General features: G+C 48.3%; 39 protein-coding genes (1 of these 39 running past the window's edge). 16 read left to right on the forward strand and 23 right to left on the reverse strand.

The genetic code is table 11. The annotated features are described in order from the left end of the window. Positions 1–606: 606 nt before the first annotated feature. Positions 607–1,254, reverse strand: coding sequence for a peptidylprolyl isomerase (locus ACOJTG_RS21715; RefSeq protein WP_420155724.1), 648 nt, complete (start codon positions 1,252–1,254; stop codon positions 607–609). 8 nt (positions 1,255–1,262) lie between these two features. Continuing rightward, entirely contained in the window at positions 1,263–2,900 is a 1,638-nt protein-coding gene (gene ade / locus ACOJTG_RS21720; protein WP_420155725.1) for an adenine deaminase, read from the reverse strand. Between the two features lie 246 nt (positions 2,901–3,146). On the opposite strand from ade, the gene cmk reads away from it, so the two are divergent. After that, a complete protein-coding gene (cmk, locus tag ACOJTG_RS21725) occupies positions 3,147–3,833 on the forward strand; it encodes a (d)CMP kinase (protein WP_420155726.1) in 687 nt (228 codons plus the stop codon). 209 nt (positions 3,834–4,042) lie between these two features. Here cmk and ACOJTG_RS21730 read toward each other — a convergent pair whose 3' ends face one another. Then, positions 4,043–5,953, reverse strand: a complete 1,911-nt coding sequence (locus tag ACOJTG_RS21730) for a M14 family metallopeptidase (RefSeq protein ID WP_420155727.1) — start codon at positions 5,951–5,953, stop codon at positions 4,043–4,045. 299 nt (positions 5,954–6,252) lie between these two features. Between ACOJTG_RS21730 and ACOJTG_RS21735 the strand changes: the two genes are divergently transcribed. The 5 genes from ACOJTG_RS21735 to ACOJTG_RS21755 all read left to right on the forward strand — a co-directional run bounded on the left by ACOJTG_RS21735 (position 6,253) and on the right by ACOJTG_RS21755 (position 14,110). Beyond that, a complete protein-coding gene (locus ACOJTG_RS21735; protein WP_420155728.1) occupies positions 6,253–7,326 on the forward strand; it encodes an NAD(P)/FAD-dependent oxidoreductase in 1,074 nt (357 codons plus the stop codon). A gap of 48 nt (positions 7,327–7,374) precedes the next feature. Continuing rightward, entirely contained in the window at positions 7,375–10,605 is a 3,231-nt protein-coding gene (locus ACOJTG_RS21740) for a hypothetical protein (RefSeq protein WP_420155729.1), read from the forward strand. A 168-nt stretch (positions 10,606–10,773) separates the two neighbouring features. Beyond that, complete coding sequence (locus tag ACOJTG_RS21745) at positions 10,774–11,988, forward strand: potassium/proton antiporter (protein ID WP_420155730.1); 1,215 nt, start codon at positions 10,774–10,776, stop codon at positions 11,986–11,988. Positions 11,989–12,384: 396 nt separating this feature from the next. Then, positions 12,385–13,227, forward strand: a complete 843-nt coding sequence (locus tag ACOJTG_RS21750) for an endonuclease/exonuclease/phosphatase family protein (RefSeq protein ID WP_420155731.1) — start codon at positions 12,385–12,387, stop codon at positions 13,225–13,227. Between the two features lie 121 nt (positions 13,228–13,348). Beyond that, a complete protein-coding gene (locus tag ACOJTG_RS21755; protein WP_420155732.1) occupies positions 13,349–14,110 on the forward strand; it encodes a class I SAM-dependent methyltransferase in 762 nt (253 codons plus the stop codon). A gap of 3 nt (positions 14,111–14,113) precedes the next feature. On the opposite strand, the gene ACOJTG_RS21760 is transcribed toward ACOJTG_RS21755, so the two are convergent. After that, the gene (locus ACOJTG_RS21760) at positions 14,114–15,883 is read right to left on the reverse strand and encodes a hypothetical protein (RefSeq protein WP_420155733.1); all 1,770 of its coding nucleotides are present in this window, start codon (positions 15,881–15,883) and stop codon (positions 14,114–14,116) included. Positions 15,884–15,975: 92 nt separating this feature from the next. Further along, complete coding sequence (locus ACOJTG_RS21765) at positions 15,976–17,655, reverse strand: glutamine--tRNA ligase/YqeY domain fusion protein (RefSeq protein WP_420155734.1); 1,680 nt, start codon at positions 17,653–17,655, stop codon at positions 15,976–15,978. A 170-nt stretch (positions 17,656–17,825) separates the two neighbouring features. Here ACOJTG_RS21765 and ACOJTG_RS21770 point away from each other — a divergent pair, with 170 nt between their 5' ends. Further along, the gene (locus ACOJTG_RS21770; protein WP_420155735.1) at positions 17,826–18,662 is read left to right on the forward strand and encodes a universal stress protein; all 837 of its coding nucleotides are present in this window, start codon (positions 17,826–17,828) and stop codon (positions 18,660–18,662) included. A gap of 68 nt (positions 18,663–18,730) precedes the next feature. On the opposite strand, the gene ACOJTG_RS21775 is transcribed toward ACOJTG_RS21770, so the two are convergent. Genes ACOJTG_RS21775 through ACOJTG_RS21785 form a run of 3 tightly spaced genes read right to left on the reverse strand, consistent with a single transcriptional unit; the run spans position 18,731 to position 25,320 of the window. Further along, a complete protein-coding gene (locus ACOJTG_RS21775) occupies positions 18,731–23,155 on the reverse strand; it encodes a C25 family cysteine peptidase (RefSeq protein WP_420155736.1) in 4,425 nt (1,474 codons plus the stop codon). A gap of 9 nt (positions 23,156–23,164) precedes the next feature. Then, positions 23,165–24,325 (reverse strand): hypothetical protein, encoded by a 1,161-nt coding sequence (locus ACOJTG_RS21780; RefSeq protein ID WP_420155737.1) that lies wholly within the window; start codon positions 24,323–24,325, stop codon positions 23,165–23,167. After that, complete coding sequence (locus ACOJTG_RS21785) at positions 24,322–25,320, reverse strand: acyltransferase family protein (RefSeq protein ID WP_420155738.1); 999 nt, start codon at positions 25,318–25,320, stop codon at positions 24,322–24,324. Before ACOJTG_RS21785 ends, ACOJTG_RS21780 begins: the two co-directional genes overlap by 4 nt. A gap of 252 nt (positions 25,321–25,572) precedes the next feature. Here ACOJTG_RS21785 and ACOJTG_RS21790 point away from each other — a divergent pair, with 252 nt between their 5' ends. From ACOJTG_RS21790 to ACOJTG_RS21810, 5 genes are all read left to right on the forward strand, one after another. After that, positions 25,573–25,914 (forward strand): PadR family transcriptional regulator, encoded by a 342-nt coding sequence (locus tag ACOJTG_RS21790; RefSeq protein ID WP_420155739.1) that lies wholly within the window; start codon positions 25,573–25,575, stop codon positions 25,912–25,914. A 58-nt stretch (positions 25,915–25,972) separates the two neighbouring features. Continuing rightward, positions 25,973–28,456, forward strand: a complete 2,484-nt coding sequence (locus ACOJTG_RS21795; protein ID WP_420155740.1) for a PspC domain-containing protein — start codon at positions 25,973–25,975, stop codon at positions 28,454–28,456. Between the two features lie 156 nt (positions 28,457–28,612). Beyond that, positions 28,613–30,100: an NAD(P)H-hydrate dehydratase gene (locus ACOJTG_RS21800; RefSeq protein ID WP_420155741.1), complete on the forward strand. Its 1,488-nt coding sequence runs from the start codon at positions 28,613–28,615 to the stop codon at positions 30,098–30,100. Between the two features lie 153 nt (positions 30,101–30,253). Then, positions 30,254–30,769, forward strand: a complete 516-nt coding sequence (locus ACOJTG_RS21805; protein WP_420155742.1) for a DUF4136 domain-containing protein — start codon at positions 30,254–30,256, stop codon at positions 30,767–30,769. 390 nt (positions 30,770–31,159) lie between these two features. Beyond that, complete coding sequence (locus ACOJTG_RS21810) at positions 31,160–32,563, forward strand: BamA/TamA family outer membrane protein (protein ID WP_420155743.1); 1,404 nt, start codon at positions 31,160–31,162, stop codon at positions 32,561–32,563. Positions 32,564–32,614: 51 nt separating this feature from the next. On the opposite strand, the gene ACOJTG_RS21815 is transcribed toward ACOJTG_RS21810, so the two are convergent. The 4 genes from ACOJTG_RS21815 to ACOJTG_RS21830 all read right to left on the reverse strand — a co-directional run bounded on the left by ACOJTG_RS21815 (position 32,615) and on the right by ACOJTG_RS21830 (position 39,725). Continuing rightward, the gene (locus ACOJTG_RS21815; RefSeq protein WP_420155744.1) at positions 32,615–34,054 is read right to left on the reverse strand and encodes a SusD/RagB family nutrient-binding outer membrane lipoprotein; all 1,440 of its coding nucleotides are present in this window, start codon (positions 34,052–34,054) and stop codon (positions 32,615–32,617) included. Positions 34,055–34,143: 89 nt separating this feature from the next. Beyond that, positions 34,144–37,356, reverse strand: coding sequence for a SusC/RagA family TonB-linked outer membrane protein (locus ACOJTG_RS21820; RefSeq protein ID WP_420155745.1), 3,213 nt, complete (start codon positions 37,354–37,356; stop codon positions 34,144–34,146). Positions 37,357–37,751: 395 nt separating this feature from the next. Then, positions 37,752–38,339, reverse strand: a complete 588-nt coding sequence (locus ACOJTG_RS21825; RefSeq protein ID WP_420155746.1) for a LutC/YkgG family protein — start codon at positions 38,337–38,339, stop codon at positions 37,752–37,754. Positions 38,340–38,351: 12 nt separating this feature from the next. Further along, positions 38,352–39,725, reverse strand: coding sequence for a lactate utilization protein B (locus ACOJTG_RS21830; RefSeq protein ID WP_420155747.1), 1,374 nt, complete (start codon positions 39,723–39,725; stop codon positions 38,352–38,354). A gap of 583 nt (positions 39,726–40,308) precedes the next feature. On the opposite strand from ACOJTG_RS21830, the gene ACOJTG_RS21835 reads away from it, so the two are divergent. Continuing rightward, positions 40,309–40,698: a hypothetical protein gene (locus ACOJTG_RS21835; RefSeq protein WP_094811788.1), complete on the forward strand. Its 390-nt coding sequence runs from the start codon at positions 40,309–40,311 to the stop codon at positions 40,696–40,698. A 58-nt stretch (positions 40,699–40,756) separates the two neighbouring features. Here ACOJTG_RS21835 and ACOJTG_RS21840 read toward each other — a convergent pair whose 3' ends face one another. From ACOJTG_RS21840 to ACOJTG_RS21865, 6 genes are all read right to left on the reverse strand, one after another. Then, positions 40,757–41,494 carry a (Fe-S)-binding protein gene (locus tag ACOJTG_RS21840; RefSeq protein WP_420155748.1) on the reverse strand — a complete coding sequence of 246 codons (738 nt, stop codon included), beginning with the start codon at positions 41,492–41,494 and terminating at the stop codon, positions 40,757–40,759. A gap of 80 nt (positions 41,495–41,574) precedes the next feature. After that, positions 41,575–42,960, reverse strand: coding sequence for an FGGY-family carbohydrate kinase (locus ACOJTG_RS21845; protein WP_420155749.1), 1,386 nt, complete (start codon positions 42,958–42,960; stop codon positions 41,575–41,577). 79 nt (positions 42,961–43,039) lie between these two features. Beyond that, positions 43,040–44,320 (reverse strand): TIM barrel protein, encoded by a 1,281-nt coding sequence (locus ACOJTG_RS21850; protein ID WP_420155750.1) that lies wholly within the window; start codon positions 44,318–44,320, stop codon positions 43,040–43,042. Positions 44,321–44,471: 151 nt separating this feature from the next. Then, positions 44,472–44,786: an L-rhamnose mutarotase gene (gene rhaM, locus ACOJTG_RS21855; protein WP_094811795.1), complete on the reverse strand. Its 315-nt coding sequence runs from the start codon at positions 44,784–44,786 to the stop codon at positions 44,472–44,474. Positions 44,787–44,883: 97 nt separating this feature from the next. Beyond that, positions 44,884–46,995, reverse strand: coding sequence for a bifunctional aldolase/short-chain dehydrogenase (locus tag ACOJTG_RS21860; RefSeq protein WP_420155751.1), 2,112 nt, complete (start codon positions 46,993–46,995; stop codon positions 44,884–44,886). Between the two features lie 537 nt (positions 46,996–47,532). Further along, positions 47,533–50,265 carry a family 78 glycoside hydrolase catalytic domain gene (locus ACOJTG_RS21865; RefSeq protein WP_420155752.1) on the reverse strand — a complete coding sequence of 911 codons (2,733 nt, stop codon included), beginning with the start codon at positions 50,263–50,265 and terminating at the stop codon, positions 47,533–47,535. A 174-nt stretch (positions 50,266–50,439) separates the two neighbouring features. Between ACOJTG_RS21865 and ACOJTG_RS21870 the strand changes: the two genes are divergently transcribed. Then, a complete protein-coding gene (locus tag ACOJTG_RS21870; protein WP_420155753.1) occupies positions 50,440–51,477 on the forward strand; it encodes a GntR family transcriptional regulator in 1,038 nt (345 codons plus the stop codon). 133 nt (positions 51,478–51,610) lie between these two features. On the opposite strand, the gene ACOJTG_RS21875 is transcribed toward ACOJTG_RS21870, so the two are convergent. Continuing rightward, a complete protein-coding gene (locus ACOJTG_RS21875; RefSeq protein WP_104709915.1) occupies positions 51,611–53,164 on the reverse strand; it encodes a sigma 54-interacting transcriptional regulator in 1,554 nt (517 codons plus the stop codon). A 191-nt stretch (positions 53,165–53,355) separates the two neighbouring features. On the opposite strand from ACOJTG_RS21875, the gene ACOJTG_RS21880 reads away from it, so the two are divergent. Both ACOJTG_RS21880 and ACOJTG_RS21885 read left to right on the forward strand, forming a co-directional pair. After that, positions 53,356–53,730 (forward strand): BlaI/MecI/CopY family transcriptional regulator, encoded by a 375-nt coding sequence (locus ACOJTG_RS21880; protein ID WP_420155754.1) that lies wholly within the window; start codon positions 53,356–53,358, stop codon positions 53,728–53,730. After that, on the forward strand, positions 53,730–55,121 hold the full coding sequence (locus ACOJTG_RS21885) for a M56 family metallopeptidase (RefSeq protein WP_420155755.1): 1,392 nt from the start codon (positions 53,730–53,732) through the stop codon (positions 55,119–55,121). The genes ACOJTG_RS21880 and ACOJTG_RS21885 overlap by 1 nt, the downstream gene beginning before the upstream one ends. A gap of 68 nt (positions 55,122–55,189) precedes the next feature. On the opposite strand, the gene ACOJTG_RS21890 is transcribed toward ACOJTG_RS21885, so the two are convergent. From ACOJTG_RS21890 to ACOJTG_RS21905, 4 genes are all read right to left on the reverse strand, one after another. Continuing rightward, complete coding sequence (locus ACOJTG_RS21890) at positions 55,190–56,026, reverse strand: fumarylacetoacetate hydrolase family protein (protein WP_420155756.1); 837 nt, start codon at positions 56,024–56,026, stop codon at positions 55,190–55,192. A 236-nt stretch (positions 56,027–56,262) separates the two neighbouring features. Continuing rightward, entirely contained in the window at positions 56,263–56,976 is a 714-nt protein-coding gene (locus ACOJTG_RS21895; RefSeq protein ID WP_420155757.1) for a Bax inhibitor-1/YccA family membrane protein, read from the reverse strand. A gap of 246 nt (positions 56,977–57,222) precedes the next feature. Next, positions 57,223–57,618 (reverse strand): type II toxin-antitoxin system death-on-curing family toxin, encoded by a 396-nt coding sequence (locus ACOJTG_RS21900; RefSeq protein WP_420155758.1) that lies wholly within the window; start codon positions 57,616–57,618, stop codon positions 57,223–57,225. Further along, positions 57,615–57,671, reverse strand: partial view of a hypothetical protein gene (locus ACOJTG_RS21905; RefSeq protein WP_420155759.1) — the 3' end only. 129 nt of this gene lie beyond the right edge of the window; the window shows 57 of its 186 coding nt (coding positions 130–186); the start codon falls outside the window, past its right edge — the gene reads right to left on this strand; it ends in the stop codon at positions 57,615–57,617. Before ACOJTG_RS21905 ends, ACOJTG_RS21900 begins: the two co-directional genes overlap by 4 nt.

A 57,671-nucleotide genomic window follows, 5' to 3' on the forward strand; every position in this document is an offset into this window, starting at 1 on the left:
AGGTACGATTAAGACAGCTCTGAAGGGATTGCATATTTCAAAGATTATTACATTTCAATTCCAACTGGTACGATTAAGACGGCAAAGAACAAGCCGAAGAAAGTAGTTGATCCGGATTTCAATTCCAGCTGGTACGATTAAGACGTAACTTCGAGGAAGGTCGTCAGCTCTAGGAAACCCAATTTCAATTCCAACTGGTACGATTAAGACTGGTTAAACCAGTCGGCATGTTCACGCCGGAGCTTAATTTCAATTCCAACTAGGTACGATTAAGACGGTAACATAGCAAAGAAGCTCGAAACCATCGAAACATTTCAATTCCAACTAGGTACGATTAAGACCCCTTAAATTACAGCCTAAAAACCCCTTTTCTAATTTCCTGTGATAGTTTTTATTTAACTCCATATATGAAAATAGTCGTCGATCACCAATGGTAGGAAAACCCCTGGCGATCGACGACTGCTAGTAATCAGCTACTTACGAAGATCTTAGTTCAGAACGAAGCCGTTTTTGCCTAGTATGGAGAACTCTCCAAGGTGATCGACGACAAAACTGCCTTTCGAAAGCTTCCGTTAACGGGTACGCACGGATGAAAAGCTTGCTTTTCTAATCCAGTACTTTCATGGAGAACTTCACAATTTCGGTTGGCCGTTCGAAACCGCCGAGGGGCATTTGAGCAATCTTGTCGACAATGTCCAGCCCCTTGGTTACTTCACCGAAAACGGTATACTCCTGATCAAAAATGATTTCGCCTCCTTGCTTCAGGTAAATGGATTTCAGGGCCGGTGGGTACTTGGCCAACTCTTCTTCATTATAAAAAATGCCCTTCGTAACGATAAAAAATTCCGTAGAAGAGGAGCGTTTCTCCGGATTATTGTCCGAGTACCGAGCCATCGAAAGCGTACCCTTTTTATGAATAAGATTGGGCCGGAATTCCGCTGGAACCGTATAGTTCAACTGATCCCGCTGCTCGCCACCCCCCTGAATACAGACGCCTTTGACCAGTCGGTAAAACCCCCGGTCGTCGTAAAAACCGCTGTTGATCATGCGGATAAAATTGGCCCGGTGAAGCGGCGTTTCGTTGTACAATTTGATCTCAATGTCCCCGAACCGGGTATGGATATTGACGCGGTTTTCCGGGTGTTCCTTGCCGTATTCGGTTAAGGTTTGTACAACTTCATCCTGAGGAATTTCGCGGTTTTTACAGGCTGAAAAGACCACTAAGCCGAGGCAAAACAGAAGCAGATTTCGCATGAAAACAATCAGTTGAATACATTGGTAAATTGAAAGCTATCGCCGTTAAACAGTCCTTTGTCACTAAGCTTCAGGCTCGGAATGACCAACAAAGCCATAAAAGAAAGCGACATAAACGGCGACGCCAGCGTACAGCCCAGTTGTTGTTTGGCAAAGGCATCCAGCGTCGCGTATTGCTCGCCCACCCAGTACCCATCTTCGCCGCTCAGAATACCCGCGACGGGCAAGGGTAGGACCAGAGCTTCGCGTTCGTCAACCGCAGCAATACCTCCTTTTTCCTGAATGATCAGATTAACGGCCTGGGCAATGGATTCGTCGTCAACACCCACGGCCACAATGTTATGCGAATCGTGAGCGACGCAGGACGCCAGGGCTCCTTTTTTCAGACCGAAGTTCCGAATGAAGGCTACCGCCGGGGGGACATCCGAGTAGCGATTAATTACGGCGATTTTTAGCACGTCCCGTTCGGTATCGGTTTGGACCAGGTCATTGGTTACGGCAACCGTTTCGTTCAGAGCATTGGTAATCAACTGCCCGTCCAGTACTTCAATCACACGTACCTGAGCCTCATTACCCGAGAATGGTATCTGAAAATCAGCCGGTGACTTTTCGGTTGCCTGAAAGTGATTGATGGGCTCACTCAAATAACTGGGAATGCGGGACTGGCCCAATTCGGCTACGCATTCGCCTTTGATGAACGTTTGTAGAATATTGAAATCCGTCAGGGAATCGACTATAATAAAATCCGCCGAATCACTTTCGCGTAGCTGGCCGACGGGAAGTCGGTAGTGCTCGACGGGATTGAGGCAGGCCATTTGCAGAATTTCAAAGAGGCGATCGGGATACAAAGCCAGGGCCCGTTTGACGAGTAAATTGATATGACCGAGTACCAGTCCGTCAGGGTGTTTGTCATCCGAGCAGAACATGAGGTTGGCGTAATGTTCCGGCAACAGCGGAATCAGAGCATCAAAATTTTTGGCCGCCGAACCTTCCCGAATCAGGATTTTCATGCCGTACTGCAATTTGTCGAGTGCTTCCTCGGCCGTAAAACATTCGTGATCCGTCTGGCAACCCGCCGCAATGTACTGCCGGGCCGCTTCGCCCCGTAGGCCGGGAGCGTGTCCATCGACGGGATAACCCAGTTCCTGAGCAATACTGATTTTGGCCCGCATATCCGGATCGCCGTTGATGACACCGGGAAAATTCATCACTTCCGCAAGGTAACCCACTTCCCGGTACTGACTCAGCAGGTACTCCACGTCGCCAGGCGTTACGACAGCTCCGGCCGTTTCGAAGGGCGTGGCGGGTACGCAACTCGGAGCTCCAAAACAAAAGTGGAAGGGTACTTTTCGGGCACTGTCAATCATCCATTCCACGCCCGGTACACCCAGTACGTTAGCAATTTCGTGGGGATCTGAAACGGTGCCGACGGTACCGTGCGGTACAGCCAGTCGGGCAAACTGGGCGGGACTGAGCATGGAACTTTCGACGTGTACGTGAGCATCCACGAAGCCCGGCATCAGGTACTGAAGCGGAGCCTGGGGATTATCCTGTACCTGACTAATCACGCCGTTTTCAATCAAAATCGTAACCGGACGAATCACTCGACCCGGAATATCAACAAGCTGACCACTGATCTCTGTCATAATACATTCAATTTTCGGATGGAAGTTTACTGTGAGCGGATCAACAGCAATAACCTGCCCTTCTCCGTTTAAACTAATTCAAACTCGGTTCAAACCTGAAACCAAGCATCAAACCCTCAAACATTAAACCTCCACTCGGGTTTACTCAAAAATAGCCCTCCAACGCTGGGTTAAACTTTCTACCTTTGCCAAAGTTCTATACAGAAAGAACTTCCCAGGTGCTTTTCGAAGCAATTTCTGATAAAAATGCCAAAAATAATCATTGCCATCGACGGGTACTCCAGCTGTGGAAAAAGCTCGACTGCCAAATCTCTGGCGGCCCAGCTCGGGTACGGCTATATTGATACCGGAGCTATGTACCGGGCCGTGAGCCTGTATTTTCACCAACACTACGTATCGCGAACGAACCCCCACGAAGTGGAAAAGGCGTTGGCGGATATTCACATTTCGTTTCAGTTCAATCCGGAGAAACGGCTGAATGAAACGTATCTAAATGGTCTGTGCGTAGAGGAGGAAATCCGTAAGATGTACATTTCTCAGATGGTGAGCGAGGTGAGTGCCGTAGTGGAAGTACGTCGGGCGATGGTGGCCCTGCAACAGCGAATGGGCAAACACAAAGGAATTGTCATGGACGGGCGTGATATTGGAACCGTCGTATTTCCGCAGGCGGAGTTGAAAGTGTTCATGACCGCCGATCCACTGATTCGGGCCCAACGTCGGCAGGCAGAATTACTGGAAAAAGGCGAACTGGTAGATTTGAATGAAGTACTCGAAAACCTGACCAAACGCGACCACATCGACATGAACCGCTCGGAAGGGCCGCTCCGTCAGGCTGAAGATGCCCGGGTACTGGATAATTCTAATCTGACGTTTGAAGAACAGGTAGCCTTGATCAAAGGCTGGGCCGACGAGAAAATCGCTCAGGCTTTATAAACGAAAGAAGTCCGTTCTGAAAGAGCGGACTTCTTTGCTTTGATGGGTTTCCGGGCTGATAACCCCGCTGATGCGAGAGAATCTTTTTCAAACCTCACATTCTTCAAACTTTTTCAAACCATAGTAAACCCTGTAATGTTTGAGAAAAGTCCTTTTCAAACCTCACACCCCCTCAAACCCCAATACCTCTCTATTACGAAAGAAAAGCCCTATTTACCAATCGTGATTTCCTTCTCCTGATAGCCGCCCCGCGTAGAGAGGAGTTTAACTTTTGCTTTTATGCTTCCCTTCTGGTTGAGTTTTACCTTGAAAATCGCTTCCTTTTTCTCGCCCGGTCCGGTATAGCCCGCGTAGATGGTTTTGTCAAAGAGAGAAGGTTCCGTAATGATGACTTTAGCCTGAGTATCGCCTTTCAAAAGAGCTTTGTCGAGGTCCAGCATGAGGCGGTCTTCCTGGACAATTTTGATGCGTTGAGCCTGCTCCAGTGCGACGGGTAATTTCCCGGAATTAGTCCAGTTTACTTTGACTTCGTATTCATCCGTACCCAGCGATTTAACCGAAACGTTCGTGAGTTCAATCTGCGGAAGTTCAAAGGCCATGCTCAGATTGAATTTGGCCTGTTTGGAAATCCAGTGTTCAAGTACCGTCGGCGGACCATTCTGAGCAAAAAATTTCGGATGAAAACCGCCAATTTCTACGTCGCCCAGTTGCGGATGCGTAAACTTGGTCCAGGGTTTAAATCCTTTTTTGCCGTTGGCTTCATCGTCCCAGCGAAGGCCGTCGTATTCGTCGTACTGCCCGTCGCCGTCGTAATCTTTCATGGCTCCGCCATTCCAGAGCTCATCCCCGTACCAGATCGAACCGTAATAAAAATAGCCAAAATCCGGACCGTGCCCAAACAAGGGTTCAGGCTTGCTAGGATCACCAGTCATTCGATTCGTTTTGCTCCGGGTGCTGTAGGTATGGTATACATCACCCGCCCAGGGGTAGCCCGTATGAGCCAGCCCGAGACTATCCATGTGGCGATAGATGTCTAGGTCAGCCGGAAACATACTTTCGGTATCTTTTGACGTCGAAGGCGGTCGCAGGTGCATGGGTACCCGCGTATCCATGGAGTTGACGACCGAAATATGTGGATGCCCCAGCAGCCACAGTACCGTCGAGCGGGTTTCCACTTCGCTGAGCGGATAGGCTCCGGCACCACCCTGCGTGTAGCCGCGTCCGGTAAAGTCGCCGCCCTGATCCGGACGCCAGTTTTCGGGGTAATTCCGGTGGTTGTCGAGGCCGCCAATACCGTCTTCATTAAACTTGCCATCCCCGTCATTATCGATCCCTTCCGTATACACCAGCCAGTCACCCTTGCCTTCCAGTACCCGTTTCATCAAGCGTGGATCCCGGGGATCGATGACATAATTGGCTTTCTCCCGTTCATTCGTACTGGCTTTCTTCCGAATCTGATAAATTACGCCGTCACCATCGAGGTCTTCCTCCGGATCTTCGTCCAGCAGGCCATCCCGGTCGTCATCTTTGGGGTGTACCGTACTGCGGTTTCGCTGGGCCGTAAACAGGTACATCGTCGAACCATCAGGGTTATTTTCGGGCCGCAGGTAAATCGTTTTAGTATCCAGCAGCTTGGTGATGGCCGCGTCTTTACCGTAGTTTTCGATCAAATGCTTGGCCATCCATAGTACCGATTCACTACTGGTGACTTCGCCGCTGTGCCGTCCGCCTTCAAAATAGGCTGCTGGTTTGTCGGTATGCTTGCCGGTTTTCTTGTTGGTCAGGGTCATCTGTAGAATGGGTCGACCTTCGTAACTCTTGGCTACTTCGTACAGATCTACGAGGTTGGGATACTGAGCGGCCCAGGTCCGGCACCAGTGATAAATGACGTCCGGCGAATGATACGTGTTGAAATTCAGGGTTTTGCCGGGTTTGTATTCGACTTCCTTAAACTGATGTTTCTTGAAAAAGCTAACCCCATGACGTTCGCCTTTTACGGTGTAAAACTTACTGGTGGTATCCTGTTCCGGCCATTTTTCCTCCGTTCCGTAGTACGACCGCTGGGCGTAGGCAGTGGCTAATTGAGTAAGACATAAAAAGAAAGTAAGGCGTTTTTTCATGCGTAACAATAGAAAAGATTAAGGTTCAAAAGGAAGAAACCCAAGTTTTTTGCGGCTTGATTTTAATGAAAGATTGTCGTTAGGCAAAATGGATGCGACGAATAATATTGAAAGATTATATGGGTAAAGTCAGTAACGTTAGATTTATGTATGGCATGAAGTTTCGTTTGCCATACAATGTTTTAACAGTATCTAGACTTGTTCTGAAAGGATCGACGTGTTTTTCTAAGGACTTCGAAAAAGGCTGTAACAGGGCCGTTCTTTTTGTCGTATTTTGAAGATGTATTTGAATAGTAAGTATGCAAACAGTTGATTACTTGATCGTGGGGCAGGGGATTGCCGGATCGGTACTAGCCTGGACCCTCCGGCAGCGGGGCTACAGCGTACGCGTCATCGATGACCTGCGTCCGTCTTCTTCGCGGGTGGCCGCGGGGATCTGCAATCCCGTCACGGGCCGTAAGCTGTCCAAGACCTGGCTGGCGGATGATTTGTTTCCCTATCTGCATCAGTTTTACCCCGCACTAGAGAAGGAGCTACAGGCATCCTTTTTTTATCCGATTCCGGTGTATCGCCCGTATCAATCCATTGAAGAACAGAACTTCTTCATTGCCCAAACGGCCAATCCGGTCCTGGAAGGGTACATTCGTTTGGCAGAAAATAACGAAGCCTACGCAGGTCTAATCCATAACGCGTTAGGCGGACTCGAAACCCTACAAGCGGCCTGGGTAGATTTGCCTACTTTATTATCGGCCATTCGTAAAATTTTAGTACAGGAAGATTCGTTGGTAGAGACTGAATTTCGATGGGAGGAAGTCGTACCGGGTTCGGATTCCGTTACCTGGCGTACCTACGAAGCCCGTCAGGTCATCAGTTGCGAAGGAGCGTATGGTCGGTTCAATCCGTATTTCAGCTGGCTTCCCTGGGCCGTCGTGAAAGGCGAGATTTTGACGCTACAGCTACCGGAAGAATCCGTACCGGGCATTGTCAACCAAAGCGTCTGGATACAACCCCAGGGGGCGGGCGTGTACCGGGCCGGAGCCACCTACGAATGGAACGACCTCACCTGGGAGCCTTCGGAAAAAGGGCGGGCGTACCTAACGGAAAAGCTGAACAAGCTGCTTCAGGTACCCTACCAGATTCAGCAACAGGTAGCTGGCATTCGTCCAGCTACGCAAGGACGCAGACCGTTTATCGGTCTTCATCCGGTGTATCGCAGTATTGGAATCTTTAATGGATTAGGCTCTAAAGGCACCTCGATGGCACCCTTTTTGGCTAAACAATTCGCTGATTTTCTGGTTCATACGAAAGAACTGGACCCCGAAGCGAATATCCAGCGATTCCATTCGTTATATTTCAGCAAAATCAACGAATAACTGTATGCTTCTGTGGGTGAGTATATAGAGTAGATCCAGCCCTACACCATGAATTGGACCAATACTGTTAAAGTTTCTTTATTGAGTGGAATCCTGCTGGGAGCGGCTACTAGCCAGGCCCAGGTATTCATGCCTTCCATGGAGGAATTCGGGAAGAATCGAATCCAGCGGGAACGCTTTGAATGGCAGGTTTACACCACACCTAACTTTGAAGTATACTTTCACGGAAACAGCCGCTCGCTGGCGACGTATACGGCTCAAATGGCCGAGTCGGAATTCGATCGAATTACCGATATTCTGAGCTACACGCCCTACAGCCGTACCAAGATATTTCTGTACGACTCGCCCAGCGATCTCAAGCAAAGCAACATCGGGGTCTCGCTAAATTCTGAAGCAGCCATTCGGGAGGAAAACCTTTCCAAATCCCGCGTACAGATTGCTTTTACGGCCGATCATATTGCCTTTCGGCAGAAGTTAGCCAAGGAAGTATCTTCGGTGTTTGTATACGACATGCTCTACGGCGGCAGTCTGAAAGACGCATTGCAAAGTCAGTTGCTGCTGTCGCTGCCCGAATGGTTCATTTCGGGAATCACGGCTTACGTAGCCGAAGGCTGGAGCCGCGAGCTTGACGATTACATGCGGGATGTAGCCCTGAATAAGAAATTCAAGAAACCCGCTCACCTCAGCGGACCCGAAGCAACCCGCGTCGGACAGTCGATCTGGAACTTTATTGCGGAGCGTTATGGTCGGGATAATATCTCGAATATTCTCAATCTGACCCGGATCATCCGTACCGAACAAACCAGTATTTCCAGCACCCTTGGTATTTCCTATAACCGTTTCCTAAGCGACTGGCGGGACTATTACACGCAAATGGCCACGTCTTCCGCTGCGGCTTTCAAGAGTCCTTCCGGTAGTACGTTAGCCAGCTATCCGCTCTTTACGGGTCATAAAATCGAACAGGTAAAGCTAAGCCCCAATCGGCAGTGGATCGCCTATTCGGTCATGGATAACGGACAGTACCACGTGTATCTGACTGATACGCAGGGGCAGCAAAAAACGCAATTATTGAAAGGTGGCGACCGTTTTCTAACGCGGGAACTACCCGTATCGGCACCCTTACTGGCTTGGCAGGATAACGGTACGCTGAATGTGCTCGAACAAAAAGATGACCGTACCCTGTTGCATCAGTTCGTGGAGAGCGAGAAGAAAGGCTTACGCCTGAAAGCTCGCCGGACGGTACGCGGCTTTACTCAAATTGCCGGATTTGACATCTCGCAGGACGGCTCGGTACTGGCCATCAGTGGCGACCGTAAGGGACAAAACGATCTTTTTCTGTACAACCTGAGTCGGAACTCGGTACTGCAACTCACCAACGATTTGTACGACGATCTGACGCCTGCCTTCGTGGGCCGTTCGACGACCCGCGTACTTTTTGCTTCTAACCGGACCAACGATACGCTTTCAACGGCGGCTCCCAAAACGCTGCCCAATCGTTTTAATCTGTACCTACACGACGGTAATCCACGGAGTCAGGTGTTGGAACGGTTGGCAGATCAGGCCCTGCAACCCATGGCCGCCAACGGCGAACGACTGTTCTACCTGAGTGATCAGCAGGGGATTCAAAATCTGTTCACGTATGACACGACCTCGCGGCAAGCTCGACCCCTGAGTCAGTTTGTCGAAAGCATGACGGCCTACGATTATCACCCGAGCAGTGGAGCACTGGCGTATGTAAGCATTGAAAATGGTCGGCAGGCCGTGAAATTCTTGCCTCGACTTGCTCCCGTAGAGGCCAGTGAAACAGCGGCTACCGGACGGAGTATCCGAATGAACGGCGGCGTAGCTCGTACCAACCAGCCCGCCAGTGGTGCCACCGATCCGACTAAAGCTCCCGTGGGTGTGGGGACGCCTTCGCGACTCAATTCCCTGCGACCAGGTGAGATCGATACGGATAATTATCAGTTCGATCTGGAAGGACTGAAAGTAACGGAACGCCGTACCGACAAGCCTTCGTCTTCACCACGGGTCATTACGAACTCCCGGAGTCGAACGACCGTAGTACGCCGCGATGCCACGCGTTTGAAAGGGCCAACGGCATACAAGGATGTGTTCGTGGTGAATAATACCAATAACCAATTTTTGGTTTTGCCCTATCTGGTGAATCAAAGTGGCTTTGGTTGGCAGAACACCATTACAGTCAACGACTTACTCGAAAATAACATCATCAAAGGCGGACTATTCATTACGCCGACCTTCCGGACCAGCGAGATTTTTGCCGAATATCAGTATCTCGTTCACCGAATTGACTTTAGTGCCCGCTTTGATCGTCGAGCCTTTACCGATGGTTTTCCGGCTTCGGGACTTTTTACCAAGTACCGCTATAACCGACTTACACTCACGGCTTCGTACCCCTTTACGGAGGCGTTGCGAGTATCGGCTTCTCCCATGTATACCCGCCTGAATCGCGTGGATGGCTCGCAGGGCGGCATTGGTTTACCCGACGCGGTGTCCAGCTTTGTCGGATTACAGGGTGAAGTAGTGTATGACAATACGCGAAGCAGTGGTATGAATCTGCTTGAGGGAACCCGGGTGAAACTGCGGGCTCAACAACAGCAGGGGATGCGGTCAAACGCCGAAAGCTTCTTCAAGATTACGCTCGATGCCCGTAACTATACCAAAATCTACCGGGATCTTACCTTAGCCACTCGTATATCGTTTGGTCACTCAGGTGGACAGGCTCCCAAGCAAAGCATACTCGGTGGAATCGATAACTGGATTCCTTTCGGTACGGTACGGGAAGTGCGTAACGCCGAAAACCCCCTGAATCCGCTTAATATGGATTACCGTAATGTATTCTTTACGGATTTCGTTACGCCTTTGCGGGGTTTCCGGATGAATAAATTGTCGGGCGAAAGCTACGCATTGTTCAATGCTGAATTACGCTGGCCGGTATTTAAAGTACTAAGCCGTGGACCGCTTACCTCTACGTTCCTGCAAAACTTCCAATTGACTGCCTTCACGGATATTGGTACTGCCTGGACGGGAAGTGGACCATTTAGTCGGCAAAATAGTTTGAATACCGAGATTATTAATCCGCAGGGAAGTCCTTGGTACGCGACCGTCAATAATTTCAAAAATCCGTATCTGATTGGGTATGGCGTAGGCGTGCGGACCCTGTTCCTGGGGTACTACGTAAAAGGGGACTTGGCCTGGGGGGTTGAAGATACGGCCGTGCAAACACCTATTTTCCACGTTTCACTAGGTTACGACTTTTAATAACGTTTGACACTGACAAAGAAGCAGCTCTCCATCGGGGCTGCTTTTTTTGTTAGAATTAGGTGGGGGATTGAAGCCCCGACGTATGAATTACTGACCACTGAAATAAGGGAGTTTGAGTACTGGCACAGCTTTTACGGCTTATGAATTAATCCCAACCCTGAATTTATGACGCTTACGTTTCCGCTGATCTGCTTGTTGCTCGGCTTTTTCCTGTTTTTTGGCATTATCCTAACCAAATCATCGCATCGTTTTGGGGTACCTAGTCTAGTGATGTACCTGGCTTTAGGTATTTTTTTAGGGAACGGTGGCCCCTTTGATTTCATCTACGATTACCCCGAATTTACCCATTCCTTCAGCAATCTGGCCCTGGCCATTATCCTATTCATTGGTGGGCTGGAAACGGACTTTCGGCATATCAAACCGATTCTGGGCCGAGGGCTGGTCTTGTCCACCGTAGGCGTTTTGCTGACGGCGGGTTCGGTAGCGTTGTTTCTGCACGTCGCTTTTGGCATTCGGTACTTGGAAGGGTTTCTGATTGGTTCCGTCTTATCCTCCACGGATGCTGCCGCTGTATTCTCCATTCTGAATTCGAAAGGCCTGCGACTGAAAGAAAACATTTCAGAAACCCTGGAGCTGGAATCCGGCACGAATGACCCCATGGCCTTTTTCCTGACGACTATGTTCACCAGTATGCTCCACGAGCCAGAGATTCATATCGGCCCTTGGCTCTGGTTGTTCGTTAAGGAAATGTCCATCGGGTTTCTGGCGGGCGGTGCCTTGGGTTTAGCCACGAGTTTAATTTTACAGCGATTGCAATTAGTGAATCGGGGGATGTATCCGGTACTGATTCTGGCGACGATTCTGATTGGAATCGGAGCTTTGATGATGTGGCACGGCAATGTACTACTGGGCATGTACGTAACCGGTATGGTGATCAGTAGTCACCGCGAAAAATGGCTGGGCCGAAAGGAAACGTACCTTTTCTTTGAAAGTATTTCCTGGCTGATGGAAATCAGTTTGTTCGTACTGCTGGGCTTACAAGTATTTCCGCGTAACATGGTAGCTTACCTGCCCCAAGCCCTTATCGTTTGTCTCTTCCTGATTCTGATTGCCCGACCGCTCAGCGTCTTCGTATCACTGGCTCCGTTCAAGGCTAGTTTACAGAAAAAAGTGTTTGTAAGCTGGGTGGGATTACGGGGAGCAACGCCCATTGTGTTTAGCCTGATTCCACTCATTGCCCGCGTACGGATCGCCGATGTTATTTTCAATATCGTCTTTGCCGTGGTGTTGATTTCTGTACTGCTGCAGGGAACAACGCTGGGCTGGCTGGCGAATAAATTAGGGCTGAATGAAGACCAGCCCGCCTCCAGCCAGCTATAAGTAAAGCAATCGTTGATTCGCTCAATCGATTAGTAAATTCCTAATAAATCGATACGCTGCGTGTCGTTTTTTAATGATTTACCGACTGAAATTAATATTCTAGTAATAGTCTTCCTGCCGAGTAGGCATACTTTTGCAGCACCTTAAGGGTAAACATTGTGGTGAATTCGTAATGGCTTTCCAACGATTCTGGCTAGGCTGAACAACATTCTGCGTCGTTGGAAAGAAAAATGGGGTTGCAGGCCCTGTTCCCAAAGATGATCGCCAAATGAACCCGGCTTTGGGACAAAATCCGGCTGGTAAGGGGCGGTTTCCGGTTTTGCTCGTAAGTTTACTTTCGTTTTAGCGGCTTCTGACCGAATCACGGCGGCGGCCGATTCGTAATCTCTCTATGCAATGAAAAAAGTACTCTTTACCTTTCTGGCTGCGGTGTGTATGCTCTCGGCCACGTTTGCTCAGAAAAACAACGCCATTACGGTTGCTTCCTACAACATTCGATACAATAATCCCGGCGACGGCGAGAATGCCTGGCCCAATCGTAAAGACAATCTGAAAGCTCAGGTTCGCTACCATGATTTTGATGTATTTGGAGTACAGGAAGCTTTGGTGGGTCAATTGAAAGACATTGCCGAAGGCAGCGGATACACGTACTTTGGAGCAGGTCGGGACGACGGAAAAGAAGGAGGTGAACACTCCGCGATTTTCTACAAAAAAGACCGTTTCAAAGTACTGGATTCGGGAAATTTCTGGCTGAGCGAAACGCCCGAGAAGCCCGGTAAAGGCTGGGATGCAACCTGCTGTAACCGCATTTGTTCCTGGGTGAAATTACAGGATCAGCAGACCAAAAAGCAGTTTTACTTTTTCAACGTACACTTTGATCATGAGGGCGTTGTCGCTCGTCGGGAATCGGGTAAGCTGATGGTGAAAAAGATCAAAGAGATTGCCAAAGGGGCACCAACCATCTGTACGGGAGACTTCAACTCCACGCCCGAAACCGAGCAGATCAAGGAAATGCAGACCTTACTGAGCGATTCCCGCGAAGTAACTAAAATGCCCCCGTACGGTCCAGTAGGCACGTTTAATGCCTTTAAATTCGACGCTCCCATGAAAGACCGGATTGATTATGTCTTTACAAGCAAGTCCATTCAGGTACTCAGTTACGCTACGTTTAATCAATCCTTGAATCAACGTTATTTTTCTGATCACCAGCCGGTGGTCGTGAAAGTGGTTATTCAATAAAGTAAACGCTTGATTTGAAAGAACTTCCCGACCTGGTTTGGGAAGTTCTTTTTTTATGAGCCGATTTCCGGCGGAGTAAGCTTTATTCTTTTTCTTTGCGACGAACCTTAGTAACGGACGAATGAGTCATTCTGCGTACACCCCCGAGCAACTGGAAGACATGTTGGGACGCCATCGAAAAAAATGGCACGAAAAGAAAATTCTGCGGATCATTTATTCCGAGTGGTATCAGATGATTCTCAAGGATTTGAGTCCCGTATCCGGTCCGACCGTAGAGCTGGGGGGCGGGGGTGGTAATTTCAAGGAGTTTAAACCCGATGTGATCACGTCCGATATCGAGCCGCATCCCTGGATCGATCTGGTTTTCGATGCTCATCAGATGCCTTTTCAGGCGGGAGAAGTCAGTAATTTGGTGATGGTGGATGTACTACACCATTTGTCGAATCCAGTCCATTTTCTGGAAGAAGCCTATCGGGTATTACAGCCGGGCGGGCGTCTGATCATGCTAGAGCCGTATCCGTCGCCGTTTTCGCTGCCCATATACCGGAAGTTTCACCCCGAACCTTTCATCATGGACGTGGATTATTTTAGCAAAACCGGGATCGATCAAAAAGACCCCTGGGACGCCAATCAAGCCATTCCGTACCTACTGTTTTACCGGGATCGAAAAAAATTTGAAGAGCGATTCAAAGGCCGTCTCCAGATCAAACAGCAAAACCGCTTAAGCTGCCTTCTGTACCCCGCTTCGGGTGGTTTCGAAAACAAATCTTTCATTCCGGACGGTCTGATTCCGCTATTCCAGTTTGCCGAAAAAATGCTCACGCCGGTACGATCGTTGCTGGCCTTTCGGTGTTACGTGGTATTGGAAAAGAAGGCTAATTAATCGTTAAGGAATCGGTTGATAAATTTTATAAACCAAGGCTCCCCGGTGGCTCAAAGCCAAAACTTTATGATAGTTGGGGTAGGAAGGTCCCGTCTGATCGGGACTTAAAATCAGGTAATCGTAACGTACCGGCAGGGGCTGGTTCATGTCAAGGAGTAAGGAATCAGCGGACTGTACGTCTTTTTCGAGCAGAATCATGTGGAGCATGTGGTACTCGCTCACGAAGATCCGTTTCGGTGAAGTACGCACGAATTGCCGGGCCAATTGCTGAGTGGTCCGGGATAAATTTCCGGATCCTGGAAAATATAAATTGGAGATCGCATCCTGATACACGCGGAAGCTGTAGATGGAAAGTACAAGAAGTTCGATCGTCATCCCGATCAAAAGGAATTTGGGTGGTACGTTCGCCCGTAAGAGTTGATACAGAAAATTACCCAGAGCCAAGCTTAACCACACGCCCAAATACGTCCATACCCGACCTCCGGGAATAATCCCCTGCAACGCTACGACGATCATTCCCCCTAGGATTCCACACAGAAAAAGAATCGCCCAGGAGTTATCCGCTAAAGAACGAAAGAATGCTTGGCTACGGTACCGATAACCCACGATCATAACCGCGAACAGAATAAGAACGAAAGTAATTTGCTGCCAGAAAAGCAGGCCATGCCAGCGTCGTAAGAAGGTCTTCTGGTAGACATTCGTAATAATTTCGAAAATACTGAGCTTCTCAAAGAAACTATTGGCCTGAAAAAGTACGTCCCAGCCATTGAATAAGAAGATGGGCAGGTACAGAAAGAAGATTCCTAAACCAATGGCTAATCCCGTCCAGATGATTGCTGGGAAGTGCTGATACTGCCGATTTTTCAGGAGTGTATAAGCAATAAACAGAAGCAAACCCAAGAAGGTATAAATGTACACGGGAATCGTATAGGCCCCCAAAACCGTACAAAGAATCAATAGATGCAGGTAAAAAGGCTGGAACGATTTCAACCAGGCTCGTACGCTAAAGGCCGAGAGTAAAGCCAATAAACTAATAAGAGTATAACCCCGTCCGTGGTGAGCAAATTGGCTACTCAATGGTAGGATCAGGACCGTCAGCGTGGTGAAGAGGCTGCAAAGCAGTCCCCATTTTTTCAGACTGTAGGTATACACCAGCACTAAAGTCAGCAGAAAATAAATCAGCGAAACGCCACGAATCAAAATGAGAGGATTGGTCAGGGACGTATCGAGTAAAGCATTGATCAGGTTATAAAAAACGTGATTATTGCCCTTCTGGTAGTACACCAACGTGAGCAGGAAGCCGGGTTTGCTACAGTTATAGTACGAGTAAAGTTCATCAATGTAAGGAGCATACTGGGTTAGGTAATAGATCCATCGGAAAATAGCCAGAGCGAGTATCCCCAGTAAGAAAAGAGCACTGAGTCGATGCTGCAGAAAAACGGTACGCAGGGAAACAAAACGAGTCGTTGCCGTATGAATAAAGCTAGGAAAGGAAAAATTCAGCTTCTTTAAGCAGAAAAGAAAAGCCACCAGAGTTACGAGTCCGTAGCCGAAGAAAAATAAAGAAAAATGATTATACCGATCTTCCGTTAAGTCCAGGGGGAGCAGATGAATAGCCGGAACGGCTGCGTACCGAGTAAGTATCCAGCGGATGGCTTCCGGATACGTATAATCGCTGGTAAGTTTAAAGAGTAGGGCAGAAAGACTAACGAAAAGAAACAAAATTCCTAAGTCCCAGCGGGTGATTTTTACTAGAGGGGGAGCTTGTCGCATTACTTTTAAATGTAATTACGTCATAAAGAAACGAGTCCCTAAATTAAGTAGTTACGCTTAACTTAGGAACTCGTTTGTATAGGAATAGGATATTATTTCTTCTTCTGGTCTTTAGCCCAGGAGTCTTTCAGACCTACGGTACGGTTAAAAATCAGACGATCTTCTGTCGAATCGGTATCCAAATTGAAATAGCCCTTCCGCAAAAACTGATACGCTTTACCACTGGCCTCCCGTAGGCTAGGTTCGGCGAAGGCCTGTACCACTTGCAGTGAATTGGGGTTCAGGTGATCTTTGAAATCGCCTTCTGCTTCCGCTAAATCTTCCACCTGGAACAGACGGTCGTACAAGCGTACTTCTACGGGTACGGCATCTGCCGCGTTAACCCAGTGAATCGTACCTTGTACTTTCAATCCAGACGTATCCGAACCAGATTTACTTTCCGGAACGTAGGTACAGTGCAGTTCGGTTACTTTGCCTTCGGCGTCTTTCACTACCTCGTTGCATTCGATAATGTACGCCCCTTTCAGTCGTACGCGATTGCCGGGAGCCAACCGGAAGAATTTCTTCGGCGGATTTTCCATGAAATCTTCGCGTTCAACCAGAATTTCGCGGGAGAACGTGACGGCCCGATTGCCTTCTTCGGGGTTCTCAGGATTGTTTTCAATCGAAAGCTCCTCCGTTTGTCCTTCTGGATAGTTCGTGATGACTACTTTGATCGGATCGGGATCAAGTACAACCATGACCCGCGTGGCCGTTTTGTTCAACTGTTCACGTACGCAAAATTCCAGTAAGCCGACATCAATCAGGTTGTCACGTTTGGCTACGCCGATACGCTCGCAGAAATCGCGAATGGCTTCGGGCGTATATCCCCGACGACGAGCACCCGAAAGTGTGGGCATTCGCGGATCGTCCCAGCCTGCTACATGTCCTTCTTCGACTAATTGCTTGAGTTTCCGCTTGCTCATCACCGTATAGGTTAGGTTCAAACGGGCAAACTCGTACTGGTGGGAGGGGAAAATATCTAATTTCTCAATAAACCAGTCGTACAACGGACGGTGCGGAATGAACTCCAGCGTACAGATGGAATGAGTAATGTTCTCAATCGAATCCGATTGCCCGTGAGCAAAATCGTACATTGGATAGATGCACCATTCGTTGCTCGTCCGGTGGTGGTGGGCGTGTTTAATACGGTAAATCACCGGATCGCGGAAGTGCATGTTAGGCGAAGCCATGTCGATTTTGGCCCGCAGTACCCGACTGCCATCCGGAAATTCACCGGCTTTCATTCGCTCAAATAAATCCAGATTTTCTTCGATTGAACGATGCCGGAACGGACTTTCCTGGCCGGGTTCGGTGGGAGTACCTTTCTGGCTGGCAATGGCCTCTGCTGTGGAATCATCCACGTAAGCCAGGCCCAACTGGATCAATTTTTTTGCAAATTCGTACAGCTGAGCAAAGTAGTCGGAAGCGTATAGTTCTGCGGCCCAGTCAAAGCCAAGCCAGCGAACGTCCGCCTTGATCGAATCTACGTATTCGGTATCTTCCGTAATCGGATTGGTATCATCAAAGCGTAAATTGGTTTGTCCGCCGTATTTCTGGGCTAATCCAAAATTCAGACAAATGCTCTTGGCGTGACCTAGGTGTAGATACCCGTTTGGTTCGGGTGGAAAACGCGTCAGGACACGGCCTCCGTTTTTATTTTCACGGAGATCGTTTTCAACAATTTCTTCTAAGAAATTTAGGGACTTAACTTCTTTGGTCTCTTCCGTCATACTCGGTGCGGCTCGTTTGGAAAGGCGAAAATAAAAACCTTCCTGTAATTTAATATGAAAAGGGTCATCACTATACCTGATTTTCGTGAAATGATGACAATTTTTTAACCTGTTACCTTTGTCTTGCTAACAAAAAAGTATTCATTTCGGCTCGTTAATCCTCAACTTCTATGAAAAATATTCTTGTCGCGGTTGATTTTACCGAAAATTCACGGCCTGCTCTTGAATCCGCAATTTTCCTGGCTTCTAAAAGCGGAGCAGCGTTACACGTCCTGCATACGTATCTACCGGTTTACCCGATGACCGAAACCGTAAGCGGTCCGCCCGTGACGGTGGAGTGGGAGGAAACCTATCGGCTTTCCGCCCAGACCCAACTGGATGCACTGACCGAAGAAATGCGGGGCCGGGGCCTGGCTCCGGAAATTTACCTTGAACTCGGCCCCGTAGGACCCGTAGTCAAGGATATGGTAGAATCCCACGCCATTGATCTGGTCATTTTGGGTCGGAGTGAATCCGATAGCTGGCTATCCGACTTATTTGGCAGTACCGCTACGCAGTTGGTGAATGATTTGACCGTACCCCTGCTGATGGTGCCGTCGGAGTTTTTGCAACGTGGATTTACTAAGATTGCCTACGCTACACAGCTTGAGTTTACGGAAACGCACGTACTGAAGGATTTGTATCGCTGGGCGGATTACATGGGAGCAACGGTACAGATTATTAACGTACAGGCCAATCACGAGCCTAGTGTTAACTCCGATGAAGAACTGATGGACGAAATTCGAATGGCGTTTCCCGACCGTCATACTACCGTATTGCAGCGAAAGGCGGACTCCGTAGAAGAGGGCATTCAGGAATTGCTGCACGATACGGAAGCCGATTTGCTGGTGATGAGTTCCCACCACCGAAATCTGTTTACGCAGATCGTGAATCCCAGTAAGTCTAAAAAGCTATTGCTACACAGTCCAATTCCTACGCTGATTTTTCCGCTGGGCCGACTGGATTAAGGGTGGTATGCATAAAAAGCAAGAAGTCCGACGCAGTACTGCTTCGGACTTCTTGCTTTTATAATGTACTAGCGAACGATAACCACGCGACCCGTTGCCTTAAAAGCTGGATCAATAATTGGATAGGATTGACCGTTCTGACTCAATTTTAGTCGGTAGATATACGTACCGGGCGGAAGTCGGTTACCTTGATGATCGGTTCCGTTCCAGAAATATTCGTTAGCTCCTACTCGCAGAGGCTGGGTTTCGTTACTGAGGATACGCAGCAATTGGCCCTGAAGCGTCATAATCTCAATGGTCATGGCATCGGGTACGCTGTCGCCCGTCAGTACCAGGTTAAATCGGGTATAGAGTTCCAGCGGGTTTGGACTAACCATAAACTGTTGGAGTCCCGTTTCCGCTTTAACTTGAAAATGGATGGCGTAAGGCAAAGCTCCCGCATTGTTACCGGCAACATCGCTACCCTGGGCTTGGAAGAAATACGTGCCCTCGGCCAGATTTTTAGGTTGGTAGGTTACCCGGAATTCATTCCCTGCCAGTGTATCCCATTTCATGTTTGGGTTTTTGTAGGAAAGGCGTTGCAACGCACCTTCGGGTTGCTGCCAGTACAAGTTTACGCCTACCGTATCCTGTTTAATGGCGTATTTATTGGAATCTTTCACGCGAACGACGATCACCGGATTCGCCGAAACATAATCCCCTTCGCGGATCGTTCGGCCATCAAACGTCACTTCCAGCGTCGGTGCCGTACGGTCGGCCTGCACGTTTAGAGCGAACGTAACGGTATTGTTGGTATAGCTTACTTCAGGTAACACCTGGGGATTGACGCTAATCGAAAGACGATTTTCACCAGCCTGCAAATTCCGGTACGTCAGTGACAGGGGAATCGACTTAGCCGCGGGTACCCGGTATTGTTTCGTGGTGGTTACACTGGCCGCGGCATTCGTGAGGGTTTCGGTGACCAGCAGCGAATCGGTAAAAGTGGCGGTACTGAGTACATTGAAATTCAGGGCCTGCGTAAACGAAGCTCCTTCTTCCAGCGTCAGCGGTAGTGTGGACAGGTACGAAGTACGTCCCTGTACGTACAAGGCTCCTTCCGGAACACCTTGATACGAAACCAGCCAGCGTTTCAATTGTGGAGCCGTAGGACCACTGATTTTTTCCCGCAATCGCAAATACGGATACTGTTTGGCATCAATCTTACTGATGTCAATCAACGTTGAGGTGAGATTGGTGATCAATAGGGTTTCAGTACCTCGGGCGTCTACGCCGTATACGTCCAGGGAAGACTTTTGCTGCGTATTTTTAGTAACCTGCTGGCGAATGGCACCCCAACGAGTGGTAGGACCAATGAGCGAAGAGGTCAGGACACCCGCCGTGACCGATCCCGAAAAATCCCAGCGGCCGTTTCGCAACAACACCTGATCAGTCAGTACGTTTTCGAACTGCGTCGATTGACTTTGAGCCCAGCCGTCTTCCACGCCTTTGATATACGTGAATGAATACGTGGACCACTGGTTGGTACCGCTCACGGCCTGATCGGCATCGCGTACCCGCCAGTAATAGACGGTGCTGTCAGAAGCAAGCAGAGCAACTTTCCAGCCTTCGGCATTACTGGAAGGCAATGTCGTTGTTTTCTTGAATGTACTGGTGAAGGCTGCCGATGTATCCAGTTCGAAGAGGATGTTGCCCGATGTTACGCTGGCATTCGTTGGCGTATATTCCGCCATCAGACGAGCCGTTGGCGTACCGTTTTCCTGCGTACCGACAATGGCAAAATCGTGGGGTAGGACAGGCCGGGCCAACGAACCGGGTAGAGCCAAACTAAGGAATGCTTTGTTGTTTTGTTTGTTTAATTCATCAATTTGGTTGGTCGCATCGATCGTCACATCAAAGCGGTTGGTACCGCCGCTGTTGGCTGCATTGGCTACGGTGAAGTACAACGTATCCTGATAGGCGACCGGGGCGTACTGACGCGAACCCAGGTCGATTTCACGACCGTTAGAGAGCGTTCGTTTCAGACTGATGCTAAATGACTTGGCTAGGTTCCGACCGAGGTTACTCACCACCATGCCTACGCGGAAAGAGTCGGCACTGGCTACGACTTCTTTTCCATCAAATCCTTTTAGAAATAGGCCAGAATTAGTAACGGCGTAGTCGGGTTTCGTATAGGGAAAAGGAACAATCGCGGGATCACCCTGTAGCACAAACTGTTGAGAGTGACCCAAAGCCATTTCACCAGGATAGGCTTTTAAATAGCTACGAATCGCATTAAGTAAGGATACTCCAAACGATTGGCCCAGACCCAATTCGTTTTTGAACATCTGGTCGTAGAGGGCCGTGGAATAGCCGTTCAGATAGGTAGGAAAACCGCTGAAACTGGTCGCAAGAGCCAGGATAGCCCCCCGATCAGCCGTATTCACCCAATCGGAGCTGAGGGGTACAGCTGCCAAGTTGTTATCGAAAATGTTACCAGCGTCACAACCATTGATGATCATGATCGGGTACTTCCCTTTATTCCGGTATCCCAGCGACTCATTGGTCACGTATCCTACATCGATGTCGGAGATTTGAGCAGCAGCGTGACCAAAAAAGGTAACAATGCCTAAACCTTGATTGACGGGACCTGAGATATTGATAAACTCAACCGGATCATCCGTTTTTTTGGAAGTGATGGATACTTTTCCGCCTAAATTATTCTTTTCTGCAATCGTCTTGTAGCTCTCAACGTAGTTGCGGAATAAATTGAGTTCGCCCGTAGTTTTACCCCCACTTAAGTGAAGAAAGGATTTACGCCATAAGGCAGGTTCCTGATGTTCGTACTCTTTTACTTTATTTAAATAGGCTAATACTTCATTGGGCGTAGTAACGCTCAAACGACCCACCGGGATGCCCGGAATGTCTTTTTCGCCCGTTAGTCCTTCCACCGTAACCCAGTCAGAGCCGGGCCAGCCACCAGCGGGCACGAGATTATTTTGGTAAAAGTCACCGATGAAGCGATAAAACTGGGGAGCTATGGTCTTGCCTATCAAAAAGAGGTGCTCGGGTTTGCCGTTTTGAATCATGTAATCCGCAAAGTGTCGAATGGCCACGCCACTGCGTTCTCCGTAATTAAATTGATTGGCTAATAAATCAATATCTACTACCAGCGTATCGTGTTTGCCACCGGCTGCCGAGGCCCGATAGGCAGCGTATTCTTTCACAATGTCGGCGTAACCACCCGCTGGTTTCTGCAAACGTTTATTGGTAACAATGAGGTAATTGCTTTTCGTAGGATCAATCTTACGGAAACCGATGCGTTGAATCGTAGCTACAGTTCTGGTTTCTCGATTCACCCAAAGATTTCGACCGGAAGTAGTCTGTGGAATGACCGCCGATAAAACGCCATTGGTTAAGGTACCGCTAATGCGGCGAATCTGGTCCGGCTGGGTGATGTCATAAATTTGATCGCTTCCGGTAGCGGAGCCAAGCTGGATCAAGGAAGTGCCCGTCGTATTGGCCCGTAGCCGCAATGTTTTACCCATACTCACGCCCTGCATGGTGAGGGCTTGGGGGTACGAAAGTTGCGTATAAACGACGTAATTAGACTCATTTTCAAAGGTTCCTTTGGTAGAAAGAACATTTAAAACGTGTGACTGGGCCGATACATCCGTCCACTCGAGGTCAGTCTTGAATAACTTGAGATCGTAATTGGTATAGGCAATTGTTCCCAAAAGCCGGTTCTGAGTCGCACTGATTCCACCCCGAATTTCAAGTTTATGCGGATCAGCGGTACCTCCATACACAGACAATTCTAATATAGGTTTATCGCCTGCCGTATAGGGATTGGAAAGCGAAAAGGTATAATTCTTACTTTGTCCATTATTGATTCGTGCATCTGTATACCCTTTTCCAACTTCATAAGAGCTAATCGTCATTCCTGAAAGATAACGTACGCCAATTGGATACGTAGGACCGACGGGATAACCCGCTTTAAACAACAGAAGCTCATCCTGCCAATGAAAGGGTTCGGCTTGCAAGGGTCCCGGAGCTTGAGCCGCTACGGTTTCCATTCGTTTTCCAGGTTGATTATCAAGTCGGTAGGTTAAGTAGTAGTAAGTCGTATCGCTGAATAAACTTACTTTCGGATTCGTCTGAAGCTTCGGGTCCCGGTATAGCGAGGCATCCCGGCTACCGTCATTGGGAACGCCGTAAAATTCAACGTAGTCGCTGGAGTCAAACTTTCCATCCGCTTGCCCATTTACCGTAATAGCCTGCTCCGTACCTTGTTTGAAGAGTTGGTAAGAGGCGGGATTCTTTTCAACCGGAAACCCAGCTTGTCGTAGCTGATCATAAGGAATACGGTAAACGCCTTTCTCCCAGACCGGAATTTTGAAATACGTCTGTTCGTAGTTAATCCATTCATTACCAAATCGGCCCTGCTGGCCGTAGCTTCGGCTGAATAGCAGCAAACCAATAAGAATAATATATAAAGTATAACGGTTGGCTAACATACAGGTGAATTATAGATTAGGGATAATAAGTTGGAATAAAGTACGCAATTTAAACAATTCTTTGGGTAGTAAATTCGTAAGCGGAATCATTATGAAAAATACGAGTATGGGTGTTTTTACTTTTGCCCACTGCTTTGCTCGTAGGGGGGAAGAAAGCCAGTCCAAGGCGGCTAGGCACCCCAGTAACGTAGCCGGAGCCAATAGCCGATAGTTCAAGGGATCAAACGGGCTGAGGAGGCGTAAAGAGGTAATGATCAAGCCATACAAGCCTCCTACGTAGAGGTATATACTGGGTCTGGAGAGGCTAAACGATACGTCTTTCCAGGAGTAAATTTTAAAAAGGTAAGTCAAGAGAATTACTTGTATCCCTAGGGCTATCCAAAGCAGTGTATCCTCCACGGGAGCGTCCCTCAGTAACACAAACTCGTTGAACCATCCTTGAGCAATTCCTCCTAAAAGAGTGGGTAAAGGTTCCGTTTCCACGAAGCGTGCACCACCCCATAATGAACTACCCTGCCAGAGGTTTATTCCAAAATACAAGCTATAGCCTACTGCTAACGTACTGGCCATACGTAACGACCATTGAGCCCGGCGGTATGATTGGGTGTACTGAAAATACGCGGCTGCGATTGCCAAACTCACGCCCACAAAGCCACCGATGTAACGTACTAGGAAGGCAGCATAGCTTAAGCCAAGAAAATAAAAGGAATTAGCTGACTCATGCTTCCAATGGTGATAGAGTTGCAAACAAACCAACACCAGAATGACGATAAACAAGGTTTCTGACCAGGTATAAACGGCCATTTTCGTAAAATACCCCAGAGCGAAGCCTAGAATGTAGGCCCGGTCACCATAGGTTCGGTGTAGTGCGTACAGGAGTACATAAAGAGCTAGGAGGTTGACTAGTTTAGAGGCCCAGAGAAGCGAAACGGGCAGTAGTAAATGCACGCAGGCAATACAAGCCGAGTAGCCCAGGGGCCAAAGGGCATTCCAGCTACCGTGCCATTGATACCCTTCTCCGTTTGATAAAGCTAAGGCTGATTCCAGATAAGCGTACGAATCCGGCGAGCACCCCTGGTTGGGGGCGAAGGGAATGATTCCACAAATCAGTAAGGTGTAAAAAGCCCCCAAAACCAGTAGCTTATACCCTGGAGAAAAGACGAGCTTCATGCTAGATACAACGTTCTGAAGAGAACATGTTTAAACTTTTTTTGGAAAAACTTCTCCACCGTATAGTGAAAAAGGTAGGCAAAGGCGATACACAACAGAACCCCCAGCATTAAAATAAGCAAGCGAGATTCGAGGCTTGTGTAATAGCGGCTGGTTAAATGAGTGAAACGGGTACCGATGGGTAAATGAGTTAAAAACAAAGCATACGAAATCTGACCCAAAAACCGAGGGAAGCGAAACGATAGCCGAAAAACAACAACGAAGAACGCAAACAATACGCCTAACAAATGGACGAGATCGGATCGGTGCGTGTAGGCCGAAATGCATACCAAGGCAAAAAACGTCCACCAAAAAGTCGAGGCTGTGATTGGTGTACGGTGCCGTTGCCACGCTAAAATTCCCAAAGCAAATAAGGAACCGTCGTGGAATACGGAAAGGTGATTATCCGTAAAGATTCCTAAACTGGATAGCAGTACCAGCCCGATGCTTTGCTGGGTAGGAGAAGCTTTCAAAAAAGAAGGTGCGGCTAACCCTATCAACAGATAAAACTGCCATTCTACAAACAAGGTCCAGTACGAGGCATTCAGAAAAGGGTAATCAAACAAAGAGTTGAGGTGTACTAAGTTGGTGACTATGACGGGAAAGTTGAGCTGAAAAGCAGAACCCGCGTAATTGGAAGCAGTAGAAGAAAGATAGTTGAGAAAAACCACTAGCAATACGGAAAGGATAAAAGCGGGTTCTAAGCGTACGTAACGTCGTTTTAGAAATGAACCAAGGTTACGCCATTGGTACTGTTGATCAGCTAAAGATTGAATAATGACATAGCCGCTAATGATACGAAAGACCAGCACATTGAATGGATTGTGGTACAGGAGCCGTACCAGCACAAATTCCGGGGGAAATAACTGATCGGTCCCCAGGTGCAATACGCAGATCGACAGCGAGGCTATTCCCCGAAGAGCATCAATATTCTGTAGTCGCTGGGTTGGTGTCATGACGGCAAAAGTAGAAGGTTTTCCTGAAAAGAACGCTTTTACTACTCACTTGCATTTCATCCCGTATTTGAGCCATTCTTCCTATATATAGGCAGGAATAAAATTATTTTGCCAACTACCTTGCATAACAAAGTACCTGCTATTACTTTTGTTTCAGAAACCGGATTAGGCTTCGGGAGGAATAGCCTGCTCAGTCCACTTGATCAAGGAATGAAATGAGCTCTTCCCGAACCTGTTTAAACATCACGCGAAATGAACCTGGAAAATGCTCAAGTGCAAATGCGGAAGGGAATCCTGGAATACTGCATTCTGCACATCATCTCGCGGGGAGAGGTCTACGCCTCTACTATGCTCGAGGAGCTGACTGCGGCCAAAATTATGGTCGTAGAAGGTACTCTCTACCCGCTTCTTACCCGCCTAAAAAACTCGGGTTTGCTGGATTATAAATGGGTAGAGTCTTCTTCCGGGCCCCCACGAAAATATTATATCCTGACTGAAAGCGGCCGCCTGTTCCTGTCTCAGCTACAGACTACTTGGGAAGAACTTCAGTTTTCAGTAAATGAAATTGTGGCGAAAGAATCGAAGGGCGAATAAGACCAACGGCGTATCCCGTTCCTGTCTGCTATCATGCTAACATTCAGTCATTGAACCAATGAAAAAGACCATATCCATCACCATTGCGGGAGTTGTTTTCTACATCGAAGAAGACGGCTACGACCGCCTGCAAGGCTATCTGGAGTCCATTAAACGCTATTTTTCTTCGTACGAAGGCAGTGCCGAAATCATCGAGGACATTGAAGCCCGGATCGCCGAAAAATTCTACGAAAAGGTCAAAAAAGATGAAAAACGGGCCATCACCTCCGAGGATGTCGAGGAGTTGATTCAGGCCATGGGTACGGTAGCCGATTTTGAAGCCTTGGAAGAGGATGAAGATTTCGGTACGCCTAAAGCCTCGTCGCAGTCCACGTATACGACGGCAGGGGCTACCCAAACGACAGTTCCTCCGGTTCAGAAACGCCTGTACCGCGATACCAAACGCAAGGTACTGGGCGGCGTCTGTGCGGGGATTGCTCATTACCTGAATTTCGATCCACTTTGGGTGCGGCTGGCGGCTCTGGTGCTGTTCATTGGTACGCCCGTCTTCGGTGGAATGTCCGGTTTAGGCGATGTTTTTGGTCCCCTCAGTGGCATTATATTTATTATCTACGTGGCCTGCTGGGTATCATTCCCCGGTAATGCCAATCTGGAAGAAGATGAAAAATTACGGAAACTCTACCGGGATCCCGAAAAAAAGGCCTTAGGTGGAGTTGCCGCCGGGGTTGCTGCCTACACGGGTTGGGATCTGGGAATCATTCGCTTTGTTTGGGTGCTGAGTATTCTACTGTTTGGCTCAGGTCTTATCCTGTACTTCGTCCTTTGGATCATTACGCCACAGGCGAAGACCCTTACCGATCGCATGAAAATGCAGGGGGAGCCCATTACGCTTACCAATATTGAAACTAACATCAAGAAGACGCTGAACGTAGAAAATCAGCCCGTAGAAAGTACGGCTACGAAGATTCTACTCTTCCCTTTTCGGGCGATTGCGGCCGTTTTTGAGGGCTTAGGACCGTTTTTTAACTTCCTGTTTGTACTCATTCGCATTGCCGCTGGTGCGATGTTGATCTTGATCAGTTTGGCCTTTATTCTGGGACTGGTAGTAACGCTGGGCGTTGCTCTGGGTCTTTCCGGCCTCGACCACTCCCGTATGGGCATGGATATTCCCGTGGGTCTGTTAAGCGATGCTTCACCGTGGATGTTTGTATTCAGCTTTTTGGGATTAATCGCTCCAGCTATTGCGTTGGGTATCGCTGGCTTGTCCTTACTCGGTCGTCAGAATTACTTCCGGCCCGTGGTTTGGCAAACGCTACTGGGCGTCTTTCTAATCGGTACGATTGGGTCTTCAATCATGATTCCGCAGTACGTAGCTAATTTCGCTCGACGCGGTACGGTTGAAAAAACGACATTTTTACCCACGGCTCAAACGCCCGTCTTCGACATGAACGACGACGATTATGATGATCATCGCAACGGTAGCCTAACCCTGGAAGCCTACGAAGGAACGGAAATTAAATTGATTGAAGAGTTTTCCAGTCGTGGTCAGAGCCGAAAAGAGGCCGAACGTTTTGCGTCACAAATCACGCACAAAGTCAGTCAGCGGGATTCGATCATTGCCTTTGATCAGTATTTTGATCTACCCGAAGGTACGCCGTTCCGGGCTCAGGAACTCCGGATGAAGCTGTACATCCCGTACGAAAAAACCTTCAGTATGACGGAGAGTTTCGCCCGTTACGTAACCAATGTTTTCCCTCGGCAGCTTTTCGATAACAATCAGTTTGAAGGTTCTCTCTGGCAATACACGCGGGATGGCGAACTGATTTGCCTGAACCGTAACGTTCCGCAGGAAGAAGAAGATTCCTACAACCAGGATGAGAATGATCATTCGTACCAGAGTGAAATCGGACGGGGTACGCCTCAGGAATATAACCTAGATGGCTTCTCCAAATTGGATATTTCTGGTGGATACGCCGTCGAAGTGAAACGCGGAAGCAGCTACAAAGTGACGGTATACGCTGAGAACGAACGCCAGCTCGATGATATAAACGTACGGGTTTCGGGGAATACCCTGGTGATCAATCGTAAAAATCGACTTGGATTCGGTTTCCGGAATCGGCGTCAAAGCATTCGGATTGAAATGCCGGAACTGGAAAACGTAGAATTCACCGGAGCCGTATCAGCCATCGTGAAGGGTTTTGATAATGTCGGTGCCATTGAACTGACCGGAGCTTCTAAAGCCACGTTCTCGGGACTTAACGCCGAGAAAATGGAAGTAACGGTACACGGAGCTGCCGGACTTACCTTACTGGGCTCGGCTCAGATACTCAAGGCGGATGTTTCCGGAGCCTCACAACTGGAAGCGTTTTCACTCAAAGCTAACGAAGTGGAAGTAGATGCTTCCGGAGCTTCCAAAGCTCATGTGATGGCCAATACCATACTGAATGCCACGGCTTCCGGAGCCAGCCGGATTCAGTACAAAGGCAACGCGAAAGTGGAAGAAAATCACTCAGGAGGCAGTTCAATAGACCGCGAAGAGTAAGATTTTAAACGAGTACATTGCGTATTACCCTGCTTCGGTCCGCTGGCCGAGGCAGGGTTTTTTCGTTAATTGCCTCGATTATCAGCGATGCAGACCTAGAAGGGGAGCTTGAAATTCTGATCCGTAACGGCAGGCCGATTAACTCAATACGTAAGCATGAAACTTTTCACCGTAGAACAAATACGCCAATGGGACGCGTATACGATCACAAATGAACCCATCACTTCGGTGGATTTAATGGAACGGGCCGCGGGGGCGTTTACCGAGTGGCTGCTGCGTACGGGACTGGCCGAGACGCACCGGGAAATTTTTATCCTCTGCGGTATGGGTAACAATGGCGGGGATGGACTGGCGATTGCCCGGCTCCTGTATCAGGCGGGGTATCGGCCTCACGTGTACGTGGTTCGCCATTCCGAACGCAGTTCAGACGACTTCAAGATCAACCTGCAACGTTACGAATCCCTCGCTAGTGTACAGTGGTTAGAGGATCCGCAGACCCTGCCTTTGAATGAAACGGGTATAATTATTGATGCTCTGTTAGGTTCGGGCCTAACAAGGGCCGCTTCGGGTCTATTGGCTCATACCATTCAGCAAATCAACGCCAGTAAAGCAGAAGTAATCTCTGTAGATATTGCTTCGGGTCTCTTTGCCGATCAGGCGAATGGCCCGGATGACGTCATTGTACAACCCACGCATACGGTAAGTTTCCAGGTACCGAAATTAGCTTTTCTTCAACCCAAGAATGCTCCATACGTTGGGAAATGGCATTTAGTAGAGATTGGCTTAAGTCAGGTTTACGTCGAACAAACGCCCAGTCCTTATTTCTATACTGATACTCGGGCTGTACCCATACTCTCAGATCGCGAGTCATTCTCCAATAAAGGAACGTTCGGACACGCTTTGTTGATGGCTGGTAGCTACGGCAAAATCGGTGCCGCCGTACTGGCTTCCCGGTCCTGCTTGCGGAGTGGCGTGGGATTACTGACGGTGCAAGTACCCCGTTGTGGTTACACGATTATCCAGACTTCCGTGCCGGAAGCAATGTGTCTGACGGACGAGCACGAAACGGAATTAACGCAACTCAACGAGTTAAGCAAGTACTCAGCGGTGGGCATTGGCCCCGGTATGGGTCAGGCGAAAGCAAGTCAGCAATTACTTCGCCAATTGATCACTCAGGCTCAGGACATTCCCTGCGTGATCGACGCGGATGCTCTCAATATTTTGTCTCAGGAGCGGGATTTGTTAGAACAGCTACCCGCGACGACAATCCTGACGCCTCATCCGAAAGAATTTGAACGCTTGCTGGGAAAACCCTGGAAAGATGATTACGAAAAATTGCAACTGCTTCAGGATTTTAGTACTCGCTACCGGGTAGTGGTAGTACTGAAAGGACAGCATACGGTCGTAGCCTCGCCCGATGGCGAATTCCATTTTAATTCTACGGGTAATGCCGGAATGGCAACGGGTGGTACGGGGGATGTCCTGACGGGCGTACTGACCGCCTTACTGGCTCAAAAGATAGAACCCAAAGAAGCGGCTATTCTGGGTGTATATCGGCACGGGGAGGCGGGTGATCGGGCCGCTGCTCGCCGGGGGATGGTTGCTCTTACCGCCGGAGACGTAGTGGAGGGCCTACGATGGTAAGTGTAAGGGACTGATCATTTGGTATTTATATTTATTTTTAATCTCTTTAAAACACAGTCGCAGACTATTTAAATTTTAATGTTACCAAATTGTTAAATTTTAGTGAATTAATGGTTAAGTTCGGGTCTACGTCATAATTAACGCTGACTCGCGATGAAAACATTTATCTATTTGGTTGCTTGCACGCTGCTAATCTCTGCCTGTACAACGAGTAAAGTACGAGTCGATACTACTTTGGACGAACAAGTTTCATTAGCCTATAACCGTACGTATTCTATCCTGAAAAGTTCTGATTTAAAGAACCTGGGGGAATATGAACAGGGAATTATTCTACAGGAAATTGAAAAGCAGATGAATGCCCGCGGTTATAAAGCCATGGAAGAAGGAGGGGATTTATCCGTGCTGTTTTCCGTGTACACGGACCAGTTTAAACTCAAGCAAAGCAATCCTGCTTACGCGAATCAAAAACTGAAGAAAGGTACGCTGTTGATTCATCTGGTGGATGAAACGCTCAACCGCTCCGTGTGGATGGGCTATGCTTCAGGCCTTTTTGAAAAAGAAACCACGTTATCCGAACGCGAATTACGCACGGCTACCCGGCGTATCATGGATCAGTACCCGGCTTTGGCCTACGGCTACGCTCCGGTGAAAATGATCGTGAAGCAGTAAGGAATCGTTAGCTATTCTAAGGAAAAGAGCCCCGATGGAGAATTGGTCCATGTCGGGGCTCTTTTTATGCGTATGAAGAACGTACTAGCCGTAAAACAAAAATTCGCCGATCTCAGAGAGATCGGCGAATCCGTTATTGGTCTTTCTTCCCATTTGAAAACCATATCGTTTACGTCGCTGAATGTCATTCATTGACGATTGGTATCAATTTTGGTGAACCGCTGCGGCATTGTCCGTAACAATTCTTATGCAATGATACGAATAATATTGAAACATCTAAAGAAATAGTTGAATTTTTTTACGTAAATTTTTTTAAAAATAAAATCAGAAAATTTCTCAAGGTGCTCATGCTAGCTTTAATGGATACTTTTGAGGTATAGTCCAACCCCTATGCTGGCCACCTTATTTAGTACTTTGCTTCATTTTCAGGGACTTAGCCCCGCCTTGCCTGATTCCAATTACGTAGTTGTGCGGGAAATTCGGCTAGTGGGCAATCGGCGTACGAAAGACTTCATTATTCGTAGAGAGTTGGATTTCAGGGAAGGGGATACGCTGTCTTTGGAAATGCTGCCGGAGCGGTTGGAAAAAAACCGTCGGAAAGTCTTTAATACCAACCTATTCGTAACGGCGGAAGCAAAAGTCAACCTGGAACCGCGGGTCGATTCAATGCGGACGGCAACCATTGAGTTTGACTTGCGAGAGCAATGGTACATTCTGGGCTTTCCCATTTTCCAGTTGGCCGACCGGAATTTTAATGAGTGGTGGACCGAGCGTAACCGCGATTTAAGTCGCACGATCTACGGCGTAAATCTACGGCACTATAACTTTCGGGGACGGGCCGAACAGTTGAAAATCAATCTTGAGTTTGGGTTTGCCCGCTATTTTGACTTTTCGTATCGCATTCCGTACATCGACCGCAAGCAGAAGCTGGGCGTCACTTTTGGCATTTCCTACAACACCACCAAAAATCTGGCCTATCGCACTGATCGGGACAAACTGATTTATCTGCACAGTGAAGATTTACTACGGGAGCGTTTTTATACCAACGTTATTTTTAGCCGTCGGAATCACTATTACGACTTTCAGAATCTGGAGATTCGCTACGCGACGCATACCATCGCGGATACCGTAGTAGATCTAAATCCTAATTATTTTCTGCAGCAAAGAACGCGGCAACGCTATTTCTTAGTCTCCTATGGCTATACGTACGATTTCCGGGACAAGGCTCAGTATCCGTTACGGGGTTTCGTTTTTCGGGTGGTAGCCAATCGTTACGGAATACTGCCGAAGGATCAAATCAATCTGACCGACCTCACGCTTAGCTTTGCCCGGTATCGGCCCGTGGGTGGCAAATGGTACTATGGGGCGGTTGCTGAAGGCAAGACTTCCTATCCGCAATTGCAGCCGTACTTACAAACGAGAGGGCTGGGTTATTTAAACGATCTGGTTCGCGGTTACGAACTGTTTACGGTGGATGGACAGCATTATTTGTATTTGAAAAATACGCTACGGTATCAGTTGCTGGAGCGAAAGATATTCCTGAAACCTCTGCGAAAAATTCGTCAGTTCAATACCCTGCCGATTGAAATCTATCCCAACATCTTCCTCGACGGAGGGCAGGCCTGGAATCAATATCGCGGTTACTACAATAGCCGTTTCGCCAATCACTTTATGCTCGGCTACGGAGCGGGATTGGATATCGTAACGTGGTACAATGCCGTTTTTCGCTTTCATTATGCCTTTACCCGGGATGGGGTAGGCGGCTTTCGGTTTAATGTGGCGAGGGAGTTTTAAACGCAAAAAGCCGGGTCAGAAGCCCGGCTTTTTGTTTATACTGGAAGAGGATTACTTATCCCACCAAACGGGAGTAGCATCCGTATCGGGACCCTGACGAGAAATGACCGCGTTGTAGTTTTCCGTGTTCAAATCACGCTCAGTCGTCGGATAACCCTGACGTAAGGGAATCTGCTTGCTATTGTTAGCGGCACCAGGAGCAGGTTTGAGGAAGTTGGGGTAACCCGTTCTCCGCCATTCTGACCAGGCTTCGTAACCCTGCATATACAGAGCAATCCACTTTTGCGTACCAATCAGTTCAAGTGCTTTCGCATCCGAATATGCAACATTTGCTTTGGCGATATAAGCTGTATAAGCTGCTTCGGTATAAACACCCCATTGCTCCATAGAAGCTTTGATCGCTGCTTCATACAGGGCTTTGGCATCGCCCGTAATCCAACCTAATTTAACAGCTTCTGCTTGACTAAACAGTACCTGCGAGTAAGTCAGTACATTGGCCGGAGCCGTAATCACCGTACGTAACGAAGCATTAGGAAGGGAAACATCGGCTGCTTTCAACGTTGGGTTCGTTAGACCGTAAGGCATACCTACGTAATCCTGAGAAGTCGTTGCTTTATCCGCGAAGGCGGGCAAACGCGGATCCGTAAGGGGTTTTAGGTAATTTACCAAAGGCTCACTTACCGCAAAATCCAGACGACCTGAGGTAACAAAGCTAGCAAACCAGGGGTTCGGATACGTATCCGTGTAGTTGTAACGAACGTTATCGGAATTGGAAGCCAGGGGGCCATCCTGCATGGCTGCTACGAATTCGGTTTTACCCTTGGTTGCATCTACCTTGGACAAACGCAAGGCCAGAATCATCCGCAGTGAAGCAGCAAACTTTTTCCAACGCGTAGCATTACCACTCAGGATGATATCTCCTCTTACCGCAGTTCCGCCATCAAACTGAGCTCCCGCTTCTTTCAGTTCCTTGAACAGATCCGTGTAAATATCCTTCTGAGCATCGAAAGTAGGCGTAAAATCCTGCTCTGCCTTCAAAGCCTGAGAGTAAGGAATATCACCGAAACGATCCGTCAATACGGAGAAAAAGTAAGCTCGAATAATCCGGGCTACTGCAATCTGATTGGCATTGGAACCATTGGTTGTAACGCCAGCTTTCGTCGCATCATCCGAGTTTACCTTGATGATATAATTCAAACTCGTAAGCGGTCCGGCATAAAAGTTATTGTAGCTAAAAGCCGTACCCTGATAGCGAGAATTTTGGGTATAGGTAATTTCAGACCAGTGCTGAGCGTAAAGAATAGGCTGAGCATCGCTGGCCGTAACGGCTAATCCAAAGTTAGTTTCTGCCCCCGTTAATAATGCCGCGGTGCTGGCAACCGAAGCCCGGTTCGGGTCTACGTTCATGTCGCCGAAATCACTACAGGAGGAAACAAGAGTCATCAAGCCTAACAGACCAATGATGGGTTTCTTGAATGCTATTTTTTTCATGCTAAAGTTTTGTCTATTCGTAAAAAGCGTAATCCGAATTGGCTGATTAGTAGGCTTATTCAGAAGCTTTAAACTATTAGGGAGTATGATTATAGTCCAAATCTTACGTTGAAACCAACTGAACGAACGGGGATCTGCTGACCTCCTTCACCCCATTGGGTCTGCGTTTCTGAAGGATCGATACCGCCACCAACTTTGCTATAAATCAGGAAGGGATTACGAACCATGAGGGCGATGTAAGCCGTTTTGAAAGGCGTATTCCGAATCCAGGCTACGGGTAGGTTATAGCCTAAATTTACTTCTCGCAGTTTTACGTAGGTTTTGTCGAAGATCCAGTTTTCATTCAGATCAAACAGACGACTTTCGTACAATGACTGAGCATCGGCGTAAGTCGTGTTAGCCGTACCATCGGCGTATACGGAATTCGGGAAGAGTACACCACCGCCATTCGCCGGATCGTCCCGTTTCGGATTGCCTTTACCGTTCAGACCAGCCGTTTCAGCACTTAAACCTGAACCAGCCAGGAACATACGTGAGGTAGAATAGAATTTACCACCCAGAAGCCAGTCAATATTGAAACGCAGCGTAACCCCTTTGTAATTAAAGGTACTCAAGAAACCACCCTTCATTTTAGGTAATACGTTAGCTAAATCCTGGTTGGCGGTAGAAAGGGGCAAACCATTCGCATCTACAATAACTTTACCATTGTTAGGGTTATCAACTTTATTACCATTGGCATCTACGGCCTGATAACGCTGGAATTGACGACCTACGATAGTACCCCAGTCAGAGCCTTCGCGAGCAATAAATCCTAAACTAGTACCGCCAAATTGAGGTACACCGCTGAAGATGGAGGTTTGTCCCAAGTAAGCCTGCAACAGGTTATAGGTCTTCACGCCAGCGGCCAGTTCAACCACTTTTGAGCGGCTGCGATCCAGGTTGATGTCGAAATCCCAAGTAAAGTCTTTCGTTTTAATGGGTACGGCATTGATGTGCAATTCCATACCTTCGGAACGAATGTTACCTGCGTTGATAAGAGCAGTATTGTATCCACTTGATCCTGGTACGGATAAGGGTAAAATCTGGTTGGTGTTGTCCTGACGATAAACCGTAAATTCCAGACCAATCCGGTTGTTAAGGAATTTCAAATCAATACCACCTTCGTAACCACTGGACAGACCTGGCTTCAGGTTCTGATTGGGTAATTGCGTCGGAATGGTTTGAGTTGTATTGCTTCCGTACTTCTGACCTACGTTGTAAACCGTATAAATCTGGTAAGGATCAAGATCTGAACCAACCTGAGCAAATGAACCACGGATTTTACCGTATGAGAGTACGCGTTTGTTCTGCAGGAACTCCGAGAAGATCAAACCAGCCGTTACGGATGGGTAGAAATAAGAGTTGCTATTAACTGGTAAAGTAGAAGACCAGTCATTGCGAGCCGTTGCTTCAATGAATAACAGATCATTGTAATCGAAGCTTACGTATCCAAATACGCTACGAACCTCTCTTACGTAATTGTTACTAGTGAAAGTACCCGGCGTAGCAGAGTTGGTGATGTTGTAATAATTCGGAATCGAAAGACCACCATTCGTATTCATGGCCAGGTATTCCCGAGTATTCTTCCGAATGTTACCACCAGCGTTAGCGTTCAGGTTAAACTTACCAAACTTCTTGTTATAAGAAAGTAAACCTTCGTAGTTGTCCTCACGACGCGTATCATTTGAAGTACCAAAGTAAGCCGTATTCTTCGTAAAAGATGCTACCCGACGATTGTAGTAACCAGTCAATAAATCCCGACGTGCTACCACAGAAAGACTTAGATCATCTGTAAACTTGTACGTTAAGCCGAAATCACCAAAAAGACGCTCATTCTTTTCGTTGTTGATGTTTTCATAAACCTGCGTATAGGGGTTATCCCAGTACAGGGGCGTCGTGTTCTCCGGACCTGTAATGTTCCAGCTACGGTACGTTCCGTCGGGGTTTTTGTACGTACGCAATTGCGTCATGTCCAACTGACGTTGGAACCACTGGTTGAATGATCCAATCGTCTGGTTCTGTCCGCTATAGCCATCCGAAGGACGGTTGCGAGTCTTCTCGTTTGAGTAGTTCAGGTTCAGGTTAGCCGTGAATTTAGGCGTAATGTTGATGCCCAACTTACCCGATAAATAGTCCCGCTGCTGCTGACTATTTGGGATAATACCTTTTACGTTAAAGTTCGTGTAAGACACGCGAGCGTTAAAGAGTTCATTCGACTTGCTGATGGCTACGTTAGTGTTTACCGTGGCACCGGTCTGGAAGAAGCTGCGAATGTTATTGGGCTGCGGTGAGAAAGGAACTTCTTTACCAAAATCCGGATCAGAAGGAATCCAAGAATACCAGGGACGATACAGCGTACCATCCATTCGGGGACCCCAGCTTTCATCGGCCGAGTAATCAATCGTTTTCTGTCCGTTAAAGGCAGCCCAGCTAGCGGGGTGAATCGCAGGATTGTACTTGAATGTACCGAAGTCCTGGGAATAACCACCACCGTACTCGTTTTGATACTTAGGTAACAAAGAAACGTTGTCGAAGGTCGTACTGTGGTTGACATCAATACCCAAACCTTGCTGATTCTTACCTTTTTTCGTCGTAATAACCACCACACCGGCAGAAGCCCGGTTTCCGTACAGAGCAGAAGCCGCGGGGCCCTTCAGTACGTTCAGAGATTCTACGTCGTCCATGTTGACGAAGTTCACATCCGTAACCGTACCATCCACTACGTATAAGGGATCGCCACCCGTCAGTGAGTTCACACCGCGAATCCGGATGCTAGGTGTACCGAATTTAGCACCTGATTGGCTAAATACCTGTACCCCGGCTACTTTACCCGCCAAGGCGTCCGCTACGTTGTTGTTGCGGGCAATGGCCAAGTTGGCTCCCTTTACTTCCTGTACAGCGGAGTTGATGGCTTTCTTTTCGCGACCAATGTTCAAAGCCGTAACGACTACTTCCTGAAGATCGTCATTGGTAACTTGCAGTACTACGTTTACTTCCGTACGATTATCAACGCCTACTTCTTGTCTAATAAAACCGATAGACGTGAAGACCAAGGTAGCATTAGCTCCTACGTTCAGTTTGTACTCTCCATTAGCGTTCGTGGAAATACCCCGGTTAGTGCCTTTAAGCGTTACGTTGACTCCGGGAATGGGAGAACCGTCATCACTTGAGGTGACCTTACCAATCACCACACGATCCTGTCCGTACGCATGCATAACAAGCGTACTGAGCAACATAACTGTTGCCAGTAGAATTTTTCTCATTTGTTTTGGTTAAGGAGTTAGGGATTTATGTTAAATCCTGTCTACAAACATAATATAATATTTGCATTCTGTCAAAATGTAAAATTTATTGTAAGGTCAAGGTTTGAAGTATTTTTAAAATAATCCCCTGTTTTTTGTGAAGATTACAAAACAAAAGAGTCCTCTTTAGTAATATGTACAAAAAAAATAGAATAAATGATTTGAAATTTTTAGTTGCTCTGCGAAAGCCTAAATAGGATAATTTCAGTATTTGCTTTTTAGGAAGGTACAAATCAGATAATGAATGACTTAGCCTTTTAACGTTGTATACGTATATTGATGAACAGTACCTATAAAAGGAGCCAGGCCGAATGATACATCATCCGGCCTGGCTCCTTTATGATAATCGGAAAACGTTACTCTATAATAAAGACTACCAAACTGCGGGCTCCGTGTGCCCCTACCACCAGCGATTGCTCAATGTCAGCGGTTTTGGACGGACCAGCGATGAAGGTACCAAAACCCGTCTCGTCGACCTGAATCCGGCGGTAAGCTTCGTGCATGTTCGGGACAATCGTTTCGGCCCGGATGATCAGTACTAAATGCTGTGTGATAAAGGGTAAGGCCCGATGCCGCATTTCCTGTTCCGTTACCCAGATGGCTCCATTTTCGGCCACACCGTATCGCCCTGGGATTACGGCGAGTTCGATAGCTTCCAGCTCGTGGGGATCGCTTACACCAAGATCCGCGTTGCCCAGATCCGCTAATTCGGGTAACGTTATAGCTATACGAGTTAAATCCGGGTAAATCTCTTTTAAACGTTCGGCAACCCTGGATAAATCCGGTACTACCTCCACGGTGCCGCCAATCATTTGCAGTGTTTGTTGATACTGAGCCAACACATCCGGATAATTCGATTCGAAGGTATATACGGATGGCAGCGGCAACAAATCGGGTTTATTCGCCCGAATGGCCTGTAATATGGTTTCTCGACTCGAAGACATGGCTAATAATATTTATTTACGATTCTTCTCCCACCACTGCCGGAAACTGTCTTTGGGAGCATCGGGCAACTCACGGTGAATACTCCAGGCATTCAGCGGATTGTTGGCCGCCCAGGGAGCAATCCGTAAGGCCGTACGAGCCGCGTTGAAACTCAGTTTAAATAAGGTAGGAGAGGCCAGTACCTTCGAAGCCAGTTGTAAGCTGGTTTTTTTGATGCCGCCCACGTAGCCTTCCTGAGCCAGTACCTGCCGCCATTTATAAAGCTGGTCATGAATATCGATTTTCACCGGACACACGTTCGAGCAACTGCCGCAGAGGGTACTGGCAAAAGGTAAATCCGCGTTCTTCCGCATATCCAGATTCGGAGCCAGGATCGAGCCAATCGGTCCTGCCACGGCGTTGTGGTAACTATGGCCGCCACTTCGCCGGTATACGGGGCAGGTGTTCATACAGGCTCCACAGCGAATGCACTTTAAGGAATTCCGGAAATCAGGTCGGCCCAACTGCGTAGTACGACCATTATCAACGATGACAATGTGCATCTCCTGACCGGGTCGGGGCCGGTGAAAGTGACTGGAATAGGCCGTCACGGGTTGTCCGGTTGCACTGCGGGTCAGTAAACGAAGGAACACGCCTAGATGCTCAGCTCGCGGGATGATTTTCTCGAAACCCATACTGGCAATGTGAATCTCGGCCAGGTGAGCTCCCATGTCGGCATTTCCTTCATTGGTACACACTACAAAACCGCCCGTTTCGGCGATGGCGAAGTTGACGCCCGTTAGGGCCGCTCGCCGGGTCAGAAAGGTTTCGCGGAGGTGTTGCCGGGCTGCTTCCGTCAGGTACTGCGGATCGGTCGCTCCTTTTTCCGTACCCAAGTGCTCGTGAAAGGTGTCGCCTACGTCCGATTTCTTCAGGTGAATGGCCGGAAGTACAATATGACTGGGCGGTTCCTGCCGAAGTTGCACAATGCGTTCACCCAAATCCGTATCGATTACTTCAATACCCTTGCTCCGGAGAAAGTCGTTGAGGTGACATTCCTCGGTGAGCATGGACTTGGATTTAATCATCCGGTCAATGCCCTTTTTATTGAGTAGCGACCAGACAATCTCATTATGTTCCTGAGCATTCGCGGCCCAGTGTACCGTAATGCCGTTTTCTTGAGCCTTGCGTTCAAAGTTTTCCAGCAGGGTATCCAGGTTCGATAAAACGTGATGCTTGATTTGCGACGCTGCTTCCCGTAAAGCCTCCCATTCGGGCAATTGCATGGCCGCCCGGTCGCGTTTCTGGCGTACCCACCACAGGGTTTCATCGTGCCAGTCTACCCGGGGTTCGTCTCTATTGAATACTTCCGAGGCGGCAGCGTGATCAAGTGTATGCGGACTCATGACGTTGATGTTAGATTACTGGAAGAAGAAGAACTTCTTCGTTTCATACTATTATAGACTTACACTAAAAACCAGTTCAAGCATTTCAAGAAAGCTTTCTGTGTTGGGACATCCAGTTTTAGGAATTTAATTTTTCCCAGAATGTAAAATAACACCTTGATTTCTTGTTTTTGAGAACAGATTGAGCTTAAACCATTCAAAAAGAATGTAAAAGGCTTGTTTTATAAAATTTATAAAGCTTGATCGTCAATTACACAAAGCTTTTTATAAGATTTTATAAAGTGAACATTATAACTATTCCAAGGCAGGGTTTTGAAGATGAAACCTTTTTCGCTTAAACTCCCCAAAAATCGCGTAAAAAAACCATTGGACTTTTTAAACAACTTTCGGCACTAAAAATAGAAATGTTGTACTATTCTAAGTTTATGGTGGCACCGTAAGAGGAACTTTTCGGATTTAACATTTAGGTAATTGACTCATAATCAAACTATGTGCACCTTTGTATCACCCAAACGGCAAAACACAATCAAAAAGCTGTTTGCACTTGTTTTGTATTTTTCCCATTTGAAAAACATATCATCCCATGAAAAAGTCCATCAACTTCATCCTTGCAGCCTTCGTGGCTTTTAGTAGTGTAGCTTTCAACGCCACTGCTACCGTAAATTCTGATCCTGCGAAAGAAACGGTAAAAGCAAATCCGTACAACGCACAACTGGCTCAGGATTCTCAACTGCGTTTCCAATTGACGTTTCAAAATCCTGATAAAAAGAAATTGACGATTGCTATCAAGGATAAGGAAAACACGACGCTGTTCACTGAAACGACTACTAACGAAAACTACCTGCGTCTGTTCGATCTTTCGACGTTAGGCGATGGCAAATACACGTTCGAAGTATTGGGTGGCAAAAATCGCTACACGCAATCATTCGAAATCGCTACGCAAACGAACCGTACGGTTTTAGCTCGTAACTAATTAGAATCCCCCATTTTTTGCGGCGTCCTGTAAGCCATAGCTTATGGGACGCATTTTTTTATTCCTGGGCGTTCAGAATTTCGGCGATGTGCACAATTCGAACCGGACTTTTCTGGCGTTTCAGAATGCCTTCCAAGTGCATCAGGCACGACATGTCGCCCGCCGTGATGTACTCGGCTCCGTGGCGTTGATGATCGGCAACGCGATCTTTCCCCATTTTCGAGGAAATCGATTCTTCACTGACGGCGAACGTACCGCCAAAACCGCAGCACTCGTCCTTACGATCCAGCTCAACCAGTTGCAGGTCTTTTACCATGCCGAGCAGTTTACCGGGTTTGGAAAAAGCCGGGCAGTTCAATTCGCTCATCTGCGAGGTTTTCAGTCCCCGCTGGCCGTGGCAGCTTTGGTGCACGCCCACCTTATGCGGAAAGCGGGCTTCCAGCTTTTCGACCTTCAGTACATCCGTCAAAAATTCCGTGAGTTCGTACACCCGATGCCGGATCGTATCCGCCAGCGACTGATTTTCGGGATAGTGCAGATGTTCCTTGACGTGCAGTACGCAGGAACCGGAAGGAGCTACGATATAATCGTATCCCGTAAAATTGCGTACAAAATTGGCGTCGCAACCGCCGTTGAGGTGGGCAAAGCCCGAGTTGGCCATGGGCTGCCCGCAACAGGTCTGATTACGGGGAAAATCTACTTCACAACCAAATTTCTCGAGTAATTCCAAGGTAGCAACGGCTACCTTCGGATAAAATTGATCGACGTAGCAGGGAACAAAAAGAGCAACTTTCATCAGCTTTGAGCTTGTCGCTATTGGCTGTGTACTCGGGTTTCTGCTTTCGGATCAGCGAAAAGCGGACGGCCAATAACGATTTATAATTCCGTACAAACTGTTTTCTTCAACGTAAATAAACTCCCATCAAAGGGCTTTTCCTTATTCCAAGCGTCCTCGATGACCAGAGCCGCTCCCAGAGCCGAAGCCTGAGCAATTTCCGAAGCCAGTACTTCACATTCCGGAAAAGCCTGAGCCAGCAGATTCAGATAAATTTCGTTCCGGCTGAAACCACCGTCCACAAAAATTCGCCGGATGGCCGTGTTGCCTTTGGCTAATTTGACCGAAGCGATTTGCTGAGCCATCAAATCCAGAATCAACTGATGGTACGCTTCTTCGTAACTACTGAATTCATTCAGGTTTCGTTCCGAAAAAGTGGAATCTTCCAGCGAACCCAGCCGTACCGAATCGGGCGAAGCCTGGTTGAAGCGACTGCGTAAGGACAAAAGAATGGCTTCGTCGTATGATACTCGCTGATACTGCGAAAGATCCGTTTGAAAATAATCCGCCAGGTGTTTAACGGCCCGTTCGTGTTCATTTCCGGCAAACAACCGGGAAGCTTTGACCGGATCACCCCGGAAGGTCAGGTAACTGAGGCAATCCTGACGTAACTCGCTGATCGTAAGGGGTTCGTCGCTGAACGGGTTCATGGTAATGCACCAGGTTCCCGTCGAAATCAGTAGAAAAGGTTCCTGCCCGAACGCCCGTAGGTACGGTACCAGAGCCGCCGAACTGTCATGAATACCCACGCCCACCTGCATATCGTCTTTTTCTACGGCGGGGGAGGTCACAAAAGAAGGCAGAACCATCTGCCCCAGCGAATGAAATCCTTCTTCGAATACCCAGCGGTGGTACTTGCGTTGCGTAAAATCCCAAAGCCCCGTATGGCAACCGACGCTGGTAATTTCAGAAACAGGACGCTTGGTAAAAAGATAGCTGGCGTACTGGGGCAGGTGCAGTGAGTGCTCAATTTGCCAGTACAACTCGGATTTCTCGTACTTGAGCCAGTACAACTGCATCCCTGAATTCAGCATACCCAAAACGGGCGAAGCCGTACGGGCCGACCATTCCAGTCCCGGACCGTAATGATCGTTAAAGCGTTGCTGAAGTTCAAGTGGGAACGTTTTTAGGTAATTATAGAGGGGCGTGACGGGTTTTCCGTCGACGTCAATATGAACGAAACTCGCCCCGTACGCGGAAAAATTCAGAGCCCGTACGTCAAATCGGCCTTCGTTCAAGACTTCCGCTAGACTGTCGATCAGCCAATTGCTCAATAACTGTAAATCATCCCCGTGGAATCCGTCATCGTCCGGAATTTCTTCGAAAGGTGTCTGCTTCTGGTACACGATCTGGTAGTGCTGATCAAAGAGAAGCAGTTTCTTATTGGTTTTCCCAATATCAAAAATGGCGACGCAGGGGATAGACATGGGGCGTACAGAATGAATTAATGAATGGGTGGATTAAAAAAACGTCAGGTACAGGTAAGTCCTGTACCTGACGTAACTATTAAAGACCAGTAGCCACGGCTTTCAAACCACGGGCTTCGATCAATTTATTGCGAAGGGATAACTCACGGTACAGGCCCACGGGATTCAGAGCGGCATCGGCCCGCAAACGGGCTTCGGCTAGCAGAGGCCGTAAATCCGTACGGAAGGCATTCTGTAATAGCTCCTGAGCGGCGGCTACATCGTTGTTAGTACGGGCTTCTTCCAAAGCCACGCGATCCACGAGCAATGCCTGAGCGTAGGCGAGCTTGATGGCTTCAACGGATTGCAGCAAATCTTCCAGCGGATCTTTTACGTTGTGCGACGCATCAATCATCCAGCCCAAATCCGAGGCGTGATTCATGCCGCGAGCATCCATGCCATCGACCAGTTCGTTGAAAATCAAGAATAACTGATACGGTTTGATACTACCGGCCGTCAGATCGTCGTCGCCGTATTTCGAATCGTTGAAGTGGAAACCACCCAGCTTTTCTTCCATCAGCAGCAGCGATACAATTTGCTCGATGTTGGCATTGGGCAGGTGGTGACCCAAATCGACCAGCGTGTACGCTTTAGGGCCTAACTTGCTGGCGTACAGGAACGATTGGCCCCAGTCACCCACCGTAGTTGAGTAGAAGTTGGGTTCAAAGGCTTTGTATTCGACGAAAATCTTCCAGTCGGCGGGAAGAGCCGCGTAGATTTCCTGCAAACCTTCCAACGTACGCTGGAAAGCTTTGCGGAAGTTCAGTTGTCCGGGGAAGCTCGAACCATCGGATAGCCAGACCGTCAGGGATTTAGAACCCAGAGCTTCGCCGTAACGAATCACGTCGATGTTATGATCGATAGCTTGTTTACGAACAGCGGCATCGGTATGTTGCAGCGAACCAAACTTGTAGCTCAGCTCCTGATTCGGCTGATCCTGGAACGTATTCGAGTTCATGGCATCGAATACGAGGCCGTAGCTGGCGGCCAGTTGTTTGATGGCCTCGCCGTCGGTCGGAATGTCCCAGGGAATATGCAGGGAAATGGCTCCGCTCGAACGGTTCAGAGCGTGTAGCAGGCCTACGTCAGCAATTTTTTCTTCGAGATTCCGGGGTTCCCCACCACCCGCAAAGCGGCCAAAGCGGGTACCACCCGTACCCAGAGCCCAACTGGGAATGGCAATCTGAAAATCAATAAGTTTACCAAGGATACGCTCGGTGTTTTCGGAGCCTAGTTCTTCGGCTAAAAACTCAAACTTCCGGCGATGAGCAACTTCATGCTGCTGGTTATATTGGGCTATCTGATAGGATTCGAGAGGCATATGTTGGTTAGTGTTAGCGTGTTGAGTTTTGGGTTTAGGGTTTTGAGTTTTATCACATCAGAAATAGGGATAGTTAGATTCATCCATTCATTCAAAGTGGACGATAACCGCAGCGGCGGCCATTCAAAACCCTAAACTCAAAACACCAAACTCATTTCAGGTAAAAAACTTCCGGTAAAGCGACCTGTACGGGTGACTGGTCGGGATTGGTTTCCATGAGATCAGCCATGTACGCCCACCACTTCTGCATGACGGGATTTTCGGGTAACTTCCCTGTAACGCTCAGATCATCGACTTCCTGTACGCCGAAAAGCGTATTCGTGCTTTCGTCCAGAAAAATCGAATAGTTATGAATGCCGCTGGACTGGAGTAATTCCACCAGTTCCGGCCAGATTTCGTCGTGTCTCCGGCGGTATTCGTCCACGTTTCCCGGAAACAGCTGCATTTTAAAAGCAACGCGAGGCATACGAAGGTTTTGAGTTATAAGTTTGAAGTTTAGAGTTTTGAGTTCGCGTACCCTCTTTTATGCAAGCATTTAACTCAAAACCCTAAACATCAAACGCTTAGCGGTAAAAGCCCATTGCAACCCCACCATCTACATTCAGGGCGTTGCCGGTAGACTTGTTGAGAAGTCCGCCTACGAACGCGAAGCAGGCATTGGCGATGTCTTCCGGTAAAATGATTTCGTTCAATAGGGTCCGCTTGGCGTAGAAGGCGGGCAGCTCTTCCACCGTGATACCGTACGCTTTAGCCCGACCTTCGGCCCAGGCACCCGCCCAGATCTTCGAATCGGCAATAACAGCGTCAGGATTAATGGTGTTGACCCGGATCCGTTCGGGACCCACTTCCGCCGCCAGCAAACGCGTACCGTGGGCCTGAGCCGCTTTCGCGGAGCCATACCCCAGGTTGTTCGGACCACTCACAACAGCATTTTTCGAAGCAATATTGAGAATGTCACCCCCCAGAGCCTGCTTCCGCATGACAGCCACGGCGGCTTGCGATACTAGGAACTGACCTTTGACGAGAATATCGAACAGTAAATCCCAGTCCTTCTCCGTATGATCTTCGATGGATTTGGAAATGGAAATACCGGCGTTGTTCACGACAATATCCACGCCACCGAAAGCCAGCGAGCAGGCATCGAAGGCCTTGGCGATGGATTCCGCCGAGGTAACATCGAGCAACTCGGAAGCGGAAGAATCTTTCCCGTAGCTTTTCAGGAATTCTTCCTTGGCTCCGGCCAGGCGGTCAGCGTCGTTATCATTCAGGAAGACGACGGCACCTTCAGCCTGTAATTTCTTGGCGATGGCTTTACCAATACCTCCCGCGGAACCCGTAATCAGGGCAATCTTGCCCGAAAGCGGCTTGGGCTTGGGCATGCGTTGCAGCTTGGCTTCTTCCAGCAACCAATATTCAATGTCAAAAGCTTCCTGACGGGGTAGGGACGTATATTCCGAAATAGCCTCGGCACCCCGCATCACGTTGATGGCGTTGACATAAAATTCCGACGCTACGCGAGCGGTTTGTTTATCTTTCGCAAACGTAAACTGACCCACGCCCGGCCACAGAATCACCACCGGATTGGGGTCACGCATGGCGGGACTGTTGCTGCGTTTGCAGCTTTCGTAGTACTCGGTGTACATGGCCCGGTACGCTTCGAAGGCCGGAGCCAGTTTTTCCTTCAGAGCTTTGGTATCCGAAAGATCCGCGTCGGCGGGCAGGTCGAGTACCAGCGGCTGGATTTTCGTACGCAGGAAGTGGTCGGGGCAGGAGGTACCCAGCGGAGCCAACTTGTCCAGGTCATTGGAATTGATGAATTGGAGTACGCGTTCATCATCCGTAAAATGACCGATCATGCGTACGTAGCTGGAGCAGAAACCCCGCAGTACGGGAGCCAGTTTAGCCGCCTGCTCTTTGCGGTTTTCAACGGTTTGCACTTTCTGACCACCGAATACGGGGCCTTTTTTGCCGTAGTTTTCTTCCAGATATTCCGCACAACGTTCGATCACTTCGAGCGTGTTGATGTAGCTTTCATAGGCCGTATCACCCCAGGTGAATAAGCCATGGCTACCCAGAAAAATACCACGAATGCCCGGATTTTCGGCCAGACATCGTTCCAGTTGCAGACCCAGATCGAAGCCGGGACGCTGCCAGGGGACCCAGCCGAGCGTACCCCCAAACAGATCTTTCACGATCTGCTCGCCGTCTTTCGCCGCCGCAATGGCAATGGCCGCATCGGGGTGTAGGTGATCAACGTGATTGAACGGCAAAAAGGCGTGTAAGGGTGTATCGATGGAAGGAGCTTTCGAGTCCAGATCGTAGATACAGTGGTTAAACAAATCCACCATCTCATCTTCAAATTCAAGACCCCGGTACCGATTCTTCAAGGCGTGTAGACGATCCAGGTACAAGGCCGCTAGTCCCGATTTCTTCAGCGTACCTAAGTCACCACCGGAGCCTTTCACCCACATCACCCGGGTATCGTCGCCCGTCAGCGGATCGGGAGACGTCACTTTGCAGGACGTGTTGCCGCCTCCGTAATTGGTCAGGCGAAGGTCAGCACCTAACAGATTAGAACGGTAAATCAGGAGAGCGACTTCATCGCCAGCCAGTTCGGCGGCTTTCGCATCATCCCATAAATAACTTACGTGCTTGAAAGAGGTAGTCTCGGTCATGATTGTATACAAAAAATGATATAGGCCTTAGTTAGCGGTACAAATGAACCAAAGGAAAAAGAATGAGCTGTCATGGTCTGTTAGGGTGAACCATCCTGCTCTGTATGGCTGCTCGTTCGAAGGAGTTCGTAGCCAGAAGGTTAGAAAAAGGCTGTTTGAGTGGGTATCAGGTTTGAGGATTGGTTTAAGGTTTCAGTAACATCAAGTCCGAATCCTTTGAAAACCCCAACGGGGTTCAAGTGAATTAATTCGGGGTTACAACCCCGGGCCTTCCAGTAGCAGAGCGAAGCATCCCGGAGAGATTACACACGTTAATCCAATGAATCATAGGCTTATTGATTAAGAATGAATAACGTATGGATTCGTTCCATGCATAAAACCGATCCACGTGAAGACGCAAAACCGATTTTTATACGATCACTTCAACGAACACGACTCGAAATTTTCAAGGAGTGTTCGTTGAAGTAACGAATCTTGCCCTCATTCGGATTGGTAGTTCACGAACTAACCAGGATTGCTGACCTAACGCGATCCGGCCTACTGAATTTCTACTCGGTACGACCCCGGAACCAGCGTAGTCGTATTGGTTTTGAGTTTCTTTCCGGCCAGCGTAGCGGTTTGGCCCACTGTCAGGGGCAGTACCAGTTCGGCCTGCGTATTGGGTGGTACGGTGACGTTCAGTTGGAGCTTCCCGTTTTTGCGTTCCCAGTTGGACACAATCGGGCCGTACAGCGATTGATACGAAAACTTCACCCAGTTGAGGTCTTTCGGCGGCTTGGGAGCAATGCGGAAGGTTTTGAAGCCCGGATCAATCGGTTCCACACCCGCCAGATACCGGAAATACCACTCAATGACGGAACCGTACGCGAAGTGATTGCGGGAGTTCATGCCTTCAGGTTTTTCCTTGTCCGAATTCCAGAGCTCCCACATCGTCGTAGCTCCATTTTCGGCCATATAGCCCCAGCTCGGGTACGTTTTCTGCGTAGCTACCTGATAGGCCAGGTCATTGTACCCGTAATCCGACAGGCGGGGCAGAATCTGCTGGGAAGCGATGAAACCAGTCGTCAGGTGATTGTCGTGAGCCTTCACATCATCGGCTATGTTTTGAGCGATGCGAGCCCGCAGGTTTTCCGGTACAATGCCGAAAGTAAGCGGCATCAGGTTGGCCGCCTGGGTTTTACCTTCGTAATTGTTATCCTTGAAATAGAGATCGTTGTACTTCGACGTATACTGTTTGGCTAAAGCCGCATATTTAGTAGCATCTTCCGTTTTGCCGAGTACCGTAGCCGCTTTCGCCAGGAGCGTATTGGAATAAACCTGATACGCTCCGCCAATGGGCTTACTGGGCGAGGCTACCACGGGAACCCAGTCGCCGTAGCCGAACCATTGTTCACTGGGATCAGAGAAATAGTATAGTCCCGTTTTTTTCGTCGAAGCGTGCTGGTTCATGTATTCTACCCAGGCTTTCATACTGGCGTAGTTCGTTTCCAGGATGCGTTTATCGCCGAAAAATTCGTAGGAAGTCCAGGGAACAATCAGCGTCGCATCGCCCCAGGCGGGCTTTGACGGACCACCCACTACCATCTTCGGATTAACGTCGTACACGTATCCCGAGGGATGCTGGGAATCCGCAATATCCCGGGAATATTTGGCCCAGAAACTGTTGATGTCCATCAGATAGCAGGAAGAAGCCACAAAAATCTGAGCGTCGCCCATCCAGCCCAGTCGCTCGTCGCGTTGCGGGCAATCGGTCGGAATGGACAGGGCGTTACTCTTCAGCGTCCAGCGGGCATTCGAGTAGATTTTGTTGAGAATATCCTCGGAGGTAGAGAATTCGCCAATCGGTTCAAAATCCGTATGAATGACTTTGGCTACGATCTGGTCGGCGGTGGGCTTCCCCGGAAAACCGATTACTTCGACGTAACGAAAGCCGTGGTACAGAAACATGGGTTCCCATTCTTCCTTGCCGCCATTGCTTTTGCAGATGTACCGATCCGTAGACTTGGCCGAACGCAGGTTTTCCTGAGCTACGGTTCCATCGTCGTGGAGCAACTCGGCGAAATGCAGAGCCACTTCCTGCCCGTACACGCCCTTCGGAATACTCAGATGCACAATCCCCGCCATGTTCTGACCAAAGTCGAAAACGAAATGACCGGGCTTGGGTTCCGTCACTTTTACGGCTTTGCGGGTTTCCGTGACGCGGATCGGTGGAGCTTCCTGAGCCACCACCTGTAGCGTACTCATGTCGAACGTGGCGGCCTGTTCGTTCGCGTTGGCGTCGGCAGTAGGTCCGAACAGGGTCGTCTGGTTTTTGGCCGTGTTCAGTACGACGGGCGTTACCCAGCCGTCTGCTTCGGTGCCTTTCGCTTCCTGCCGGGCATCGTAATGCTCGCCGTGGTACATGGAGTCGTAAATGACGGGCGACAACCGAATTTTCCAACTGGTATTTGAAGTAATCAGCTCCCGCGTACCATCAGTATAGGTCAATTCCAGTTGGCATAGTAGTCGCAAAGGGCCCTGTGAATACCGATGGAAACCGCCGCCCCAGCCGAGGCCGCCGCTCCACCAGCCGTTCCCCAGAAAGGCGTCGATCTGGTTATTGCCTTCCTTGAGCAGCTCCGTAACGTCATAGGTTTGGTAGTATACTTTCTTGAGATAGTCCGTCCAGCCGGGCGTTAGCAGCATATCGCCCACGCGTTGCCCATTGATTTGCAGGGCATAATCGCCTAAACCCGTAGCGTATACCCGAGCCTTCACGAGTTTGCCGCGTACCGGGAATTCCTTCCGGCCCTGCGTTGAGCGGGGCGGTTCGCCCACTACGCCCGCCATGCCGATCCAGTCCGCTTTCCAGTCATCTTTGGCCAGCAGGCCCATTTCCCACCAGTCGGGTTTGGACCAGCCGGAGGCTTTTCCTTTTTCGTCCCAGATTTTTACTTTCCAGAAATACCGTTGCCGACTTTCCAGGTTTTTTCCCTGATAATCCACGTAGACCGACTGCGAAGCGTTGATCTTACCCGAGTCCCAGACATCCCCTTGGTTTTTAGCCAGAGCTTCTGCGGAAGAGGCCACCAGGATTTGATAGGCCGTCTGGCGGGCTCCGGCTTGCGTAGACGCAAGCTGCCAGCTTAGGCGAGGCTTCCTGACGCCGGTTCCCAGGCGAATATCGCCGTATTCGTAACGAAGTTTGTGAGGGGCCTGCTGGGCCTGAACCTGTGACAAGAGCCCCACTAAAACCAGGCACAGCCAGGTGTGAAGAAAACGTTTAAGCATAAGTTTAGAGTGATTAAATACTAATTCTACAGGTTTGAGTTTAAATGTACGTAACCTGTCTATTCGGTAAGTGTAGCCAGTTGTTTTTTTCTACTCAAGCCGTCCGGAAAATATTCTATGGGGTATTTAGGACGTAACTTACGATCTTTACGGTTCAGATTGCCTCCTATTCGCATGAAACAAACGGTTCGTCAGGTCTTTGAAATCATCCAGATTGATGAGTATTCAACGACCCCTAAATACAAGCAGATTGTCAATTCAGTAATTGCGGCCCTTGAGAAGGGGCTGGTCAAGACCAAGCAGGGTTTGCCGTCGATTAATGAACTGTCGATGCTGTATGACATTTCCCGGGATACGGCTGAAAAGGCGTATAATGAACTCAAGAAGTTGGGTATTCTAGGCTCCGTGCCGGGAAAAGGCTTTTATATTGCTAGTGCCAGCTATCGGCAGAAGCGTCGGATTTTTCTGCTTTTCAATAAGTTAAGTCCCCACAAAAAAATCATCTACGACGCGATGGTGGAGATGCTGGGTGAAGAAACAGCGGTTGATTTTTACATCTACAACAACAACTTCCGGCTGTTTAAAGAGCTGATTCAGAATCGGGCCGGGCATTATACGCATTACGTCATCATTGCCCATTTTCTGGAAGGCGGCGAAACGGCGGCGGAGCTGATCAATCAGTTGCCCAAGGATCAGCTACTGATTCTGGATAAACTGGTTCCCGGTGTGGAAGGTCCGTATGCGGCGGTGTATCAGGATTTTGAACGGGACATTTTTACGGCTTTGGCTGAAGGGGAGGAGCTGTTACGAAAGTATCAGGTACTCAAGCTGGTTTTTCCGCTGTATACCTACCACGCCCGCGAAATCCTGATTGGTTTTCAGAAGTTCTGTACCGAATACGGCTTTCCCTATAAGATCATTTCGGATGTATCGAAAGAAGTGATGTCGCCGGGCGATGTATACATTAACCTGATGGAAGACGATCTGGTGACGCTGGTGAAGCAAGCAAAAACCAACGGGTACCGGGTAGGGAAGGAAGTTGGGATTATCTCTTACAACGAAAACCCGCTTAAGGAAATCATTCTCGACGGAATCACGGTACTTTCTACTGATTTTGAAGCCATGGGAAAACAGGCCGCCGAACTCATTCTCAACAACTCGACACAAAAACTGGCGAATCCATTCCGGCTGATTGTCCGGCAGTCGGTGTAGCAGAATACGTACAAGTTTGGAAACCTGCACCAGTGTTTGTTGCGTATGCCATGCGGGCAATAAACACCATAGAAAAAAGGGTACGCCGTTCAGAAACAACGTACCCCTTTGGCAATCAACTAAAAATCAACCCTTACCGTCTCCGGCGACCGCCGAAATCTTCTTCGTCATCATCTTCCTCCTCGTCGTCATCGTCAAAGTTCATGCCGGCAATAAGGCTGTCGGTCAGATCCTTGAATTGTAAGCCTTTGTCGAGGGGTTTCTTACTAATAAGCGAAAACTCAGCCATCCCATGCAGGGCAAATTCCATGAAGAAGAATTTTTCATCGCCTGTAAGTTCGGGGTGAAATTCTTCCACCAGATCGTCCAGGCCATCGATGGCCAGCAGTCGGTTCTGGTAATCTTTATCGGACAGATCGCTCAATAAGTCCAACGAGTGTTCGCCAAACCAGGTTTGTACTTTCTGGAACGGGTTCTTCTTATTTTTGATCTGTTTCTTCAACTTTTCCGGATCGGGGAAGTATTGCAGAAACTGTGTTTTAATGGCTTTACTGACCAGATTCATCGCCACGATATAGGGTCCTTCTACTTCGCCTTCGTACACCAGCTCCACCTTACCCGTAATCGCCGGAATAACTCCGTACAGATCCGCAAGACGCACGTACGTACGCTCTTCACTGTTGAGCAAAGCCCGACGTTCTGCCGCGGAAACCAGATTTTCGTACGCCGAAATCGTCATCCGGGCGGATACCCCCGACTTGGCATCGACGTATTCACTTTGACGGGCTTCAATGGCAATTTGCTCGATCAGGTCTTCCGTTACTTCATTGATAGAGACGATTTCCTGACCTTCTTTCACCTTCGCTTCCTGACGCGTGATGCGTTTACCGATCTCCAGCGTACGCGGGTAGTGCGTCAGAATCTGGCTGTCGATCCGATCTTTCAGGGGCGTTACAATGCTACCCCGGTTGGTATAATCTTCGGGGTTCGCGGTGAAAACAAACTGAATATCCAGCGGTAAGCGGAGTTTGAAACCGCGAATCTGAATGTCTCCTTCCTGCAGAATATTGAAGAGTGACACCTGAATCCGGGCCTGTAAATCGGGTAACTCGTTGATCACAAAAATTCCCCGGTGCGAACGCGGAATCAAGCCAAAGTGAATCACCCGTTCGTCCGAATAGGGGAGTTTCAGCGTAGCCGCCTTGATCGGGTCCGCATCGCCAATCAAATCGGCAACAGATACATCGGGGGTGGCAAGTTTTTCCGTATACCGCTCATCCCGATGCAGCCAGATTACGGGCGTCTCGTCGCCTTTTTCGGCAATCAGATCCACCGCGTAACGCGACAAGGGTTGTAAGGGATCATCGTTAAGTTCAGAACCTTCTACGACGGGAATGTACTCGTCGAGCAGGTAAATCATCAGGCGGGCAATCCGGGTTTTGGCCTGTCCGCGAAGACCCAGCAGGTTGATATGGTGCCGGGAAAGCAGGGCTCGTTCGACATCCGGGATTACGGTGTCTTCGTAGCCGTATACGCCGGGAAACACTTCTTCGCCCGAACGCATTTTGGTGATGAGATTGCGACGAAGTTCGTCTTTAATGGATTCAGGCTGATAGCCAGCCGCCTTGAGCTGACCCAGCGTAGTAATATTGAGTTTATCGGAAACGGAAAGCGAGTGATACGACATCAAAAAAGGGTTTAGCTACGTAAGTGGGTAACGTTTTCAGAATCAAAAAGGTTTGGGCTGGCCGTGTCGACGGTCAATTAACTCAAAGATATACGATGAAAGACACGGGCAGAATACAAAAAAAGGTGAACTCATTTGGGATATTGATTTTTTATTCTACGTTTGTAGAGTAAAATCTATGAATGTAGAATATGGCCCAGTTAACCAAAGCCGAAGAGCAACTGATGGAGCTGATCTGGCAACAGGAAAAAGTATTTATGAAGGACTTACTGGAACTGTATCCGGAGCCGAAACCCGCCGTTACTACCGTGGCTACCTTACTGAAACGAATGCAGGAAAAAGGCTTCGTGGATTACACCGTCTACGGTAATTCCCGGGAGTATTACGCCCTGGTTAAAAAGGATGATTACTTCGCTAAACATGTGAAAGGAATCATTAAAAGTTATTTTGAAAACTCAGCGTTAAAGTTTGCCTCCTTTTTTACGAAAGCTTCTAATTTATCGCTCGATGAACTGGAAGATTTAAAGCGAATCGTTGACGAAGAAATCACTAAAAAGAAAAAGTAATGGACTACCTCCTGAAGTCTATACTCTGCTCCATCCTGTTCCTGTTAGTCTATAAAGTATTGCTGGAACGGGAGACCATGTTTGTGTTCAATCGTTTCTATTTATTGATGAGTATAGGAGCCTCCTTAGCGATTCCATTACTAACGATAGAATTGAACAACCCGGAGGTAATTCCTGCCACAGAAGTAGTATACCGATTGACTGGCAACGAAGTAAATAGGCCGTTAATAGCGGTTGAAAAGCAGCCTGTTACGTTCGAACAGTATGCATGGTTAGTATATGCCCTGGTTACGGGTATACTCGCCATTCGCTTTCTGAAAAATGTACTGGCCGTGGTATGGAAAATCAGGAATGCAGTAGTAATCAGAGGTTCGATAAAGGTTGTGTTACTGGACAATGATGAATTGCCGTATAGTTTCATGAATTACATTTTCGTCAGTAAACGTAGCTATCAAAAGCAGGAAATAGAAGCACAGATCTGGCAGCACGAATTAGCCCATATCCGGCAGCGGCACACCTGGGATATTCTGTTTATGGAGTTAGTACAGGTATGCTGGTGGTTCAATCCGGCGGTGTATGTCTACCAGAAAATGATCCGGATGAATCATGAATACTTGGCGGATCATGCGGTCTTATCCATCGATCCGGAAGTAAAAAAGTACCAGCGTTTATTAGTGAGTAAAGTGAGTCAAGGTTTATTTCTTACCAGTTCTTTTAATTATGTAACTACTAAAAAAAGACTACTGATGATGACGAAAATGACTTCCCGGTTTCAACGCTTAATCAGACAAATGAGTCTGATACCAATGGTAATACTTACAATAGCTTTGTTCAGTAAAGTGGAGTACGCAGGGGCTCAGACCGAGCAAACTGCGATTCAGGTACCTTCAACCCAAAAGGGTGTTTCTGAAGAATTGTTGAAGGAATACGAAGCGATTACGAAACGAACGTATACACCCATAGAGAATGGCTCCCGCCGGTACAATCGTTACAATTTGTCTAAAGTTGAGGAAGAACGGGTTATATCGATCTATCATCAGATGAGTAAAGAACAGCAGGACAAGCAAAAAATTGTTGTCTACTATCTGCCTCCGCTTAAAAAAGAAAGGCCAACCGCAAAAGAATTGGAAATTTGGAAAAATCCTAAAATGAGTGGCGTATGGATCGATGATAAACGCGTTGCTAATGAAGAATTGAATAAGTATAAACCAGAAGATTTTTCACATGCTTCTGTAAGTAAATTATATAAAAATGCAGCTAATTACGGGAAACATTATTATCAGGTCGATCTAATGACCAACCGTGCGTATGACGAGTATCTGAAAGAAGAAACAAAGAATCCGACTTATATGGTTCGCGAAAGAAGAACGTGGAGTAAACCAGCCAAATAAGAATGGAGCAGTCAAAGAAAAAGCGTGAAGAGAGCTTCACGCTTTTTCTTTGATCAAAACTATTTTAGTTACGCCACTGTATTCACCAGCGTACCAATGCCATCGATGGTGATCTGGACTTCATCGCCGCGTTGCAGGGTGAAATCATCGGGAGGAACAATGCCCGTTCCCGTCATCAGAAAACAGCCGTAGGCAAACGAACATTCGCGGAACAGGAACGAGACTAGCTCGGTATGCTGCCGCTTCATCTGGCTGATGGAAATTTTGTTATCGTATACACTTTCCCGGTTCCGGTGAATCTCCAGTCGAATATGGGTATGTGGATCAATCGCTGTACCGGGCACGTACAGGCAGGGGCCTAAGGCAGCACTGCCATCGTACGATTTAGCTTGCGGTAAGTACAGGGGATTTTCTCCCTCAATATCCCGTGAACTCATATCGTTGCCGCAGGTATACGCTACGATTTTTCCCGAAGAAGTCATGAACAAAGTAAGCTCCGGCTCCGGAACGTTCCAGTGCGAATCTTTACGAATGCGTACCGTACCCAGGGGGTCTACGACTCGCTCGGGGGTAGCCTTGAAGAAAATTTCGGGCCGTTCGGCGTCGTATACACGGTCGTAAAAACTACCGCCACCGGCATCCTGGGATTCTTCCATTCGGGCATCGCGGCTCCGCAGGTACGTAACCCCAGCGGCCCAGACTTCCTGCCGACCGATGGGAGCCAGTAAGTCCGTATGCAACCAGTGGTGTAGCTCTGGGGAAGGGCTTACCGACGTAGTAATCGCCTGTAGTACTTCGTACAGATTATCCTGATTAATGAGCTGATCCCAGTCGGTTGCTTCGATGGGATAGTACTGTTCGTCGGCTTCCAAGACGATGCCCAGGCGGGTTTTGTATAATCTCATGGGTTTAGAAGAGATAGAAGGAATGATGGATATATTTCGAGAAAGAGGTTAGTTTGCGTACGTCACCCTGTACAAAGCTGGTATTTACTCAGGCGTCATAAGGACAAACGTACGTTGATTTTCTGATCAGAGAGGGTTTATAGATTTTCTAACGTAGAAAAACAATCCAGTAATCGGTCCGCTTGAAAACTAAAAAGCCCCGCATGACTAGCTGCAGCGGGGCATTGATTACTTAGCTATCGGCGATTCAGCTTCGCCAGGAGTTTCAGAATTTCCAGATACAGCCAGATGATCGTTACCAGCAACCCAAAAGCAGAGTACCATTCCATAAACTTGGGAGCTTGTTGAGCCACGCCCGCTTCGATGAGGTGAAAATCGATCAGTAAGTTCATCGCCGCAATGCCTACCACTACTAGCGAGAAAACGATACCGATCCAGCCCGCTTCATGAATATAGGGTACCATGATACCGAAAAAACTCAGAGCAAACGTGAGTAGATAAAGCAGAGCCACGGCTCCGGTAGCGACCATCACGCCCCGCATGAACCCTTGCGTAACCCGAATCAAGCCCGTTTGGTAGACGACTAATAACAACGCCAGTACGCCAAAGGTGAGTACGGCCGCCATAAATGCTAATCCGGAGAATAAACTAGAAATACTACCCACAAAAGCTCCCTCCAGCACGGCGTAGAGCGGAGCTAGGGTTGGAGCCAACGTAGGTTTAAAAGCTAGTACAAGGGCAATAATCAAACCGCCGATGGCTCCTACGGGTAACAGAAGCGAGGTCCATTGCTGACCCTGAAGGGCGGCGTAAAAGGTTACTGCCGCTACGCTGATGGTAAGGGTTAATAAAAGGGCGATTTTGTTTAACGTGCCCTGCATCGTCATGACGTCATCTGACGCCACGGAAATTTTGTCAAAGGTTTTTTCTGAAAAAAGCGGATTTGCCATAAAACAAGGGAGGTTTACTAAACAGTCGCCAAGAAAAGGGGATTTCCCTGAAAATCAAACACCGTCATCCACCAAGGGAAGATTGGGAGTAGTAGTGGAAAATGGAGCGTTTGAGGTAAATCTAGTAGGGGTAAGAGAATGAAGTAAAGGCGACCTGATGAAGTGCTTTCTGTAACTGGATAAGTGTACTGAAACGAGTGATTATTCCGACTGTCAACTACTAAATTTTCAAGCGTACCAAAGGTTTCAAAACTCCTGAAACGGAACTAGTTTGGCTAGTACCCAGCGAGTAAAAGTTTCGCGATCCAGTAAGCCGGAGGCAAGGTCTAGTATGATTTGTTCCTGCTCATCTACCGAAGCAGAAAGTTCGTAACCGTTGATTTTTAGAGTAATCTCCAAAGCTGCATGACCAATTCTTTTGTTACCATCTACAAAAGGGTGATTCATGGTTAAAGAAAAACACAGAGCTGCCGCTTTCTCGGCAAGGCCTGGATAAAGTTCCTGGCCTCCAAATGTCATTTCTGGTTGAGCAACTGCCGATTTCAAACCTGCCTCGTCTCTAATGCCTGAGCCGCCACCAGACTGGCTAATTAATTTCTCATGAATGATGATTAACTGCCTTAGGGATAGTAATTTAATCACGCAAGCCGGCGATATAATTCTGCATTTTTCTTGAGTATGTAGTTAGTCGCCGC

It is taken from the genome of Siphonobacter sp. (assembly GCF_048595215.1).
Classification (GTDB): domain Bacteria; phylum Bacteroidota; class Bacteroidia; order Cytophagales; family Spirosomataceae; genus Siphonobacter.

Bases quoted from the DNA above. Each gene is read 5' to 3' on its own strand.
- ACOJTG_RS21715 (WP_420155724.1), bottom strand. From the start codon at position 1,254: ATGCGAAATCTGCTTCTGTTTTGCCTCGGCTTAGTGGTCTTTTCAGCC.
- ade (WP_420155725.1), bottom strand. From the start codon at position 2,900: ATGACAGAGATCAGTGGTCAGCTTGTTGATATTCCGGGTCGAGTGATT.
- cmk (WP_420155726.1), top strand. From the start codon at position 3,147: ATGCCAAAAATAATCATTGCCATCGACGGGTACTCCAGCTGTGGAAAA.
- ACOJTG_RS21730 (WP_420155727.1), bottom strand. From the start codon at position 5,953: ATGAAAAAACGCCTTACTTTCTTTTTATGTCTTACTCAATTAGCCACT.
- ACOJTG_RS21735 (WP_420155728.1), top strand. From the start codon at position 6,253: ATGCAAACAGTTGATTACTTGATCGTGGGGCAGGGGATTGCCGGATCG.
- ACOJTG_RS21740 (WP_420155729.1), top strand. From the start codon at position 7,375: ATGAATTGGACCAATACTGTTAAAGTTTCTTTATTGAGTGGAATCCTG.
- ACOJTG_RS21745 (WP_420155730.1), top strand. From the start codon at position 10,774: ATGACGCTTACGTTTCCGCTGATCTGCTTGTTGCTCGGCTTTTTCCTG.
- ACOJTG_RS21750 (WP_420155731.1), top strand. From the start codon at position 12,385: ATGAAAAAAGTACTCTTTACCTTTCTGGCTGCGGTGTGTATGCTCTCG.
- ACOJTG_RS21755 (WP_420155732.1), top strand. From the start codon at position 13,349: ATGAGTCATTCTGCGTACACCCCCGAGCAACTGGAAGACATGTTGGGA.
- ACOJTG_RS21760 (WP_420155733.1), bottom strand. From the start codon at position 15,883: ATGCGACAAGCTCCCCCTCTAGTAAAAATCACCCGCTGGGACTTAGGA.
- ACOJTG_RS21765 (WP_420155734.1), bottom strand. From the start codon at position 17,655: ATGACGGAAGAGACCAAAGAAGTTAAGTCCCTAAATTTCTTAGAAGAA.
- ACOJTG_RS21770 (WP_420155735.1), top strand. From the start codon at position 17,826: ATGAAAAATATTCTTGTCGCGGTTGATTTTACCGAAAATTCACGGCCT.
- ACOJTG_RS21775 (WP_420155736.1), bottom strand. From the start codon at position 23,155: ATGTTAGCCAACCGTTATACTTTATATATTATTCTTATTGGTTTGCTG.
- ACOJTG_RS21780 (WP_420155737.1), bottom strand. From the start codon at position 24,325: ATGAAGCTCGTCTTTTCTCCAGGGTATAAGCTACTGGTTTTGGGGGCT.
- ACOJTG_RS21785 (WP_420155738.1), bottom strand. From the start codon at position 25,320: ATGACACCAACCCAGCGACTACAGAATATTGATGCTCTTCGGGGAATA.
- ACOJTG_RS21790 (WP_420155739.1), top strand. From the start codon at position 25,573: ATGAACCTGGAAAATGCTCAAGTGCAAATGCGGAAGGGAATCCTGGAA.
- ACOJTG_RS21795 (WP_420155740.1), top strand. From the start codon at position 25,973: ATGAAAAAGACCATATCCATCACCATTGCGGGAGTTGTTTTCTACATC.
- ACOJTG_RS21800 (WP_420155741.1), top strand. From the start codon at position 28,613: ATGAAACTTTTCACCGTAGAACAAATACGCCAATGGGACGCGTATACG.
- ACOJTG_RS21805 (WP_420155742.1), top strand. From the start codon at position 30,254: ATGAAAACATTTATCTATTTGGTTGCTTGCACGCTGCTAATCTCTGCC.
- ACOJTG_RS21810 (WP_420155743.1), top strand. From the start codon at position 31,160: ATGCTGGCCACCTTATTTAGTACTTTGCTTCATTTTCAGGGACTTAGC.
- ACOJTG_RS21815 (WP_420155744.1), bottom strand. From the start codon at position 34,054: ATGAAAAAAATAGCATTCAAGAAACCCATCATTGGTCTGTTAGGCTTG.
- ACOJTG_RS21820 (WP_420155745.1), bottom strand. From the start codon at position 37,356: ATGAGAAAAATTCTACTGGCAACAGTTATGTTGCTCAGTACGCTTGTT.
- ACOJTG_RS21825 (WP_420155746.1), bottom strand. From the start codon at position 38,339: ATGTCTTCGAGTCGAGAAACCATATTACAGGCCATTCGGGCGAATAAA.
- ACOJTG_RS21830 (WP_420155747.1), bottom strand. From the start codon at position 39,725: ATGAGTCCGCATACACTTGATCACGCTGCCGCCTCGGAAGTATTCAAT.
- ACOJTG_RS21835 (WP_094811788.1), top strand. From the start codon at position 40,309: ATGAAAAAGTCCATCAACTTCATCCTTGCAGCCTTCGTGGCTTTTAGT.
- ACOJTG_RS21840 (WP_420155748.1), bottom strand. From the start codon at position 41,494: ATGAAAGTTGCTCTTTTTGTTCCCTGCTACGTCGATCAATTTTATCCG.
- ACOJTG_RS21845 (WP_420155749.1), bottom strand. From the start codon at position 42,960: ATGTCTATCCCCTGCGTCGCCATTTTTGATATTGGGAAAACCAATAAG.
- ACOJTG_RS21850 (WP_420155750.1), bottom strand. From the start codon at position 44,320: ATGCCTCTCGAATCCTATCAGATAGCCCAATATAACCAGCAGCATGAA.
- rhaM (WP_094811795.1), bottom strand. From the start codon at position 44,786: ATGCCTCGCGTTGCTTTTAAAATGCAGCTGTTTCCGGGAAACGTGGAC.
- ACOJTG_RS21860 (WP_420155751.1), bottom strand. From the start codon at position 46,995: ATGACCGAGACTACCTCTTTCAAGCACGTAAGTTATTTATGGGATGAT.
- ACOJTG_RS21865 (WP_420155752.1), bottom strand. From the start codon at position 50,265: ATGCTTAAACGTTTTCTTCACACCTGGCTGTGCCTGGTTTTAGTGGGG.
- ACOJTG_RS21870 (WP_420155753.1), top strand. From the start codon at position 50,440: ATGAAACAAACGGTTCGTCAGGTCTTTGAAATCATCCAGATTGATGAG.
- ACOJTG_RS21875 (WP_104709915.1), bottom strand. From the start codon at position 53,164: ATGTCGTATCACTCGCTTTCCGTTTCCGATAAACTCAATATTACTACG.
- ACOJTG_RS21880 (WP_420155754.1), top strand. From the start codon at position 53,356: ATGGCCCAGTTAACCAAAGCCGAAGAGCAACTGATGGAGCTGATCTGG.
- ACOJTG_RS21885 (WP_420155755.1), top strand. From the start codon at position 53,730: ATGGACTACCTCCTGAAGTCTATACTCTGCTCCATCCTGTTCCTGTTA.
- ACOJTG_RS21890 (WP_420155756.1), bottom strand. From the start codon at position 56,026: ATGAGATTATACAAAACCCGCCTGGGCATCGTCTTGGAAGCCGACGAA.
- ACOJTG_RS21895 (WP_420155757.1), bottom strand. From the start codon at position 56,976: ATGGCAAATCCGCTTTTTTCAGAAAAAACCTTTGACAAAATTTCCGTG.